This window comes from Rhodococcus sp. NPDC057135 (genome assembly GCF_042670865.1).
Taxonomy (GTDB): domain Bacteria; phylum Actinomycetota; class Actinomycetes; order Mycobacteriales; family Mycobacteriaceae; genus Rhodococcus_F.
This window is the reverse complement of record NZ_JBHUUU010000005.1, coordinates 282552-340222: the sequence shown is the minus strand read 5'-3', so window position 1 is coordinate 340222 and position 57671 is coordinate 282552. Positions and strand designations below refer to the sequence as shown.

Genomic DNA, 57671 nt, shown 5'->3' with positions numbered 1-57671 from the left:
CCCAGAATTCGCATGTCCCGGTACTGCCTCTCCACTTCACTTTCCTGCATGTAGCCGAGGCCACCGAACAGCTGAACCGCTTGGTTGGCAACCCATTCACCGGTTTCGACGGCCGTGTTCTTGGCGAAGCACACCTCGGCGATCAGATCTCCGTCACCGGCCATGTATCGCTCGATCACCGAGTGCGTGTACACCTTGGCCACATCGATCTTGCGGGCCATCTCGGTGACGGTGTTCTGCACTGCCTGGCGGCTGATCAGCGGGCGACCGAACGTCTCACGGGCACGGCACCATTCGAGGGTCAATTCCAGGCATCGCTCTGCGCTGGCATACGCCTGCGCGGCGAGGGCGACACGCTCGGAGACGAATGCCTGCGCGATCTGCGCGAAGCCGCTGTTCTCTGCCCCGACCAGATTCTCCACCGGAACTCGGGCGTCGACAAAGGACAGTTCCGCGGTATCGGACGCGCGCCACCCCATCTTCTCGAGCTTGCGTGACACCGTGAATCCCGGTGTGCCCTTCTCGATCACGAGCAGTGAGACGCCACCGGCTCCGGAGCCGCCGGTGCGCACTGCGGTGACGACGAAGTCGGCGCGAACCCCGGAGGTGATGAACGTCTTGGCTCCGTTGACGACGTAATGGTCGCCGTCGCGCTTGGCTGTGGTTGTCAGGTGTCCGACGTCGCTGCCGCCACCCGGTTCGGTGATGGCGAGCGAGCCGATCTTCTCCCCGCGCAGCGTCGGCTTGACCCACTTCTCGATCTGCGCCTCGTCGCCGGCGGCAATCAAGTGCGGCACGGCGATACCGCAGGTGAACAGCGAGGCGAACAATCCGCCAGACGCACCGGCCTGATGCATCTCTTCACAGATCACGATGGAGTCGACGGCGTCGCCGCCTTCACCGCCTGCAGATTCGGGAGCACTGGCCCCGAGCAGACCCAGAGCGCCTGCCTTACGGTGCAATTCGCGCGGGATCTCACCGTCACGTTCCCACTGCGTCAGGTGCGGCAAAATCTCCTGGTTCACGAATCCGCGTACGGTCTCGCGAAGCGCAAGCCTTTCCGGTGTGGTCCACACGGTCACCGTGAATCCTCTTTCTCGTCAGTTGCGGGGAGTAGCGAAATCGGGATGTCGATGCGGCGCGAGCGCAACCATTCGCCAATTCCCTTGGCTTGCGGATCGAACCGCGCCTGCGAGGCCACACCCTGACCGAGGATTCCCTCGATCACGAAGTTGACGGCACGAAGGTGCGGAAGCTGGTAGCGAGTGACGGTCAACTCTGCCGCTTCGGGCAGTAGTTCCTTGAGCTTTTCGACGGTGAGTGTGTGCGCCAACCACTTCCACTGATCGTCCGTGCGAACCCAGACGCCTACGTTGGCGTTTCCACCCTTGTCGCCGCTTCGAGCGCCGGCGATCGTGCCGAGCGGCACCGAGAGCGAAGACTGAGGCGGCAAGGGCTCCGGACGCTCGGGTTCGTCGACAGGTTCGAGGTCCTGCGTCAGCGTCGACGGAGCGATGTCCACACGAGTGCCGTCGGGAAGCACGGCGACGTGAGGCACCGATCCCGCGTCGACGTAGCCGGGGGTGAACACCCCGTACGGTTGGCCGTTGCTCGGCGGCGCGGTCAGCGAGAAGCCTGGGTAGCTGGCAAGTGCCATTTCCACCGCAACCGAGGAGAAGGGACGACCGATCACCTTGGGGTCGGAATCGCGAACCACGCAGCGCAGCAACGCACTCGCAGTTTCTTCGGTATCGGAATCAGGATGATCCGTGCGAGCGAGGGTCCAGACCAGTTCGGCCGGCTTCTTCGTCAGCCAGGATTCGAGTTGGCTCTTGGCCAGATCCGCTTTGGCCTCGATGTCGAGACCGGTGAGGATGAACGTGGCCTCGTTGCGGAACCCGGCCAGTGTGTTCAGCGAGACCTTGTACTGCGGCGGCGGAGCCTCGCCTGTGACGCCGCTGATCAGCACCCGATCCGGACCTTCCTGGGTGAGCACCGCGTTGTCGATGCGAGTGGTCACGTCCGGGCCCGCGTAGCGTCCGCCCGTGATCTCGTACAACAGCTGCGCCGTCACGGTGCCGACGCTCACCTCGCCATCCGTTCCGACATGCTTGGTGATGACGGACGAGCCGTCCGCGTTGATCTCGGCGATCGGGAAGCCAGGGCGGCCCAGATTGGGGATCTCGGTGAAGAACGCGTAGTTGCCGCCGGTGGCCTGGGTGCCGCACTCGATGACGTGGCCCGCCGCGACAGCACCAGCCAGCTGATCGAAATCATCTCGCTTCCAACCGAAATGGTGGGCGGCCGGACCGACGATCACCGAAGCGTCGGTGACACGTCCGGTGACCACGACATCGGCTTCGGCCGACAATGCTTCGACGATGCCCCAGGCGCCGAGATACGCATTGGCCGTCAGCGGGGAGCCGAGTCCGAGTTCGTCGGCGCGGGAGACCAGATCGTCACCCTCGACGTGAGCGATCTTCGCATTCAAACCCAGCTTGGCGTTGACCTCGCGCAGCGCGTCGGCCAGTCCGGCCGGGTTGAGGCCGCCGGCGTTCGCGACGATCTTCACGCCCTTGTCGAGCGCGAGGCCGAGGGTGTCCTCCACCTGCCGCAGGAACGTCTTCGCATAGCCGAGGGACGGGTCCTTCATCCGGTCGCGGCCGAGGATCAACATCGTCAGTTCGGCAAGGTAGTCGCCGGTCAGGTAGTCGAGTTCGCCGCCCTCGAGCATCTCGCGCATCGCCGAGACGCGGTCGCCGTAGAAACCGGAACAGTTGCCGATCCGCACCGAACTCATTTGTCCACCTTCGATTCTCGTCCCTCACCGCTGGATCCGATGGCGGCTCGTCCCTCACCGCTGGATCCGATGGCGGCTCGTCCCTCGCCGCTGGGCCCCGCAAATGCCTGCGCGAACCCGAGCCACTCGTCCGCGTCGCCGCCGTCGGCGACCAGATCGAGATCGGCGCGGTTGGCGCGCTGAGTGACCAGCAAGCAGAAGTCCAACGCCGGCCCCGTCACCTTCTGCGTCGCATCTTCCGGCCCCCAGGTCCAGATCGAACCGTCGGGCGCCGTCAACTCAACCCGGAAATCCTCGGCGGGTGGCGTCTTCTCGTTGACCGAGTACGCAAAATTCCGCGTCCGCACGCCCAGGTGAGCGATGTTCTTGATGCGCGACGTCGGAACTCGTTCGGCACCAAGAGCGTCGGCGACGTCCTGTCCGTGTGCCCACGTCTCCATCAACCGGGCAGTTGCCATCGAGACACCGCCCATGGGTGGGCCGTACCAGGGGAACTTGGTGCCGGCCGGGGCAGCGGTGAGCGCCTCGACGAGAGCAGTGCGCCCCGCCCGCCAATCGGCGAGCAACTCTGCGGGCGGCCGGGCGGCCTGCTCGGCAGCACCGTCGTCGACGAACCCCGCCGGATTCACGAACGCCGCCTTCAACTGCTCCGCGAACCCGTCCGGGTCGGTGATCGCCAGGATTGCTGCACTGTCCGTCCAGTGCAGGTGCCCGATCTGATGGGCGATGGTCCACCCTTCCGCAGGCGTCAATGTCGCCCACTTCTCCTCGGGCAGATCCGCAACCAGGGCGTCGAGGCTCTCGCCTTCGGCCCGCAAGTCATCGATGAACGTCTGAAGTTCGGCCATGCGACCAGCATCACACTCGCGCTTATAAAAATCAAGCACGAATGATTGTTATTGCGAAATCCTGTGGTGAGAGACTGGGCGGAACCGATCCCCGACCCTGCACCATCGATCAAACAGGAGCACCCATGAGCGACGCCGTACTCATCTCACGAACCGGCGACGTGGTCACCTGGACCCTCAATCGCCCGGACACCCGCAACGCGATCTCCGAGATCGACATGATCGAGGCCCTCGAAGACGCGGTCACCGCAGTAAACCGAGATCAGAGTGTGCGCGCGGTGATCCTCACCGGAGCCGGGTCGGCCTTCTCCTCCGGCGGCAACGTCAAACACATGCGAGACAAGGAAGGCATGTTCGGTGGCGCTCCCGGCGAGATCCGCCAGGGCTACCGGCACGGGATCCAGCGCATTCCCCTCGCTCTGTACACGTGTGAGGTGCCGACCATCGCGGCCGTCAACGGCCCCGCCATCGGAGCGGGCTGCGACCTCTCACTCATGTGCGACCTCCGCATCGGGTCGACGGCGTCGGTCTTCGCCGAGAGCTTCGTCAAGGTGGGACTCATCCCCGGCGACGGCGGAGCCTGGCTGCTCCCCCGCGCGATCGGCAACGCCCGCGCTGCCGAGATGGCGTTCACCGGCGAACCGATCGACGCCGCCAAAGCACTCGACTGGGGGCTGATCTCGCAGGTCACCGCGCCCGAAGAATTGCTCTCCGCCGCGCACGCCTTGGCAGCGCGAGTAGCAGCCAATCCCCCGCAGGTGCTCCGCATGACCAAGAAACTGCTCCGTGAGGGCCAGCACCAAAGCCTCGAGAGCCTGCTCGAACTCTCCGCCGCCATGCAGTCGATCGCGCATCACACTCGCGATCACCACGAAGCCGTCGCCGCGATGCTCGAACGTCGTAGTCCTGAGTTCACCGGAGAATGAAGGCCGGCAGTCAGCTACTGCCGGTCGGTGCAGTCCTCACCTCGATACTTTCGCTCCAGTTCGGAGCGGCATTCGCGACGACGCTGTTCTCACAGATCGGGCCGGCCGGAGCGACGACGCTGCGACTGACGATCGCCGCGATCATCCTCGGCGTCATCGTCCGCCCGAGATGGAGCAGGTGGTCGAACCGGCAGCGCAAAGGCATCTTCGCGTTGGGTATCGCGCTGGCCGTCATGAACGGTGCCTTTTACCTCGCCCTCGACACGGTGCCCATCGGCACCGCTGTCACCATCGAGTTTCTCGGACCGTTGACGCTGGCCGCAGTGCTGTCTCGTCGATGGGCCGACGGAGCGTGGGTGCTTCTCGCCTTCGGCGGAGTGTTGCTGCTCGGGTTGGGAGATCACGGCGAATCCGGATTGGACCTGGTCGGGGTGATGTTCGCGTTGATCGCCGCTGCTGCGTGGGCCGGCTACATCGTGGCCGGTTCCCACCTCGCTGCGACCCTCCCGAGCGCCGACGGTTTGGCCGGCGCAAGCATCGTCGCGGCAGTATTGACGCTGCCCTTCGGCCTCGTCTCCGGCGGAAGCGAACTGCTGGATCCGAAGATGCTCGCTGCCGGCGCGGCCGTCGCCATCCTCTCGTCCGTCATCCCCTACAGCCTGGAGATGTGGGCCCTACGCTCCCTCGCCAAAAAGGTCTTTGCCGTCCTCATCGCCCTCGAACCCGCTGCGGCTGCACTGGCCGGAGTTCTCGTGATCGGGCAATCGCTCGACGCCTTCACACTCGTCGCCATCGGACTGGTGGTGACCGCGGGTGTCGGGACTGTTGTCATGAATCGAAAGTCCACGCCGAAATAGTCCAGGTACCGTCAGAGCACGTCATTCCAACGCACAGGAGAACCATGACCAACCCGATCATCGCCACCGTTCTCGGTAACACCCCGCAGATCGACGAAACCGCGTTCATCGCACCCAACGCCACCGTTGTCGGCGCGGTGACCATCGCTGCGGGCGCCAGCATCTGGTACGGCGCAGTCCTGCGCGGCGACGCCGAATCGATCTCCATCGGTGCTGACACCAACATTCAGGACAACTGCACGGTTCACGCCGACCCGACGTTCCCCGCGGTACTGGGCGAACGAATCTCGGTCGGCCACAACGCGGTGCTGCACGGGTGCACCGTCGAAGACGACGTGCTCGTCGGCATGGGCGCCGTGGTGCTCAACGGCGCGCACATCGGTTCGGGATCGCTGATCGCGGCCGGCGCCGTCGTGTCTCAGGGAATGCAGATCCCGCCCGGATCACTGGTGGCCGGTGTGCCCGCCAAGGTCAAACGTGAACTCTCCGAAGGCGAAAAGGCCGGTATCACCGCGAACGGCGCCGGCTACCTGATGCTCGCCAAGGCCCACCAGGACATCGAGCAGGCCTGATCGAGACGACGCTCGCGGCCCGTAGCAGCAAGAACAACGACTAGCCTCGGGGCCGCAACGTACTGTTCGGCAACTCGGGTGCCGGGAGCGCCGGACCGTCGTATCCCGGCACGACGCCGAAACGCTGGTCCGGGACGCTGCCGTCGAATCCGGAGGCAAGCTCGGCCTGCCACTTGCGTCGATACTCGACGATCTCTTCGTGGGTGCGGCCCATGAAGTTCCACCACATGATGACCTGCTCTCCCAACGGTTTACCGCCGAGAAGTAGCAGTCGAGCCGGTTCGGATCCCGGATTACGCAATGTCAGTTTGCCGAAACCCGGTGCTTGATAACCCAACTCGGCCCAGCCGACGGTGGTTCCGCGTAGCACTACCGATCCTTGATCGACGATTACGCCGTGCTCATGTGAACGATCGACGTCGAGGGCGATCTCGGCGCCAGGATCCAAAATCACCTCGGCGCCCAACAATTCGGTGAATGTCGACACCGGAGATGTGTCACCGGCGAGCGAACCGAGGAACACACTGATCGTCGCGCCGCCGGTGGTCACCGGCTCCGGTCGATAGTGAACGAATGCGGGTGCGGTATCGCGCGCCGCATCCGGAAGCGCCACCCACAACTGCATCCCGTGCAGAACCTTGGTGTTCGGCGTCGACACCTCGGAGTGCGCGATCCCACTCCCGGCCGTCATCAAATTCAGTTCACCCGGTCGCACCATCGCATGGGAGCCGATGCTGTCACGGTGCTCGATCTCTCCGGTGAACAGCCAACTGACCGTTTGCAATCCAGTGTGCGGATGCGGCGGCACGTGCATGCCCGGACCAGAGCCGACGTCATCCGGACCGTAGTGATCGGCAAAACACCACGCTCCGATCAACGAACGCTCGCGTTGTGGGAGGGTGCGTCGTACTCGCATCGCCCGTGGGCCACCGAGCGGCACGTCGCGCGGAGTGAGAATCTGAATCTCGCTCTCGACCGGATGGCCTTCGCATTCCTGCTCGACGGGTTGCGCTTCGAGGTTGCTCATATCGTCCATCCTGCCTCTAGTCATGCCTGTGCGAGACGCAGACGCGTGCACAATTCGGCCAACAGTCGAAGTTCGTCCGCGTCCAACGCCGGTCCGACGTGGCGGCGAATACTTGCCGCATGACGGCGACCCACTGATTTCTGCAGCGCTGCACCCGCTTCGGTGAGTTGCACGATTGTGCCGCGGCGGTCGAGTGGATCCACGCTTCGGGACACCAAGCCTTCGCGCTCCAGCCGCTCCACCAGACGGCTGAGCGACGGTTGACTCAACAGAATCTCCCGATTCAGGTCATGCAGGCGCAGACAGTTCCGCGGCGCGAGACTGAGCGTGAACAGCACGTCGTACTCGCGCATCGTCAGCTGATCCCAGACGTCATCGGCAGAGAGCCGCCGCATCACCGACACCTGGGCGCGAAACAAGGCTTCCCAGGCGTCGGTGGCGAGCTCGGTGGTGCTGACCGGAGCCTCTGGCTGTTGTGCGTCAGGCAGTGACACTGCTTGCCTCACGAGCCGCCTTCATCGACGCGTGAGTGGGAGGGTTGTCCGGCACGTGTGCGGGCCGTCTGGCCGCGAACTCACGGCGCAGAACCGGAACAACTTCCTCACCGAGCAGATCGAGCTGCTCGAGCACCGTCTTGAGCGGAAGACCCGCGTGATCCATCAAGAACAACTGGCGCTGATAGTCACCGAAGAAATCGGCAAAAGCCAAGGTCTTCTCGATGACCTGCTCGGGGGAACCGACCGTCAGCGGGGTCTGCTCGGTGAACTCCTCGAGCGAAGGTCCGTGGCCGTACACCGGGGCATTGTCGAAATACGGACGGAACTCCTTGACCGCGTCCTGACTGTTCTTGCGCATGAAGACCTGACCGCCGAGGCCGACGATCGCCTGATCCGCGGACCCGTGGCCGTAGTGCTCGTAACGCTGGCGATAGAGATTGATCAGCTCGATGTAGTGCTCTTTCGGCCAGAAGATGTTGTTCGCGAAGAATCCGTCACCGTGATACGCCGCGATCTCCGCGATCTCGGGGCTGCGGATCGACCCGTGCCACACGAACGGAGCGATGCCGTCCAGCGGGCGCGGAGTGGACGTGAATCCCTGCAGCGGTGTGCGGTACTCCCCTTGCCAGTTCACGACCTCCTCGTCCCACAGCCTGCGAAGAAGTTGATAGTTCTCGAGCGCCAACGGGATTCCGGCGCGAATGTCCTTGCCGAACCACGGGTACACCGGCGCGGTGTTTCCGCGTCCCATCATCAGGTCGACGCGCCCCTCGGCGAGGTGCTGGAGCATCGCGTAGTCCTCGGCGATCTTCACCGGGTCGTTGGTGGTGATCAGCGTCGTGGACGTGGACAACGTGATCTTCTCGGTCTGAGCAGCGATGTATCCGAGCATCGTCGTCGGAGACGACGGAACGAACGGCTTGTTGTGATGCTCGCCGGTCGCGAAGACGTCGAGACCGACTTCCTCTGCGTGCTTGGCGATGGTCGTCATGGCCTTGATGCGATCGTGCTCGGTGGGCGTGACCCCGGTCGTTGGATCAGTGGTGACGTCGCCGACCGTGAAGATTCCGAACTGCATGGTTGCTCCTCCGCGAACTAGATCCATGCGTTTGCATGTAACTGATCAAACATTCAACCATCCCGCTGTATTCCACGGCAAAAGGTGAGGGCGGCACACATGATGTGTGCCGCCCTCACCTGGTCAAACTTTGTACCGGAAACCGGTCAGTGCATAACGATCGGCGCTGCCGTCTCGCCCTCGGCCACCGGCCTGGTGGTCTTGCTCCGCGGCAGGAAGAACGCCGGGATGAGGGTCAGGACGATCAACACGGTGGCAACGAGGAAGGTGTTGCCGAATGCGTCCGACGCTGCGCTGAGAATCGAATCGGCCGCAGACTCTTGCGGGCTACCCGGCTCGGTCGGAATGTGCGACGCCGCTCCGACCATCGTCGTATCGAGGCCACGATCGAGGAGCTGGTTGGTGAGAACCACCGACATCACAGCGGTACCGATCGAACCTGCGGTCTGCTGAACGATGTTCATCAGGGTGGAACCGCGAGCGATCTGCTCGTTGGAAAGCGTCACGATGGCTGCGGTCATCAGCGGCATCATGGTGCAACCCATGCCGAGGCCCATGACGAACAGCGCGCCCATCAGCAACCACGTCGGCGAATCCGAGGCGACCTGTGTGAAGACACCCAAACCGATGAGAATCAGCGGCAAACCGGTCAGGACGATCTTGCCCGGACCGATCTTGTCGACCAGCCGGCCGGCAATCGGCATCGTGACCATGGCACCGAGGCCCTGCGGAGCCATCAACAATCCGGCAGCGAGCGTGGAGTGACCGCCGACCTGAATGAAGTAACTCGGGAAGAGCAGACCGGCGCCCATGAACGCGACGATGAACAACGACGTCGTGATGACGGCGGTGGTCAACTGGCGGTTCTTGAACAGGTACAGGTCGATCAGCGGGTGGTCCTTGTTGAGCGCGTGGAACACAAAGGCGATGATCAGCGCCAGACCGATACCGGCCGACACCAGAACCCTGGCCGAGGCAACGGTTCCCACCTCGGGGATGGACGACACACCGAACAGGAACAGCGCCAGGCCGGGCGAGAGCAGGATCATGCCGAGGAAGTCGAAAGACTCCGAAGGCTTTGCCTTGTCGGACGGCAGAATGATGAATGCTGCTGCCAGCGCGATGATGCCGATAGGCAGGTTGATGAGGAAGATCCAGTGCCAGCTCGCGGCCTCGATCAGCCAACCACCGAGAATCGGGCCACCGATGGGGCCGAGCAGCATCGGGATACCGAGCACGGCCATGACACGACCGACACGGTCCGGGCCGGCGGCCCTGGTCATGATCGTCATGCCGAGCGGCATCAACATGCCGCCACCGAGGCCCTGGAGCACACGGAAGCCGATCAGCGAGGTGATGTCCCACGCCATCGCACAGGCGACCGAACCGAGAACGAACAGCACCAGAGCAGTCATGTACAGGCGCTTGGTACCGAATCGATCCGCTGCCCAACCCGTGACCGGGATGACCGTCGCCAAGGCAAGGGTGTACGCCGTCATCGTCCATGCGACGGTGGCGTACGAGGTCTGGAAGTCCTCGGCAAAGGTGGTGAGCGCGACGCTCACCACGGTTACGTCGAGAATCGACATGATGGCGCCGAGCACCACCACGGACGCAATCTTGAGGACCGCCCCGTCGAGTTTGTCAGGCGCCGTAGCCGGCGCGTTCGGCGATGTCATCGCGAAGTCTCCTGGGTAAGTGCTCGCAGATAGTCACCCGCGAGAATGGGCTTGAGAGCCTCGAACAAACGAATTCGCTCTGGCTCAGGAACACGCGACGCGAAATCACGAAGCTGGCCGCGCTTGCACTCGATGTGGTTGGTCGTCACCTTACGACCGGCCTCCGACAAGGAAACCCGCTTGACGCGCCGGTCCCGCTCGTCTTCACGGCGATCGACCAGGCCCATGTTCACGAGCTGGTCGATGTTTCGTCCCGTAGCTGCCACCGAGAGCCGAAGCTCCTCGGCAACCTCGTTGATCGGGATCGCCGCATCACGTTGTGCAAGTACGAACAGCACACGCACCTGAGAGAACGAGAGATCCAGTTCGATCAACGCATCGATCGACTCCGAATCACCGGCGTTCATCAGGCGAGTGAACAACTCGTCGAGTGCTCCAAACAGGTCATCAGAATCGGAAGCGATCACCTGGCAAATGGTAGTGCGGTTGCAACTATTGCCCAAATGAAAACATGTTGCAACTTATTATTTGGTGAGCACCATCACGTTGGAATTATCATTCCTGCAGCAAGATGGCCTTTCCGAGAACTTTGCCGCTTTCGAGATCAGCCAGGGCAACCGCAGCGTCCGCGAGTGGATACCGGGCCTTGACCAGGGGCCGCAAGCCGTTTCGGACGTGCTCGACCAACGATGTGTGCACCTCGGCTACCGCCTCGGGATTGGTGCGTGTGAATTCGCCCCACGCCGCCCCGACAATGCTGATGTTTCGGAACAGCACCCGATTCACCTTCACCTCGGGAATGCCGCCGCCGGCGAAGCCGATCACCACAAGTCGTCCTTCGGGTGCCAGAACACGCACCGCGTCGTCGAACGCGTCGCCGCCCACCGGATCCACCACGATCTGAGCGCCGACGCCGTCAGTCAGTTCCCGAATCCGTTCTCCCCATCCCGGGGCGAGCGCGACCACCTCGTCGGCACCGAGCTCACGAAGAAAGTCCTCGACGCCCTCGCGTCGTACTACCGCGATCACCCGGGCGCCGTGCGCCTTCGCCAATTGAATGCTTGCCGTTCCGACTCCACCCGCAGCGCCGAGCACAACCACCGTCTCCCCCGCGACGATCTTTGCGCGACGAGCGAGCGCGAACTCCATCGTCTGATAGTTGATGATCAGCGAAGCCGCCTCGTCGAATGCGAGTCCGTCCGGAATTCGAAGTACCTGCGCCGGGTTGACGGCGATCCGCTCCGCATAACCGCCCAGATATGCGGCCGCCAGAACACGATCACCCGGAGCGAAACCCGAGCCCTCGGGCGCGGAGACCACGACGCCCGATATCTCCGCTCCGGGAATGAACGGCGGTTCCGGGCGGATCTGATACTTGCCGTAGGTGATCAGTAGGTCTGGAAAGCAGACGCCACTGGCCTTCACGTCGATGAGGACCAGACCTTCGGCTGCGGGCTCGGGAACCTCCTGCGCGACAATTCCTTCGGGACCGGTCAGTTCCGTAACCACCATTGCGCGCACAGAAAGCTCCTCTTCGGGACATCTGAAATCTGGACCGGTAACCCGGTTTTCTCGACTTTAACCCGGTACTCACGTCAGATCATCGTTCGCTCCCGATGTGCAGTCGTTCGAGTCCGTCGAGAATCAGATCCAGACCGAAAGCGAATTCGGCAGCGTAGCTGTATCCCGGCGCCAGCACGTGCTCGGTAGTTAACTCGGTCAGGTGCGGATACTGACCGCTCTCGAACGATCCCATGATCGCGTTCGCCAGTTCCGTCGTCTCCTGCGCAGTTTCGAACGGCAAGCTCACCTCTTGCAGTACGAAGCCGTAGATGTACGCATCCATGATCGAAAAGGCATGTGCAGCAAGGGCGACCGGAAATTCGGCGGCGCGTAGCGTCCCGATGACTGCGTCGTGGTGACGCAAGGTCGCGGGACCAGGCGTCGTTCGAGACTCCATCAACGGAGTTGCCCACGGGTGCCTTCCCAACACTGCACGAGTGGATACCGCTCGCGCGTGAAGTTCTGTTCGCCATGGGCGTCCCGGCGTCGGCAGGTCGATCTCCGCAAAAACCGCGTCGACCATTCCGTCGAGCAGGTCCCCCTTGTCCGACACGTGGTTGTACAGAGACATCGCCTCGACGCCCAGTTGCGTCCCCAGTTTGCGCATCGTCATCGAGTCGATCCCCACGGAATCGGCCAGTGCGACGGCGCCGCCTACGACGTCGTCTCGGGTCAATCTCGCGCGCTTCTCCACATTGACAGAACTTACACCGTAAGTGTCATACTTACGATGTAAGTATTCGACGAACGGAGAATCGCATGACACAGGAACTGATGACCGCCGTCGTGCAGGATCGATACGGCGAAGCCGACGTTCTCTACCTCGATCGCATTCCGCGCCCCACCGTCGCCGACAACGAAGTGCTGATACGCGTCGAGGCTGCGTCTGTCGACAGAGGGGCCTGGCACCTCATGGCCGGGTTGCCATATCCGTTGCGCCTCGCGGGATTTGGACTGCGCGCACCCAAGAACCGGGTACGCGGACTGGACGTCTGCGGTCGCGTCGAAGCCGTCGGCAGTTCGGTTACCCGCGTGACAGTCGGCCAGGAGGTGTACGGGATCGCGGTCGGCGCTTTCGCGGAATATGCATGCGCGCTCGAATCGAAGATTGCCGCAAAACCAGCCCGGTTGTCGTTCGCGCAAGCGGCAGCGGTACCGGTCTCCGCCCTGACGGCACTGCAAGCGGTGCGCGATCACGGTCACGTGGAGGCGGAGCAATCCGTCCTCGTCCTCGGTGCATCCGGTGGCGTCGGAATCTATGCGGTCCAAGTAGCCAAAGCCCTCGGGGCGCACGTCACCGGCGTGTGCAGTGCATCGAAAATCAATACCGTCCGCGCTCTCGGAGCCGACGAGGTTCTCGACTACCGCGTCGACGACGCCACCGACGGATCGCATCGGTACGACGTCATCATCGACACCGGCGGCAACCGCCGACTGCGAGACCTACGACGAGCACTCACACGCACCGGAACTCTCGTCATCGTGGGCGGCGAGAACGGTGGACGGTGGCTCGGCGGAATCGATCGCCAAATCCGTGCACTGTGCTTGTCTCCGTTCGTATCTCAGAAGCTCGGGTCTTTGATGGCTTCGGAGAACGCCGAGGATCTGGAGGTCCTGACGCAGATGATCGACGCAGGCCTCGTCACCCCGGTGATCGACTCCGTTCATGCCCTCACCGACACCGCCGTCGCTGTGGCACGGATGGTCGACGGTTCCGGCTGCGGAAAGCAGATAATCGCCACTCGCTGAAAAGCCTGACAGAATCGGCTCACTCCAGCGAACAGGAATCTCACGTGAACCCAGATCTCACGCTCGCGCAGCAGCCAGACAGAGGACCGATCTTCGTCAAGTCCCGCCCGGTACGCACCGGCGACATCGACGTCGCCAAGCAGGTCAGGCTCGACGCCGTCGCCCGCTACCTGCAGGACATCGGCAACGACAACATCGAGGCCGCGGGGGCCATCGACACACACCCGCTCTGGATAGTGCGTCGCACCGTCGTCGACGTCGTCCGGCCGGCAATCTGGCCGGAAGAGTTGACCATGACTCGCTGGTGCTCAGGCTTCTCCACGAGATGGGCGAACATGCGCGTGCGCTTCGACGGCAGCAACGGCGCGCTGATGGAAACCGAAGGCTTCTGGATCAACATCAGCGCCGAGTCGGGCATGCCCACCCGGATGAGTGACGACTTCATGCGGCCGTTGGAAGAATCCACCGACGAGCATCGCCTGAAGTGGAAGCGTGTCCTCGCCGAGAACGCAGCGGAGGTGGACGACGCCGGTGTTCTCGACACGCCGTTCGCTCTGCGCGCCACCGACATCGACCCGTTCGACCACGTCAACAACGCCGTCTACTGGCAAGCGGTCGAAGAGGTCCTCAGCGCTCGCACAGAACTGCGTACCGTTCCGCATCGAGCGCTGATCGAGTACCTCTCCCCCATCGTCTCCAGCGACGACGTCGTCCTGCGCAGTCGCGTCGACGACAAGACCGTCACGGTCTGGTTCCTGGTGGGCGAAGCGCTCCGCGCAGTTGCGCAGGTGAGCGCCCTCTAACGCAGTTTCTGGGTCGCGACTGCCGCGACGCCGAAAACCAACGCGAGAAGAATCGCGGCCCAGAATCCGAAGAGCCACCACACCACGCCGAAGACCACCACTGCCGGGGCAACGGTGATGAACGCGATGGTGGGGCTTTCGCGTACCACCTCGAGTGCGGTTCGGGCATTAGTTCGATCGAGCTTCTTACCGGCCATCGAAAACCTCCTTCAAGGTCCTGACCATCCAGAGTAACCGGACTGACGGGCATAAAGCGGATACCGTGAACGCATGGCCGACCACCGCACCCTCGTCCTCATGCGACACGGCAAGTCCAGCTACCCAGAGGGCATCCGAGATCACGAGCGTCCACTCGCCGAACGGGGCCTGCGCGAGGCCCGCATCGGCGGCGAATGGATCCGCGAGAACGTCCCGCCCGTCGACGCCGTTCTGTGCTCCACCTCCCGGCGGACCGTCGAAACTCTTGCCTCGACGGGTATCGAGGCGCCCGCCGGATTCGAGAAGTCCATCTACGGCGGCTCACCCGCCGACGTGATCGCAGCTGCGCGCACCACGTCGGACCACGTCAAAACACTCCTGATCGTCGGACACGAACCCGGGATCCCGTGGACTGCACTCGATCTGGCGTCGAACGAAAACTCGGAAGCGGCCCAACGTATCCGGGACAAGTTCCCGACTTCGGCGATCGCGGTCCTCTCGGTACCGGTGCCGTGGACCGAACTCGACGACTCCGTCGCGACGCTGCTCGAGTTTCACGTACCCCGCTAGATCACCTCACGCAGCAGTCGGTCCGAAAGTGCAAGCGCGTCACGGTCGTACGTCGACGTGGACGCCAGCAATTCGTCGGCACCGGTTCGCTCGGCCAGATCGTGAAGCTGCTGCTTCACCTCGACGGGCGTCCCGTGCAGCGCCGACGCCGTGAACGACTCGATGCGCCTGGCGTTTCGATCACTGCGCGGGGTGCGCCTGATCTCGTCCGGCGACGCGAGCGGCGGAAACTCCCCTGTACGTGACGATTCTGCGAGCGCGTACGCCTCCGGGATCAGCAACTCTCGTGCCGCCTCGGTGGTATCGGCAACCGCCACCTCGAGGGAAACCACCACATAGGGTTCGGGGTGCGTGTCGGTGGGCCGGAAAGCTCGGCGGTACTCATCCAACGCATCCACCCGATCGGTGCTACCGATTCCCAGTATCGGCCCACCCACGACCACCGGAAGCCCTAGCTGCGCTGCCACTTTCAGACCTGTGCGCGTCGCCAGCACGAAGATCGGCACCCCGGTCTGCGACGCCGGCCGTGCCGTCACTGCGGCGGATCCGTCCAGGTAACGCCTCACCTCGTCCAGGTCCGACGCAAACGTGTCCGGCGCGTCCTTGCTGCGTCGTAGTGCCTGACGAACAGGCTCCGTGAATCCCAGCGATCGGCCGAGACCGAGATCGATTCGCCCGGGATACAGCGCCTCCAACATCAGGAACTGCTCGGCGACGATCAGCGGTTGGTGATTCGGCAGCATGACCCCACCGCTCCCGAGCCTGATATCTCGCGTATGTGCGCCGATCGCGGCGAGCAGTACTGCCGGCGACCCGCTCCCGATCCCCGGCACCGCGTGATGCTCGGCGACCCAGAACCGGTGGTAGCCGAGAGCGTCGGCGTCGGTGGCACGTTCGAGCGAATGCGTCAGCGCTGCGGAGTCGGGGTATCCGCTCCTGGTTCGGGATCGGTCGAGAAGTGAGAGAAGCACTCTCGGAGCAACAAGCAATTCGGAAAGTTTCATCCGGGTGCCGAACGAGGACCGTTTCTGACCGCAATACCCGTCACACTGGACCTGTCGCCGGAATTCACCATCACATGAAGGGCACGTCATGGACATCAAGCTCGAACTGGTCGCCATTCCCGTCACCGACATCGACCGCGCCAAGGACTTCTACGTCCGTCTCGGCTTCAATGCCGACCACGATCACACGGTCAGCGAGGACCTGCGGTTCGTCCAGTTGACCCCACCCGGTTCTGCCTGCTCGATCTGTATCGGCAAGGGAATCACCGACGCCGAGCCCGGTTCCGTCGTCGGCATGCAGGTAGTGGTCAAAGACATCGAAGAGGCCGAGCGCGAGTTCAAGAGCCGCGGCATCGACATCAGCCCGATCGACGACCAGGCCTGGGGACGGTTCATCTACTTCGCCGACCCCGACGGCAACAAGTGGGCCGTCCAGGAGATCGTCATCCCGGACCTCAGCGGCAGCAACTCCTGAAAACCGCACCTCCGAAACGAAGAAATCCCCCGCCTGATTCAGGCGGGGGATTTCTCACGACCTAGCGCTTAGCGGTAGTCGTTGCTGAAGCCGTAGTCGTCCAGCGGAACTGCAGCACCGGTGTTCTGGCCGAAGCCGTCCGGGCTGTAGTACTGGTCGTCGTACGACGGCACTGCGTAAGCAGCGGCGCGTGCCTCTTCGGTGGGCTGAACCTGAATGTTGCGGTAACGGTTGATACCGGTACCGGCAGGGATCAGCTTGCCGATGATGACATTTTCCTTCAGACCGATCAGCTTGTCCGAGCGGCAGTTGATAGCCGCGTCGGTCAAGACACGAGTGGTCTCCTGGAACGATGCCGCGGACAGCCACGAATCCGTCGCGAGCGACGCCTTCGTGATACCCATGAGCACCGGACGGCCGGCTGCGGGCTCGCCACCCTCGGCGACAACGCGGCGGTTTGCCGACTCGAACTCGGCGCGCTCGGTGAGCGAACCGGGCAGGAACTCGGTGGCACCGGAATCGATGATCGTCACGCGACGAAGCATCTGGCGCACGATGACCTCGATGTGCTTGTCGTGGATCGACACACCCTGGCTCCGGTACACCTCCTGGACCTCGTTGACCAAGTGGATCTGAACCTGACGCGGACCCATGACTCGCAGGACCTCGTGGGGATCGGCAGCACCTTCCATGAGCTGCTGTCCGACCTCGACGTGGTCACCGTCAGCCAAGAGGCTTTCGCGACCGTCTGCATGCTTGAAGACGCGCAGACGCTGACGCTTGCTGAGCTTGTCGTAGACAACCTCTTCGCCGCCGTCGTCCGGAACGATGGTGATCTTGTAGAAACGATCGCCGTCTTCGAGCTGTACCCGACCGGTGACGTCCGCGATAGGAGCCTTGCCCTTGGGCACACGTGCCTCGAACAGCTCCTGGACACGCGGCAGACCGCCGGTGATGTCATCTCCTGCGACACCACCCTGGTGGAAGGTACGCATGGTCAGCTGGGTACCGGGCTCACCGATCGACTGAGCGGCGACGATACCGACAGCCTCACCGATGTCGACCAGCTTGCCGGTGGCCATCGAGCGGCCGTAGCAAGTGGCGCAAACGCCGGTGCCGGTGGTGCAGGTCAGGACCGAGCGGACCTTGACCGTCGTGATGCCGGCCTCGAGCAGAGCATCGATCGCGGGGTCACCGAGATCGTGGCCACGCTCGACGATGACGGTGCCGTTCGCGTCGACTGCATCGGCCGCCAAGGTACGGGCGTACGTGCTGGTCTCCACGTGAGCATCGCGGATCATCGTGCCGTCGGCCTGCTTCTCGGCGATCGTGGTGACGATGCCGCGCTCTGTTCCACAGTCGACCTCGCGGACGATGACGTCCTGCGAAACGTCCACCAGACGACGGGTCAGGTAACCCGAGTCGGCGGTGCGGAGTGCGGTATCGGCCAGACCCTTACGAGCACCGTGCGTGTTGATGAAGTACTCGAGAACGGTCAGGCCTTCCTTGAAGGAAGACTTGATCGGACGCGGGATGAACTCACCCTTCGGGTTTGTCACCAGACCCTTCATACCGGCGAGCGAGCGAACCTGAGTCATGTTGCCGGCTGCGCCGGACTTCACGATCATCGGGATCGGGTTGCTGTCGGGGAAGTGAGCCTCCATGGCCTTGCCGACCTTGTCGGTCGCTTCCTGCCAAATGGTGACCAGAGCGCTGTTGCGCTCCTTCTTGTCCAAAGCACCACGCTGGTACTGCTTCTCGATCTTGTCGGCCTGAGCCTCGAAGTCCTCGATGATGGCAGGCTTCTCCGGCGGCACGAGCACGTCGGAAATCGAGACCGTGACACCCGAACGGGTGGCCCAGTAGAACCCGACGTCCTTGAGCTTGTCGACGGTCTGTGCAACCACGATCATCGGGTACCGCTCGGCGAGATCGTTGATGATCGTCGCCTGGCGCTTCTTCGGCATCTGCTCGTTGACGAACGGGTAGTCCGCCGGAAGCAGCTCGTTGAAGAGCACACGGCCGAGTGTCGTGGTGGCGGTCCAACCGTCACCGTAGTTCCAGCCCTCGGGGAACAGTTCGTTCTCGAGGTCGCGCGGCGGACGCTGCTGCGTCAGACGCACCTTGATCTGAGCCTGCACCGAGAGAGCGCCGCGGTCGACCGCCATCTGAGCCTCGGCGGGCGAGGAGTACACGCCCTGCTCTGCCTCGTCGTTGGTCGGAGCAATGAGCTCACCGGTGACACCCTCGTCGAGACGGGTGAGGTGGAACAGACCCGTGACCATGTCCAGACGCGGCATGGCGAGCGGGCGACCCGAAGCAGGCGAGAGGATGTTGTTCGAGGACAGCATCAGGATGCGTGCCTCGGCCTGAGCCTCTGCCGACAGCGGGAGGTGAACAGCCATCTGGTCACCGTCGAAGTCGGCGTTGAAGGCCTCACACACCAGCGGGTGGAGCTGAATGGCCTTACCCTCGACGAGCTGCGGCTCGAATGCCTGGATACCCAGACGGTGCAGCGTAGGTGCACGGTTGAGCAGCACGGGGTGCTCGGCGATGACCTCTTCGAGGACGTCCCACACCTGGACGCGCTTGCGCTCGACCATGCGCTTTGCCGACTTGATGTTCTGCGCGTGGTTCAGATCGACCAGACGCTTCATCACGAACGGCTTGAACAGCTCGAGAGCCATCAGCTTGGGCAGACCACACTGGTGCAGCTTGAGCTGAGGACCGACGACGATCACGGAACGACCCGAGTAGTCGACGCGCTTACCGAGCAGGTTCTGACGGAAACGACCCTGCTTGCCCTTGAGCAGATCGCTCAGGGACTTCAGCGGGCGGTTACCCGGTCCGGTGACCGGACGTCCACGACGACCGTTGTCGAACAGGGCGTCGACCGACTCCTGCAGCATCCGCTTCTCGTTGTTGACGATGATCTCGGGAGCACCGAGGTCGATCAATCGCTTGAGGCGGTTGTTGCGGTTGATGACGCGGCGGTACAGGTCGTTGAGGTCGGACGTCGCGAAACGTCCACCGTCGAGCTGAACCATCGGGCGAAGCTCCGGCGGGATCACCGGAACAGCGTTGAGGACCATGCCCATCGGCGAGTTGCCGTTGGTCTGGAAAGCCGCAACCACCTTGAGGCGCTTGAGAGCACGCAGCTTCTTCTGGCCCTTGCCGCTGCGGATGGTCTCGCGAAGAGACTCTGCCTCGGCGTCGAGGTCGAAGTTCTGCATCAGGATCTGGATGGACTCTGCGCCCATCGCACCCGTGAAGTACTCGCCGTAACGGTCGACCAGCTCGCGGTACAGCAGCTCGTCGATGATGAGCTGCTTGACGCTCAGCTTGGTGAAGGTGGTCCAGATCTCGTCGAGACGATCCAGCTCACGCTGCGCGCGGTCACGGAGCTGACGCATTTCGCGCTCGCCGCCGTCCTTGACCTTGCGGCGGACATCGGACTTCGCGCCCTCTGCCTCGAGCTCCGCGATGTCGGCTTCGAGCTTCTGCGCACGTGCCTCGAGATCGGCGTCGCGCTGATCTGCGACGGTCTTCTTCTCGACCTGCATCTCGGCTTCGAGGGTGGACAGCTCGTTGTGACGGAGCTCCTCGTCGACGCCGACGATGACGTAGGCAGCGAAGTAGATGATCTTTTCGAGATCCTTCGGAGCCAGGTCGAGCAGGTAACCGAGACGGCTCGGAACACCCTTGAAGTACCAGATGTGCGTGACCGGTGCGGCCAGTTCGATGTGACCCATACGCTCACGACGAACCTTGGCGCGAGTGACCTCGACGCCACAGCGCTCACAGATGATGCCCTTGAAGCGGACACGCTTGTACTTACCGCAGTAGCACTCCCAGTCCCGGGTGGGGCCGAAGATCTTCTCGCAGAAGAGGCCGTCCTTCTCGGGCTTGAGCGTGCGGTAGTTGATGGTCTCCGGCTTCTTGACCTCGCCGTAGGACCAATTGCGGATGTCCTCTGCACTGGCCAAGCCAATGCGGAGTTCATCGAAGAAGTTGACGTCGAGCACGTAACTTCCTTTCCCCGTTGGGGTTACGGTTGCCGGTCACCCGGCAACCTGACTGCCAATTCAAATGTGAACTACGCCCCCGGGCCGCTCTTTCGAAGAGCAACCCGGGGACCGAAACCTAGTTCGCGAGGTCGTCGACCGTCGCAGCTTCGTTCCTGGACAGGTTGATGCCCAGGTTCGCTGCGGCCCGCTCCAAGTCCTCGTCGTCGCCGTCCGCCATCGTGATGGCCGCGCCGTCCGAGGACAGCACCTCCACGTTGAGGCAGAGCGACTGGAGCTCCTTGAGGAGCACCTTGAACGACTCGGGGATGCCGGGTTCGGGGATGTTCTCGCCCTTGACGATGGCTTCGTACACCTTGACTCGACCGACCACGTCGTCCGACTTGATGGTCAGCAGTTCCTGCAGCGTGTAAGCCGCGCCGTAGGCCTGCATCGCCCAGCACTCCATCTCACCGAAGCGCTGGCCACCGAACTGGGCCTTACCACCGAGAGGCTGCTGCGTGATCATCGAGTACGGACCGGTCGAACGAGCGTGGATCTTGTCGTCGACCAAGTGGTGCAGCTTGATGATGTACATGTAACCGACCGAGACCGGGTACGGGAACGGCTCGCCGGAGCGGCCGTCGAACAAGGTGGCCTTTCCGTCGGGTCCGACCATCTGCTCGCCGTCACGGTTCGGCAGCGTCGCGCCGAGGAGACCGGTGAGCTCGTCTTCCTTCGCACCGTCGAACACCGGGGTGGCGATGTTCGAGTCGGCCGGAGCGGACAGCATCTCTTCCGGCAGGGTCGCAGCCCAGTCGGGACGAGAGCCGTCGGACGCGATCTGAACGTTCCAGCCGGTCTTGCCGATCCACCCGAGGTGGGTCTCCAAGACCTGACCGATGTTCATACGACGCGGGACGCCGTGCGTGTTCAAGATGATGTCGACAGGCGTGCCGTCCGAGAGGAACGGCATGTCTTCCTGCGGCAGGATCTTGCCGATGACGCCCTTGTTACCGTGGCGGCCGGCGAGCTTGTCGCCGTCCTGGATCTTGCGCTTCTGTGCCACGTAGACGCGGACCAGCTCGTTGACACCGGGAGGCAGATCGTCGTCTTCGTCACGCGAGAACACGCGGATTCCGATGACCTTGCCGGTCTCACCGTGAGGAACCTTGAGGGACGTGTCACGAACCTCGCGAGCCTTCTCACCGAAGATGGCGCGAAGGAGGCGCTCTTCGGGGGTCAGCTCGGTCTCGCCCTTCGGCGTGACCTTTCCGACCAGCACGTCGCCGTCACGAACCTCGGCACCGATACGGATGATGCCGCGCTCGTCGAGGTCGGCGAGGACCTCGTCGGAGACGTTCGGGATGTCGCGAGTGATTTCCTCGGCACCGAGCTTGGTGTCGCGGGCATCGATCTCGTGCTCCTCGATGTGAATCGAGGTCAGGACGTCCTCTTCCACGAGACGCTGCGACAGAATGATCGCGTCCTCGTAGTTGTGGCCTTCCCACGGCATGATCGCGACGAGCAAGTTCTTGCCCAGCGCCATCTCACCGTTCTCGGTGCAAGGGCCGTCGGCCAGAACCTGGCCGGCCTCGACACGCTGTCCCTCGTCCACGATCGGACGCTGGTTGGCGCACGTGCCCTGGTTGGAACGCGCGAACTTGCGCATCCGGTACGTCTTGCGGCTTCCGTCGTCAGCCATCACCGTGACGTAGTCCGCGGAGATCTCCTCCACGACACCGGTCTTCTCGGTGATGATGACGTCGCCGGCATCCACAGCTGCACGCAGCTCCATGCCGGTACCGACGAGAGGCGCCTCGCTGCGAACCAGCGGGACAGCCTGACGCTGCATGTTCGCGCCCATCAGGGCACGGTTTGCATCGTCGTGCTCGAGGAACGGAATCATCGCGGTAGCGACGGACACCATCTGACGCGGCGAAACGTCCATGTAGTCGATATCGGAGGACGCGACGAACTCGACCTCGCCACCCTTACGGCGGACGAGAATCTTCGAGTCGGTGAAGCGACCCTCACGGTCGATGGCCGAGTTGGCCTGCGCGACCACGTGGCGGTCTTCTTCGTCGGCGGTCAGGTAGTCGACGTCATCGGTCACCTGTCCGTCGACGACGCGACGGTACGGGGTCTCGATGAAACCGAACGGGTTGACGCGTGCGTAGACCGACAGCGAACCGATCAGGCCGATGTTCGGGCCTTCCGGGGTCTCGATCGGGCACATGCGGCCGTAGTGCGACGGGTGAACGTCGCGAACCTCGAGGCCGGCGCGCTCACGGGACAGACCACCCGGGCCGAGGGCGGACAGACGACGCTTGTGCGTCAGCCCCGACAGCGGGTTGTTCTGATCCATGAACTGCGACAGCTGGGAGGTTCCGAAGAACTCCCTGATCGCAGCGACGACGGGACGGATGTTGATCAGCGTCTGAGGCGTGATTGCCTCGACGTCCTGCGTGGTCATGCGCTCACGAACCACGCGCTCCATGCGGGACAGGCCCACGCGGATCTGGTTCTGGATGAGCTCGCCGACCGTACGCAGACGACGGTTGCCGAAGTGGTCGATGTCGTCGACCTCGACGGGAACCTCGACGCCGCCCGGAGCCGTCATCGAGGTGTCACCTGCGTGCAGACGCACGAGGTACTCGACGGTGGCGACGATGTCTTCTTCGGTGAGCGTGGATGCAACGATCGGCTGACCCGCGTTCAGGCCGAGCTTCTTGTTGATCTTGTAACGACCCACGCGAGCGAGGTCGTAGCGCTTGTCCTTGAAGAACAGGTTCTCCAGCAGAGTCTGCGCGCTCTCCTTGGTGGGGGGCTCGCCCGGACGCAGCTTGCGGTAGATGTCGAGCAACGCCTCATCGGTGCCGGCGGTGTTGTCCTTCTCCAGCGTGGCCATGAGGATCTCGGAGAAGCCGAAGCGCTCCGTGATCTGCTCGGTGGTCCAGCCGAGTGCCTTGAGCAGGACGGTGACAGGCTGACGACGCTTGCGATCGATGCGGACACCAACGGTGTCGCGCTTGTCGACGTCGAACTCGAGCCATGCGCCGCGACCCGGGATCACCTTGACGCTGTGCAGATCCTTCTCGGTGCTCTTGTCGACGCTCATGTCGAAGTACACACCGGGGGAACGCACGAGCTGCGAGACGACCACTCGCTCGGTGCCGTTGATGATGAAGGTGCCCTTGTCGGTCATCATCGGGAAATCTCCCATGAAGACCGTCTGGCTCTTGATCTCACCAGTGTTGTTGTTGATGAACTCCGCGGTGACGAACAACGGCGCCGCGTAGGTCATGTCCTTGTCTTTGCACTCGTCCGTCGAGGCCTTGACCTCGTCGAATCGAGGGTCGGAGAAGGACAGCGACATAGTGCCGTTGAAATCCTCGATCGGAGAAAGCTCCGCGAGGATGTCCTCGAGACCACCGGACACTGCATTGTCGCCGAGTGCAGCTGCTCGTTCGCGCCAACTCTGCGCGCCGATCAGCCACTCGAACGAATCTGTCTGTACGTCAAGAAGCCCGGGAACTTCGAGGGGTTCGCGAACTTTCGCGAACGAAACCCTCTTCGGGGCTCCGGGGATTCCGGAAACTGCCTTGGTCTGGCTAGAGACTGCCAAGATGCGTCCTTCCAGCACCTCACGCGGGCCGCTCCGTGCTGTTGCGACCGCCGCTGTATCTGCTTCGAATTTCGCTGGTTACAACCCGAACGAAACCCGTCGCAGAAAGCAAGAAGTACTTGACTTCGCAGCGGTTGAGACGAGGGGTGGACAGGAGGCAGCCAGCGCAACGTCCAAAAGTACACCCTTACTCAGGAAATGTCGAGTCGGGTGTAACTGAGGGTCTGATTCAGATACTGACGTGAGACTGCCGATCACTCGTCCGTGCATGTTCACCGATCAGAGTGGACCTTGCGGACCGCCCCGTCAAGGGCGAGAGCGCGTGTCGCAGCATTCGAACATTGGCCACCTGCATTCGAACACTGCCACCGGAAGTGTAGCGAGCAACGGCGTCACACACGAAAAATCTGGACCGACATCGTGCGTCGGTCCAGATCTTCGCGCTGGTACGCAGGTGCTACTGGTGTTCTACTGGTCGCGAATCTCCGAGATCAGCCAGTTTCCGTCCTGCTTCTCCAGGCTCACGATGACCATCCCGGAGCGAGAGTCTGCCGCCACGCCGTTCTGCGTCGAACTGACGTTCAGTTGGGCGAGCAACTGCGCCCGGTCCTTCTCGAGTCGCGTGATCCCGATCAGCGGGACATCAGCGGTCGTTGCCGTCTGCGTTTGTTCGACGCCGGCCTTCTGCGTGTCCTTGTACTGCGTCAGTTGGTCACGCATCGACTGATTCAGGCCCTGGACGCCCTTGTCGAAATCGGCGTCGAACGTGTCGGGTGAGAACGTGAAGACTGCGGCCAACGCCGACGGCGTCACGCGAAGAACCTCAGCCGTCGCGCCCTCGTCCACCCAGGCGATGTCGTCCGTCTTCGCGCCGACTTTGAAGAAGGCGACGCCCGCGAGGATCGCGACGATCACCGCTGCTGCCCCCAGGATCGCGACCAGGCGCCAGCCGGCCTTGGATGGTGGGGAGGTTGTCGCCGACTCCCCCGCGTCCGTCTCCGGGGCAGCGGGAGCCTTCGACTCCTCGGTAGCGGCCTTCGGTTCGGCAGCGACGGTCTTCGCAGGCTTCGTGAGATCCGGGCCTGGTGTGGATTCCGGGGCGTCGGATGCAGGCTTCGCAGGCTCGGCACTGGAGGCTTGCGCCTTCGCGAGGTTCGGCTTCGCAGCTTTCTGTGTCGCTGCTTCGGGAGTCACTGCTTCCGGAGTCACTGCTTCCGGGGTCGCTGCTTCCGGGGTCGTTGCTTCCGGCTGCTCGCTCGTGGGCTCGACCGGATCCGAATCGGACGTCCCCGCGGGGACGTTGAGCGAGCGAGCGCTTCCCGCGATCTTCGGCCGACGGTTCTGTGGGGAGGACGGTCCGCCGGTACGACGTTTGGGTGGCATTACGCGCTTCTCCTTCGAGGGATGTCGGTGTGCAGGTTCGAAGAACTACTGGCCACCGGAATCACCGCCCTCGGTTGTCGGTGCAGGAGCACTGGATGCGGGTGCCTCGGTCCCCGAGCCGGGGGCGGGCGTCGCATCAGGTGCCGGCGTGGAGCCGTCGGCGGCCGGCAGAGTGCCGGAGCCGAGGTCGACCCGCGATCCGACCGGATCGGCCGACTGCGCCTTCCAGACCCCGTCGACCTCGACCATTCCGAGCCGCATCCCGAGCTGGTTCTTGACGAACTGGTTGCCCTGCGTCGTGGTCACTCGAACGACGACCAGAGCCGTGGCGGTCCGATCATCAGTGTTGAGTTCGGTCAGAGCGGACTGCACAACCTCGGTGTCAGCCTTCGAGCCGGAGTTACGCAATTCGTCGGTGATCGAATCCTGAACGGTCTGCAGATACGTCGTCATCTCGTCACCGGTCACCGAGGAACGCATGTTCTCGATCGACTGGTCGAGATTGGCCGAGTCCGCGTTGTTGAGATTGATCGCGACTTGCTGCGCACCGATCAGCGCGTCGTCACGCATCTCGGCGGTGGTGCGGTCGGTGGTCAGCGCCCGAACGTACGGGACGCCGAACACACCGAGCGCAACCACTGCCGCCAGAAGCAAGACACCGACCGCAATCAGAGACGCTGTCAGTCCCTTCGGTTTGCCGGTCGTCGGCGTTCCCGCTTCGACTTGCTCGGGCCCGCCGGACTGCGGGGAACTGTTTCTCTGAATCACACTCACTACCCTACTTACCTGTTTTGCCCAGCCTCTGGCCGCGAATCGTCAACTGCCACAACTCAGTAGCCTGAACTGCACAAACTCGATCACATTCGGATCGGTCTACTTCGGTGTCACTCCGAGCATCGGCGCCAACTGCGTCGCGATCGGGTTGAGGTTCAACTTGTCCGGATCGACCTTCGGCTTGAAGTCCCAAGGCTGGATCGTGTCGGGATCGGCGTAAACCACGCGGTTGGCACTGCGAACACCCGTCTCGCTGCCCAACGGCACCTCACACGACGCCGCGGTGTTGAGCGGGAAGTCCTGCTGGGTGTCGTCGAAGTTGGGGTTCTGACGCTTCATCTCGTCCAGGATCGCCATCGTGCCTTCGTAACCCACCGTGCACGAGAGCGGATTATTGGTCTCGAGCACCAAGCCCTGATGGACCGTTCCGTCGCCCGGAGCAACCGTCGGTGCGGCAGCGGCCAGGCCAGGAAGGAAGATCAGGAACGGCTGCAGCGCGATCGTTCGCGGCGCAAGCGTCTTGGTAGTGGCCGCCAGATTTGTCAGGTCGGTCGTCAGGCTCGGACCGCCCTCGTTGATGAGGGCACCGATCTGATCGCTGGCCGGAATGCCGTTGTCGATCAAACGTCGGATGTCCGGGTCGCTGGTACGCAACTGCGCCGTGACAGCGTCGAGATCGGTACTGAACTGCTTGATCGCGGAGGACTGATCCGACTGCGTCGTCAGTACCGTCTCGCTGTTGCGAATCAGCGCGAGTGTCTGAGGCAGAGTGTCGAGACCGGACTGCGAGAGACCGGACAACGAATCGGCCAGGACCTGAATGTCCTCACCCTTGCCGTTGAACGCGGCACCGAGTTCGACGGCGACGGTGTGGAGAGCGTCGACCGGCACGGACTTGACCAAGCCGTTTGCACTGGTCAACACATCCTCGATCGGGATCGGAGTTGTGGTGTCCCCCACCGCAATCACCGACCCGTCCTCGAGGAAAGGTCCCTGATCGGTATCGGGCTGAAGGTCGACGTACTGCTCACCGATGGCGGAGCGGTTAGCCACGACGGCACGGGCCGACGAGGGAATCTCCGGAGCACTGTTGTCGATCTTCAGGTCGACCTGAATTCCGTCCTCGGTCAACGACATGTCGCCCACTCGGCCGACCGGAACGCCGCGGTACGTCACTTCGGCGTTGGTGAAAATTCCACCGGACGTGGCCAATTCGGTCTTGACCGTGTACTGCCCGAACCCCATGAGGTTGTCCAGACGCACGTACTTGGCACCGACGTAGATGAGACCCAGAAGCGCGACCAAGACAAAGCCGACGAGCTGCCATTTGACCAGAGCTGATCTCACTGTCCATCACCACCGATTCCGAACTGTTCCAGCATTCCCTGGATGGGGTTGAGCGGATCCGCCGCCGGAGCGGGGGTTGCCGGGTCACCGGCCGTTGTCGCGGGAAGACCAGCGACGACGGGGATCTGCGGCAGGATCGGAGCGATCGGCAGCAGTGACACCGTCGGCCAACCCGGCCGCGGACCGTTGCCGTTGTAGTACGGGTTGGACGGATCGACCACCGGCTTGGGATTGCCGAACTTCGGCTGACGGTATTCCGGTTCACCCTGTCCGACACCAAGACCCGAGAGAGTATTGCCGATCTGCAGGTCGACGCTCAGGAAGAGGTTCACGGAACCACCCTGCGCGATCTTCTCGACACCGTCCGGGAACGGGAAGGTCGGGAGGAAAGGAAGTGCCCCGACGAAGTCGTCACCGGAGTCCGCAAGCGCCTGCAGCGTCGGACGAAGGGCCTGAAGATCAGCGATCAGATCGTCTTTGGACTGCGTGAGAACGTCGGTTCCCACTGTTCCGAGTCGATCCACCTGAGCGAGCATCTGCGTCAACTGCGGACGCTGCTCGTTGAGAACCTGTGTCGCAACGGGCAGTTCCTCGAGAATCTTGCCGATCTTCTCGTTCTGATCGTTGACTCGACTCGACAGCACGTCGAGTCCGTCGAGCGCGCGGGTGATGTCGTCACGCTGCTCGTTGAGTCCACCGATGAGAGTGTTCGCCTGCTCCAGCAGACTCCTCGTCTTGCCTTCGCGGCCGTCGAACGCGGCCCCGAGTTCTTCGACGATGGGCTGCAACTGGCCGACACCGCCGCCGTTGAGGAGCAGCGACAACGCACCGAGAACCTGCTCGATTTCGGTGGCGTGCCGGGTGCGATCGAGCGGAATCAGATCGCCGTCGGCCAGCTTCGCAGAGTCCGGTCCTGACGGCGGGGCTGACAGTTGGATGAACTTCTCGCCGAGCAGGTTCGTCTGCTCGACCGCGGCAATTGCATTGGCGGGCAGATCAACCGACGAGTCGAGGATGATACCGACATCTGCTGTCCATCCGTCCGGTCCGACCGACACGTCGTCGACGCGACCGACAGGAACGCCGTCGACCTTCACGGCAGACTGCGGAACAAGGTCCAGGACATCGTCGAACTGAATGGTCAAGTGCATCGGATCCGAGCCCACATCAGGACCGCCGGGAAGCGGGACCGCGTAGATACCCTCGGACGAGCAGGCGGTTGCCGAGATCAGGACAGCGCACAATCCGGCGCCGACTATCAATGAACGCTTCACTCGCCCTCCCCGTTTCCACTGGTCAGTCGCGGTGACACGACGCCGGGCACAGTGCCCGGAACTACCTGCATCTGCCGATCGGAACCGGCAAGGATGCCGAAGGGAAGGTTCAGGCCTGCAGCCTGATTGGCTGCGTCGGTCATCGCTGCGACATTTGCACATTGGTCGATGGCCGGCTGCATCTGCCGTCCCAACGCCTCGAACCGCGGATCACCGGGCAACAGTTTGCCGAGGTCCATCAACTTGCAGAGCACTCCGGCCGGGTTCTGAAGATCAGGGAACGCCAGACGTGAAGCCAGCACACCTGATTCGGCGTCGTAGGAGTTGACAAGGTTGGAGATCGCCAACGGAAGCATGGTGAGCGTATTAGCCAGGGCTTCCTTGTTGTTCGCCAATGTCTGTGTCGGTTCGACAAGACCCTCGGTTGTCTGGACCAGTTGATCGCGGTTGTCGGCCACGAACTTCGCGACGTCGCCGAGTGCGATCGACAGCTGGTTCAGGGCGGCACCGAGATCGTCGCGTTCACCTGCCAAGAATCCGGTCAGGTCCGACAACTGAGTGTTGAACTGACGCACCTGCTGATCGTTGGCCGCGAGCGCACCCACGAACGTATCGAGGTTCTTGATGGTGAGCGAGATGTTGTCACGCGAATCGTTGAGCGTCCGTGCGGCATCCGAGAGGTTGGTGATGCTGTCCCCCAACGCTTCACCGTTACCTTCGAGGTTGGCCGCGCCGGTCTCGACGAAATCGGACAGCGCACCGTTCTTGTTGGCACCTTCGGGACCGAGTGCCGACGCGAGTTCGTCGATGCTGGAGTACAACTGGTCGACCTCGACGGGCGTCGCCGTCTTCTCGAGCGGAATGACTGCACCGCTGGCCATCTTGTCGCCGCCGGTGAAGACCGGAGTCAACTGGATGTAACGGTCGGCAACCACCGAAGGAGTGATCTGTGCGGCGCTGGCGCCGGCGGGGATGTCGATCCCACGATCGACACGCAACTCGACCTTGACCTGATCTCCCTGAGGTTCGACGGATTCGACGGTGCCGACCTTGACACCGAGAACACGAACGTCGGAGCCGTCGTAGATACCCACCGACTTGTCGAAGTAGGCGGTGATCTTGGTCGTTCCAGCGCGAGTGAACACCCACCACAGCGCGCCACCGATGACGAGTAGCCCGATCAGAACAGCGGCGATGATCGCGACCGAGCGCTTCTTGGAGCCGCTTCCGGCTTCGGCAGTGTCAGCCATCAGTTGCCTCCCAACGTACGAACGGGGTCACGGTAGCCCGGAATATCCGGCAGACCCGGCGGAAGGAGGTTCACGACGACCTGGTCGAACCAGCGACCGTTGCCGACCACGTTGGCGTACAGCCGAATGAAGGGTTCGTAGAGCTTCAGTGCCTTGTCCAAGTTCTCGTTGTTGGCCTTCAAGATGTCGATGACGCCGTTGAGCTGCGTCAACGCCGGCCCGATTGCCGCCTCGTTGTCACGAACGAGACCGGTGAGCTGCTGCGAGACTCGCTGCGTTCCGGTAAGGAGCTGCGAAATCGCTTGCTGGCGATTGTTGAGCTCCTGCACCAGAAGTCCGCCGTCTCGGATGAGCTGCGTGAATTCCTTGTTGCGATCAGCAAGGATCTGTGACGTCTTCCCGGTCGCGTCGAAGAGCTTCTGCAAGTCCTGATCGCGGCTCGCGATCGTCTGGGACAACCGGCTGACACCGTCGAGCGAGGCTCGCACGTCGCCAGGTGTCTCGGAGAAGGCTTGGGACAACGTCTCCATGCTCTTCGCCAACTGGTCGGTGTCGATGTCGCCGACTGTGTCCGCCGCGGCCGAGAAAGCCTGAACGACGTCATACGGAGACGTGGTGCGCTCGAGCGGAATCCGGTCCTTGGGATCGAGATTGTCGGTTCCGCGCGGATCGAGTGCGAGGTACTTCTGCCCCAGAATCGTCTTGATCTGGATGGACGCCGAAGTTTGATCGCCGACCCACGCGTCGCTGACCTTGAAATCGACTAGTACGCGATCTCCGTCGAGATCGACGGAGGTGACCTTTCCGACCTTCACTCCGGCGATACGAACCTCGTTGCCGGGCTTGAGCCCGGCGGCTTCGGAGAACTCCGCGGAGTAGGACGAACCTGCCCCCACGAACGGAAGCGAATCGAGGAAGAAGGCTGACAACGTGGCCAACAGCACCACGAAAATACCGATGGCTCCGGCCATTGCCGGACTGCGACGTTTACTCATCGACCTTGCAACTCCCTCATACCGTCTTGAGTGCATCGCGTGGCCGCGTTGGTGTAGATCGGCTGGTTGACCGTCGGCAGGCCGGTGGGCAGATTCAGCGACGCAGACTGTCCGGGACCGGCGACGATGTCGATTCCACACAGGTAGAACTGGAACCAGGAACCGTAACTCGCGACGCGAGCGAGCTTGTCGAGCTTGACCGGCAAGGTCTCGAGGACCGCATTCACGTCGTCACTACGACGGTTGAGTGTGGTCGCCAACGTGTTGAGTGCCGTAATCGAGCCCTGGATCGACGGCCGCGTCGGCTCGAGCAGATCGGCCGTCGCGTCGGTCAGGCCGGCGAGTGAGGTGACGGCCGAACCGACCACACCACGCTCGTTGGCCAACCCGGTGACCAGTTGCTGGGTGTTCACGATCAGCGAATCGAGGTTCTTGTCATTCGCGTTGACGGTGTCGAGAACGTCGTTGAGGTTCTTGATCACCGCGCCGATGACAGCGTCCTTGTCGGCAACGGTGTTGGTCAGGCTCGCGGTGTTGCGTACGAGCTCACTGATAGTTCCCGACTCACCCTGGAAGACCTGGATGATCTGGTACGACAGCTTGTTCACGTCGTCTGCGCTCAGGGTGGTGAACAACGGCTTGAACCCGTTGAAAAGCGTCGTGAGATTGACCGCCGGACGCGTCTGCGCCAACGGCAAGGTGTCGCCGCCGGTGATCTTCTTGCCCTGGCTACCTTCGCCTTGTGAAAGGGAGATGTACCGCTGCCCCACCAGGTTGCGGAACCGGATCGTGGCGATGGAACTCGCCGGCAACCAATCACGGTCGGACACCGAGAACTGCACCTCGGCCTGGTTGTCGTTGACGATGGCGATCTTCTCGACCTGCCCGACACGAACTCCGGCAATGCGTACCTCGTCGCCCTCGTTCAACGAGGTGACGTCGGAGAAGACGGCGTTGAACTTGGTGCCTCCACCGCCGCCGAGGTTGGCGATACTGGCCGCCAGCAATCCTGTCGCCAGGACGGTGACCACCACGAAGATGATGAGCTTTGTCAGCGGAGCTGCGAGTCCTCTCATTGGACGCTCACCTCCGCACCGGCGAATGCCGGAGCACTGACCATTGTGGTCCACGCCGGAACGTCGTCCGGCGCAACACCGTTGGCCTGTCCGTAGATCACCTTCAACGTATCCTCTTCGAGTCGCGAGCCCGCGTAGCCGGCCTGCTGTGCAGGACCACTGTTGTTGGTCGAGAAGAGCTGCGGTCCGGAGCCCTCGGGCGCGGGCAGGAATTCCATGGTCGCGGGTCCTGGGTTGCGGGACGGCACCTGGTAGGAACCGTCACCGTACGACCCGCCGGGGTACTGCGGGAACGGGCGACCGGGCTCGGTGACGTTGTCGTAGCAAACCGGGCCGCGGTTGTCGACGAGCCGGGGCTCGTCCTGATTGGGCAGGTAGCGGCCCTTGGGGTTCACGATCTGAATACTCGCACGCACACCGGGATTGGGCGCGTCTGTGGAGAGAATCTTGGCCGCTTCCGGAGCAGTGTCCGAGAAGCCCTTGAACGTGCACCCGAACGTCGGCGAGTATTGCGCCAACAGCTGGAGCGCTTCGGTCGAATCCGCAGCGAGCGTGATGATCGAGGACGAGTTCGTCTCGAGGAATGCTGCTGTGTTCGACGAGGTCGCCGTGAGCGACGCCAGCAGTGTCCGCAACTGATCCTGCTTCTGCACCACCGTGTTACCCGTGGTCCGCAGATTGTCGAGAGCGTTGATCAGGTCGGGCGCAGCGTCCGAGTACGTCTGGGAGAAGTCTGCGAACTTGCGCAGATCCTCTTGCACGGCAGGTAGTTCGGTGTTGACGCCGCGGAAGATCTCTTCGAGACGATCGACGGTCAAACCGAGCTCGGCGCCGCGTCCCGTCAGGCCCTGAGCGAGGGACCCGAGAGTGTTCGCCAGATCCTGCGGCGGAATGGCCTGCAGGAGTGGGAGCAGCCCGTCCAGAACGTCACCGACCTCGACAGCGTTGCCGCTCTTGTCCTGGTGGATCACCGTTCCCGCGGAAATCGGGGTCGCGGTGGTTCCCTCCGGAATGATCAGGGAGACGTATCGCTCACCGAAAAGCGTCTTCGGAAGCAGACGCGCCGTGACGTTGGACGGAATCAGATCAGCCTTGTCCGGTTCGATCGCGAGGACCGACGTGACCTGGCCGTCTTTCGTCGACGCGGATCGCACCTCGCCCACCAGCAGCCCACGGACCTTGACGTCCGCGTTGGGCGGCAAAGCATTTCCGACGGTGTCGGTCACGAGGTCGATCTTCACGACGTCCTTGAACGTCTTGTTGAAAGTTCCGATGGTGAAGGCCAGGAACAAGGCCAACACCACGAAGAACACGAGTCCGAGCACACGGCGGCGCAGGACTGACGGAGCCTCGATCATCCGGCCACCCTCACTGTCGTCGTGGTGCCCCAGATTGCGAGGCTGAGGAAGAAGTCGAGAACGGCGATCGTCACGATGGCGGCGCGAACAGCGCGGCCGACGGCCACGCCCACGCCTGCGGGACCACCCGAGGCGTGGAAACCGTAGTAGCAGTGGATCAGGATCAGCACGAAGGCGAAGACCAGGACTTTCGCAAACGAGTACAGCACGTCCTGCGGTGGCAGGAACAGGTTGAAGTAGTGGTCGTACGAGCCCGTCGACTGCCCGTTGAACACCGTACTGATCACTCTCGAGGCGAGGTACGCCGCAAGCAGACCCACGATGTACAGCGGGATGACGGCGACGAAGCCGGCGATCATGCGCGTCGTGACCAGGAAGGGCACCGAAGGCACCGCCATGACCTCGAGTGCGTCGATCTCCTCGGAGATTCGCATGGCGCCCAGCTGAGCGGTGAATCCACAACCCACCGTGGCCGAGAGCGCAAGGGCGGCAACGATCGGAGCGATCTCACGGGTGTTGACGTAGGCGGAGAGGAAGCCGGTCAGAACCGAGCTACCCAACTGCTCGAGGGCGGCGAAGCCCTGCAAACCCACGACGACACCGGTGAATCCCGACATCATCGCGATGACGCCGATCGTTCCGCCGATGACTGCGAGCGCACCACTACCGAACGTCACTTCGGCGAGCAGTCGAAGCGTCTCCTTCCGGTACCGGTGCAGGGTGCGCGGAGTCCACGCGATTGCGCGCGCGTAGAACGACATCTGCTCGCCCGCGCGGTCCAACGCGTTCAATGGAATCTTGGCAACTTTGCGGCTCTTCAGCAGGAACTGATCGCCGCGGCCTCGTGCGATGGTCATTTAGGTCAAGATCCCTTCGCCGGCACGATCTGGAGGTACACCATCGTCAGAATCAGATTGGCGAAGAACAACAGCAGGAACGTGATGACGACGGCCTGGTTCACCGCCTCACCGACGCCCTTGGGGCCACCGGACGGGTGAAGTCCCTTGTACGCGGAGATCACACCTGCGATGACACCGAACACCGCGGCTTTGATCTCACCGCTCCAAATGTCCGGTAGCTGCGCAAAAGCTGAGAACGACGAGATGTAGGCACCGGGGTTACCGCCCTGCAGGATCACGTTGAAGAAGTAGCCACCCGCGATACCGACCACGGACACCAGTCCGTTGAGCAGTACAGCGATCAGCACCATCGCGAGTACTCGCGGAACCACCAGGCGCTGAATCGGATTGATTCCGAGGACTTCCATCGCGTCGATCTCTTCGCGGATGGTTCGTGAACCGAGGTCGGCCGTCACGGCCGATCCGGCCGCTCCGGCGACCAGCAACGCTGTCACCAGAGGGCTACCCTGCTGGATCACCGCAAGGACGCTGGCAGCGCCGGTGAACGATTCTGCACCCAACTGCTTGATCAGCGAACCGGTCTGCAGTGAGACGACGGCGCCGAAAGGAATGGCTACCAATGCCGTCGGCAAAATCGTCACGCTGGCGATGAACCAGGCCTGCTCGATGAACTCACGGAACTGAAATGGACGCCGGAACGTATTCCTGACGACGTCGACAAACAGTTCGACGATGTTTCCGGCCTGAGTTAATGCTCCGTTGACCGGACTCAGAACCGAGTTGCGGGTAACCCCCATCCGATATGCCTACCCTTGCCCGTGTGTCGTGTTTCCGTAGGGATCGCCCTCGTATGCAGGAATGACCTGCGTGTCTTGCGAGTTGTCGTTCCACTCCCCCTGATAGCCGCTCGCTTCGGCGTACTGGGGATCGTACTGCCCAGTTCCGTCAACCTCGTCCAGGCTGTCCTGAATTGCCGCCTGAGCGTTAGCTGGGAGGGTGTGCATGATCTGACGGACGCGCTCCTGGCGACGACGAACAGCCTGACGCTCCGGGTTTCCGGGGGTGGCCTTCATCTGCGGCACGATGCCCTCGACGTCATCGACACCACCGGCGTGGTGACCGGCGTCGACGAGCGCCTGCTCGTGCGCCATCTGCGCCTCGTCCTTCTCCTCCGACATACCGATCGGACCGATCATCGTTCCGTTGAGGAACTGCTTGACGACGGGTTCGTCCGACGTGAGCAGAACCTCACGAGGACCGAACATCACCAACTGGCGACGGAAGAGCATGCCGATGTTGTCCGGCACCGTGCGCGCGAGGTTGATGTTGTGCGAGACGATCAGAATCGTCGCGTCGGACTGCGCGTTGATGTCGATCAGGGTCTGGCTGATGTACGTCGTACGCACCGGGTCCAGACCGGAGTCCGGCTCGTCGACGAGGATGATCTCGGGGTCGAGAACGAGTGCACGCGCCAGACCGGCACGCTTGCGCATACCGCCGGAGATCTCGCCGGGGAGCTTGTCCTCGGCGCCGACCAGACCGGTGAGGTCCAACTTCTCCATCACGATCTTGCGAATATCGGATTCCGACTTCTTGGTGTGCTCACGAAGCGGGAAGGCGATGTTGTCGTACAAGTTCATCGAGCCGAACAGAGCGCCGTCCTGGAACAGAACGCCGAACAGTTTGCGGATCTCGTAGAGCTCCTTGGAGGAGCACTGCAGGATGTCCGTGCCGTCGATGACGATGGAGCCTTGTTCAGGGCGGAGCAGTCCGATCAGGGACTTCAGGAACACCGACTTACCGGTACCCGAAGGCCCGAGCAGTGCACTGACCTCACCCGCGGGAAGTGTCAACGACACGTCCTGCCAAATCCTCTGCGACCCGAAAGACTTTGTCAGTCCTTGTACCGCTACCTCGACTCCCACCATTACCTCCGCGACGTCCGTTGCATGCATGCACCCGTGTGGGTTGGGTCACTCTATCGCATGGGAGTGGTACCCGTGACTGCGAATACTACTAACGAGTAGGGAAGAAGCATAATTCAGGTCACAGCTTCGTTCGGACACCCCTCCCACCTGCATGGATTCCGACATATCGCCCTCGAAAAAAGTTCAAAAAAAGAGGGCCACTCCCCGTGGGGAGTGGCCCTCTTCGTTACTACTCGCGAAGAGCAGCGGGAAAACCGTCTTACTTGATGACGATCTTTGCGCCGGCAGCTTCGAGCTTTTCCTTGGCAGCCTCTGCGGCGTCCTTGGCAACCTTCTCGAGGATGGCCTTCGGAGCGCTCTCGACGAGGTCCTTGGCTTCCTTCAGGCCGAGGCCGGAAACGACCTCACGGACGACCTTGATGACCTGGATCTTCTTGTCGCCAGCCGACTCGAGGACGACGTCGAACTCGTCCTGCTCTTCAGCAGCTTCTGCGCCGGCAGCCGGTGCGCCTGCAGCGGCGACGGCGACGGGAGCAGCAGCGGTGACCTCGAAGGTCTCCTCGAATGCCTTAACGAACTCCGAGAGCTCGAGGAGGGTGAGCTCCTTGAACTGGTCCAACAACTCTTCGGTGCTGAGCTTCGCCATTGTGGCGGTCCTTCCTGTAAGTCCCATGTCGCTGATCCGCGACCGGGCGGGGTTATAGCAGTGATGCGCGGGTGCGGATCAGCTTTCGGCTTCGGCCTCGGCCGGAGCCTCGGTGGCAGCCTCTGCGGGGGCCTCTGCGGCTCCGCCTTCTGCGGCCTTCTTCTCCTGCAGTGCAGCAGCCAAACGGGCAAACTGCGAAGCGGGAGCATTGAACAGGCCTGCGGCCTTTGCCAAGTTGCCCTTCATCGCGCCGGCAAGCTTTGCCAACAGGATTTCGCGGGATTCGAGATCCGCGATCTTGTTGACCTCTTCCACGGACAGCGCAGCGCCGTCCATGTAGCCGCCCTTGATGATGAGCGCCTTGTTGTCCTTAGCGAAGTTCTTCAGAGCCTTCGCAGCGTCGACCGGTTCGCCCTTGATGAATGCAATGGCGGTCGGACCAACGAACAGGTCATCAAGGCCCTCGATGCCAGCCTCTGCGGCGGCACGCTTGACCAGGGTGTTCTTGGCGACGGAGTAGGTGGCACCTTCTCCGAGAGCGCGTCGCAGTGTCGTGATGTTGCCAACCGAAAGGCCACGGTATTCCGTGACCACAGCGGCGGTCGAACCCTTGAACTGCTCGGTGATTTCCGCAACTGCGGAAACCTTCTCAGGCTTTGCCATACTTCGCCTCCTCTCGTGACAGTCGTTGTCCCACTCAGGAACCGCTGCACCTCATCGGGGATGAACCCGAGAAGACACAACCCGCGACATGCAAAACGCCCCGGCGCAAGCGCACGGGGCGTACAGAGGAAACATGAAGAAGAGGCTTACGAATCAGCGTAACGATGCAACGCAAAGCAGTGCATAACCAGGCAAACTGTAGAACCACTACATCAAGCTATCCCCCTACCTCGTTCACCTACGTGGGCCGCCGGGCACTCCCGGACTTTCAACCACACTCATCACTGAGTGCAATCACCAACGGTCTTGGGTAGAACATGATTTTGGGGTGAAGTTCATATCCAGCACTGAACTCCGCGTCGAAGACTACCTGACTGCTCGCTGCATAACCAAATCGGGTTCGTCACGCGCCGATCGCCCTGGCGATCTTGTGTTCGATCTCCGCCCGAGCACGATCCGGCAAGACAAGCAGTCCTTCGAGTTCCTTGTGGGCCTTCCTGTACGCGCTCTGACGTTCCTGCGGCGTCGCGCCCTCGTCCATGGCCAGTCGCAACAGACGCTGCGCTCGTACCAGACGCTCTTGTTCGACGAGGGTGAAGCCGCTGCGTCGGCGGCGCTTGGCTTCCGCTTCCGCGATTTCGAAGGCGATCGCGTAAGCGTGCACCGACTCGCGGTACTCGGTTTGTGCCTGCTGGTTACCGATCATCGTCTCCGGATTGCCTGGTCGGAGGAGATCGGCACGATATTTGGCTCGATGAAAATCGGCGGTCAACGGCTCGCGCATGTCCGTCATCATCGGGGTGTCGAGCAGCGTGACCGGGTCGAGCTCGTACGAGAACCATCTTGCGTCGACTTCGTCGTGCTGTTCGACGGCTTTCGCCAGCTCGCGACGCTGTGTGTCCTCGTCGGCGTGATGTTGTGCGTTGGCTTGGGCGATGGCGACCTTGGTCTGCTGTTTGAGCCGGAAACGCTCCTGCCGGCGCTCGATCCGCCTTTCGTTGGCAACCGCGACACCTTTCAGCGCCCCACCGATGGTGCCGCCGAAAACGAACAGCAGCCACCAGAAATTTCCGAGGAACTGGAACGCTTCGTGCATACACCCGATGATGCCACCGCTGGACCGATACCACCGGCGGGGATCACTCCCCTCCCGAAACAGACAAGAAGGCCGGCAGGGAGTGATCCCTGCCGGCCTTCTTGTTCGTATGCGGACTGCTTACGCGTCTGCAGCATCCTCGAGGAGGTTGCGAGTACGGTTCGGATCCACCGGGATGCCCGGACCGGTGGTGGTCGAGACCGTGATCTTCTTCACGTAGCGGCCCTTGGCCGACGAGGGCTTCGCACGCAGGATCTCGTCCAGGGCTGCGCCGTAGTTCTCCACCAGCTTCTCATCGTCGAACGATGCCTTGCCGATGACGAAGTGCAGGTTGGCCTGCTTGTCGACGCGGAAGTTGATCTTTCCGCCCTTGATGTCGTTGACAGCCTTGGTGACATCCGCCGTGACGGTGCCCGTCTTCGGGTTCGGCATCAGGCCACGCGGTCCGAGGACACGGGCGATGCGGCCGACCTTGGCCATCTGATCAGGAGTCGCGATTGCGGCGTCGAAATCGACCCATCCACCCTGGATGCGCTCGATCAGGTCTTCTGCACCGACTACGTCAGCGCCTGCAGCCTCTGCTTCTGCTGCCTTCTCGCCAACAGCGAACACGATGACGCGAGCGGTCTTACCGGTGCCGTGGGGCAGGTTGACCGTTCCGCGGACCATCTGGTCAGCCTTACGGGGGTCGACGCCCAGACGAACTGCAACCTCAACGGTTGCATCCATCTTGGTGGACGACGTCTCCTTGGCGAGCTTTGCAGCCTGAAGCGGGCTGTAGAGCTTGTCTGCGTCGATCTTCTCAGCGGCGGCGAGGTACGCCTTGCTGCGCTTTGCCATTTGTTCTGTCCTTACTTATCACTGCAATGAGTTACTTGGTGCAGTGGTGAATGGTTCAGTTGTGGTCGGGGCCTGGCCGGCCCTCCCACGTCATGCTGTGGAGCGGGCTACTAGCCCTGGACCGTGATGCCCATGGAGCGAGCGGTGCCGGCGATGATCTTCGCGGCCTGCTCGATGTCATTGGCATTGAGGTCTTCAGCCTTGGTCTTCGCGATTTCGCGCACCTGATCCATGGTCACCGAGGCAACCTTGGTCTTGTGCGGTTCGCCGGAGCCCTTGGCGACGCCGGCTGCCTTGAGGAGCAGCTTGGCGGCGGGAGGGGTCTTCAGCTTGAAATCGAAGGTCCGGTCTTCGTAGACCGAGATCTCGACCGGCACAACGTTGCCGCGCTGGGACTCAGTCGCCGCGTTGTAGGCCTTGCAGAACTCCATGATGTTCACGCCGTGCTGACCGAGCGCGGGACCCACGGGAGGTGCAGGGTTAGCCTGACCTGCCTGGATCTGCAGCTTGATGAGCCCGGCGAGCTTCTTCTTCTTTGGGGGCATCTCTAGTTCCTAGTTTCTAGCTTGGGTGTGTGTCTTGCGTCGAACAAATTGCAAGTTTTGGGGTGGTCAGATCTTCGCGACCTGGTTGAAGTTGAGCTCAACCGGGGTTTCACGACCGAAGATCGACACGAGAACCTTGAGCTTCTGCTGCTCGCCGTTGACCTCGCTGATGCTGGCCGGAAGGGTTGCGAACGGACCGTCCATGACGGTGACCGACTCGCCGACCTCGAAGTCGACCTCGATGAGGGGCTTGCCGAAGGACTCGGACGGTGCCTCGCCTGCTGCGACGGCGGCCGCTGCAGCCTGCTGCTTCTTCTGCTCCTGCTGCGGGAGCAGGAACTTGACGACCTCGTTGAGGGTCAGCGGCGAGGGACGCGACGTGGCACCGACAAAACCGGTGACACCAGGCGTGTTGCGCACTGCGCCCCACGACTCGTCGTTGAGCTCCATGCGAACGAGGATGTATCCGGGCAGAACCTTGCGGTTGACCTGCTTGCGCTGGCCGTTCTTGATCTCGGTGACCTCTTCGGTGGGAACTTCCACCTGGAAGATGTAGTCACCGACGTCGAGGTTCTGAACGCGAGTCTCGAGGTTGGTCTTGACCTTGTTCTCGTAACCGGCGTACGAGTGGATGACGTACCAGTCACCCGGGGCGCGACGCAGCGCAGCCTTCAGTTCGGCAACGGGATCCTCGACCTCGAGCTCGGCGGCGGGAGCGGCCTCGTCGGAGTTCTCGGCATCGTCGGAGATGACGTCCTCGGTCGCTGCAGTGTCGGCAGCGTCTTCGGCAACGTCTGCATCGGTGCCTTCGGCAACGTCTGCATCGGTGCCTTCGGCAACCACGACGTCTACTTCGGCTGCCGCCTCGGCAGAAACACGCTCTTCGGCCAAAGCCTCATTCGTGTCGTTCTCGGGGGTGCTCACTGGGGCACTCGCTTCCTCTCGTTACTCGGACCCGGGTCGGGTCTTGTCGCGCTCGCAGGCAAAGACGCCCGACTGCTACGGCGATCAGCCGAACAGCCAGGTGACACCCTTGATCACAGCGATATCGACGCCGCTGATGAAAGCGACCATGAAGACCACGAACGTCAGCACGACGCTGGTGTAGGTGATCATCTGCTTGCGGTTCGGCCAGATGACCTTACGGAGTTCTGCGATGACCTCGCGGAAGAATTTGCGCAGGCGCTTGAAGATGTTGTCTTTCTTCGCCTTGGGCTTCTTGCCGGGGTTCGTTGCAGTCGGCTTCGCCGATGATGTCCGGGATGCCGTCCGGGCCGGAGTCTTCACGGTGGACGCGCTGACCGAGGCGCCGCGTGCAGCGCGCTTGCCGGTCGGCTTGTTGGAAACCCCACTGGATACGGAGGGAGCCTCTTCGGCACCGTCCTTGTCCAGCGACAGATCGGAACGCGTAGTCGCGTCAGCTGCAGTGTCGTCGACACCGGTCGAATCGGCAGACGGTGAAGTCTCCGCATCCGAAGTGTCGGCGTCGCGCTTGGCGCGCTCCTCGCTCACGTCGTTCCTCTCAGTCGCTGGCATCCGGGGGCAGGGGCGACAGGACTTGAACCTGCAACCTGCGGTTTTGGAGACCGCTGCTCTGCCAGTTGAGCTACGCCCCTTTGGTTGACCTCGACAGGTAGACCCTGCCTGAATCAACCGTTCTGCGATCACACAACATACGCGCTACCCGAGGTGAATGCCTTGCAACATTCAGGGCAGCGCGCAGCGCTGAGGAATCCCAGAAATCTCAGTGTACTTCAAAGCCCCGGAACAAACACAATCCGCCCTGCGATCAGGCTAGACGGACCGTGGCAGTGGCACGACCGAAGATCTTCTTACCTTCGGACTTGGCCACGATTGCCAGTACTGCGGTCTTGCTTTCTTCGTCGACCGACTTCACCTTGGCGGTGAAATCGATCGCGGCAGCCTTGTCGGCCGCCACGATGACCGGGCTCGTGAACCGTACGTTGTACTCGGTCACTGCGCCCGGATCTCCCAGCCATTCGGTGACGTAACCGGCACCGATGCCCATGGAGAGCATGCCGTGCGCAACCACGTCCGGCAAGCCGGCAAGTCGTGCAACCTCGTCACTGAAGTGAATCGGGTTCGGATCTCCCGAGACACCGGCATAGTTGGCGAGGTTTCCGCGTGTCAGGGTGACGGACTTCTCGGGGAGAAGTTCGCCGACACTCACGTCGGAGAATTTACGAAGCGACATGCATCATCACGTCCTTGACTGCGTGGGCGATGTTCTCGTCCACTTCCCCACCGGTTCGAGCGACAAGCGTTGTCCACGTGGTGACAACTGCCTCGTCGTTCTGATCGGTGATGATGTTCTTGGTCACGATGATGTCGCTACCTGCGGCCTGCCTGAACGAGTCCAGGAAGACATCGCAGAAGAGTCGGTCACCGACCTGCATAGGCTTGTGCAGCACCAACCGCTGATCGGTCTGAAGAATCTGACTCAAGTCGTAGCCAGTGACGATCTCTTCGAACAGACGTCGCTGAGCAATGGCACCCACGATTGCGACAAAAGTGATGGGAGCGATCAGACCGTCGTATCCGAGGCCTTTGGCTGCCGACTCGTCGTAGTGCGCGGGATGCGCGTCCTGGACGGCGCGAGCGAACTCGCGCACCTTCTCGCGTCCGACCTCGTAGAAGTCTTCGACACGATAGTGATGACCGACCATCTGGACGGCATGAGCGGCCGGGTCCGTAGGGACCTCGGCCGCTGCCTGGTTCTCTTGCAAATCTGTCACGCGGTGAGACTCTCTTCTAGCTAGGACCCGAAGACGCAGGCCCGGAGAGGGTCTTCCGCGAAAATCGTCGTCCGGTTAAGGACTTACTACTTCGACTCGCGGTGCGACTGGTGGGTTCCGCAGTTGGGGCAGAACTTCTTGAGCTCCAGGCGATCGGGGTCGTTGCGCCGATTCTTCTTGGTGATGTAGTTGCGGTGCTTGCATACCTCGCAGGCCAAGGTGATCTTGGGCCGAACGTCGGTCGAGGAGGCCACGGGATGCCTTCTTTCGGGTGTATCTGATTACGAGCAATCAGGGTGGATCATGCATATTGTGTAGCGGTGACCGGACTTGAACCGGCGACGCAACGATTATGAGTCGTTTGCTCTACCAACTGAGCTACACCGCCTCGGTGTCGAGTGTCGCGCGGAAAGCACGGCACCACAATCCAGCGAGCCCCCTAACGGAATCGAACCGTTGACCTTTTCCTTACCATGGAAACGCTCTACCGACTGAGCTAAGGGGGCGTGGCTCAGGAGTGCGTTGCCGCTCTCTTGAAGCCTCCGAAAGATTACACACGAACGAGCGCCAGCACCAAATCCGCTGGTCATCGGGGCAAAAATGGTGCCGGAGCCCATTCTTGCACCGATCGGGGCCTGTGGCGAGGGCTTTGCGAGAACCAACTTGGCCCCGCACTCCCCCGGAGTCCTCCCCTGAGCCGCAGCAGGTACGCGTCACCTGCCATCCGCCGACGTCGGAACAAGCACAAAAAAAGTCAGCCCCGATTCTCGGAAAGAGAATCGGGGCTGACTTGGTGTGGCAGATGTAGGATTCGAACCTACGTAGGCATAAGCCGACGGATTTACAGTCCGCTCCCATTGGCCGCTCGGGCAATCTGCCGTGCTTGCACCAGGCTTCGATCCGGCGCATTCGCAAGTATATCGCGACGTGCGGCGGCCGAAAACGGCTTCCTCGGTGCGGTGAGAAGAATACAACGAACACACCCCCATTTTGCAAACCGGGTGGTAACGGGCGGTGCCGACCCGATAACGTCGAGGTGTCCACCGGTATGGAAGGTGGGCGGAACTCGATGTTCGTGAACTACCGGAAAGCGGGAGTGTGAAGTGGCTGATTCGTCCTTCGACGTGGTGAGCAAAGTAGACCGTCAAGAGGTGGACAACGCTCTGCATCAGGCTGCCAAGGAGTTGACCACGCGTTTCGACTTCCGAAACACGGGAGCGTCGATCGAGTGGTCTGGTGAAGAGACGATCACGTTGAACGCCGACACCGAGGAGCGACTGCTGGCTGCCCTCGACGTGTTCAAGGAGAAGCTGATCCGTCGTGACATCTCACTGAAGGCATTCGATGCCGGCGAGCCGGCGCAGTCCGGAAAGATCTACAAGCTGTCCGGAACCTTGGTCCAGGGCATCACCAGCGAGAACGCGAAAAAGATCACCAAGAAGATCCGCGACGAGGGTCCCAAGGGCGTCAAGGCGCAGATCCAGGGTGAAGAGCTTCGGGTGAGTAGCAAGAAGCGCGACGACCTCCAGGGTGTCATCTCCCTGCTCAAGGGTGAGGACTTCGGGATCGCCCTGCAGTTCGTGAACTACCGGTAGTAGGGGCTGCACCCCTGTGCGCGGTTAAGGAGTCCTGGGACTACCTAACCGCGCACAGGGGCCGAAGGCCCTACACCCCGGCCATCTTCTCCAACCGCTCGATCCGGTCCGCCATGGGCGGATGCGTCGAGAACAGCTTGCTCACCTTGTCCCCCGCTCTGAAGGGGTTGGCGATCATCAGGTGGGACTGGGCCGCGAGCTTCGGCTCGGGCGGCAACGGCGCGGCCGCGACGCCCGACTCGAGCTTGCGCAGCGCTGACGCCAACGCCAACGGGTCACCGGTGAGCTCGGCCCCCGATTGATCCGCCTGGTACTCGCGAGAGCGCGAGACGGCCAGCTTGACCACGGTTGCCGCGATCGGCCCCAACAGGGAGACCAGCAGCAGCGCGATCGGATTAGTTCCCTGCCCGTTCCCTCGGCCACCGAAGATGCTCGCGTACATCGCGAAGTTGGCCAGGCCCGAGATGACGCTGGCCATCGCGCCGGCCACAGACGAGATCAGAATGTCCCGGTTGTAGACGTGGGAGAGTTCGTGCCCGAGCACGGCCCGCAATTCGCGTTCGTTCAAGATCTGCATGATGCCGCTGGTCACGCACACGGCGGCGTGACGGGGATTACGACCGGTGGCAAACGCATTCGGGGCGTTCGTGGGGCTGATGTACAGCCGAGGCATCGGTTGGTGCGCTGTCGTGGCGAGTTCGCGCACGATGCGGTAGATCGCCGGCGCCTCGACCTCGGTGATGGGCTGGGCGCGCATCGATCGGAGCGCCAACTTGTCGCTGTTGAAGTACACGTAGGCATTCATGCCGACGGCAAAGAGAACGGATCCCCACAGGAGGAACGGGCTGTTGAACAGCGAGCCGATGAAGACGATCAGCGCCGACATCCCCACCAACAACCCGAATGTCTTCGCACCGTTCGCGTAGCCGTGCAAACCGCTCACCTCTTGCCTCGCCGGAGCCGAAGGCTCACCCGAACTCCCCGGCGTATGCACCGGTTCTGTTCAGTCAACGAAGGACAGGGCCATCAGGGTTCCCACCCAGAGCTCGTCGGGGTTTCCCCCGGAAGCCCCGATTCGTCGAGGTGTCAGCCGACTCGTTCGATCGTGTAGTCCACGAGACGCACCAGCGCTTCGTTTGCAGGCCCCTGGGGCAGTTCGGCCAACTGAGCCTTGGCCGCGACGGCGTACTCGCCCAGCTTTGCCTTCGCCTTGACCATGCCCGGCGAACGCTCGAGCAGTTCGAGGGCTTCTTCTACCAGGGCGTCTTCGGTTACCGGACCCGCGAGCAACTCACGGAGACGATCTGCGTCGGCCCCTTCTTCGCGGAATGCGTACAGGACGGGCAGGGTGTGGACGCCCTCACGCAGGTCGGTACCCGGTGTCTTGCCGGACTGCGCCGAGACGGACGAGATGTCGATGATGTCGTCGGAGATCTGGAACGCGGTGCCGACGGCATCACCCAGGCGCTCGAGGCGCTCGATGTGAGCTGCGTCGGCGCCGGAGAAGGTGCCGCCGAAGCGTCCCGAGGCAGCGATCAGCGAACCGGTCTTCTCCCACACGACCTTGAGGTAATGCTCGACCGGATCCTGCTCCTTCTTGACGCCGATCGTCTCGCGCATCTGGCCGGTGACCAGCTCGGCGAAGGTTTCGGCGATGATCCGAACTGCTTCGGGTCCGAGCGTCGACACCAGTCGTGATGCGTGCGCGAACAGATAGTCGCCGGCCAGGATCGCCACGCTGTTGCCCCATCGGGCGTTGGCGCTGGGTGCCCCGCGGCGCATGGACGCCTCGTCCATGACGTCGTCGTGATAGAGCGTCGCGAGGTGAACGAGTTCGGTGACGGTCGCTGCGGTGATGATCGACGGATCGTTCGGCACCGGTCCGAGTTGCGCGGTCAGGATCGTGAACAACGGACGGAAGCGCTTTCCACCGGCTCGCGCGAGGTGCAGCGCGGCCTCGGTGAGGAAGTCTTCGCCGTCGGACAGCTCGCTGACCAACAACTCCTCGACATCGGAGAGTCCACCACGCACTACTGCGGCGAGCTGTTCGTCGCCCAGGTCGATGCCTGCAACGACGGTGCTCGATCCGGTTGCGTCGGCAGCAGTCTTTTCGGTGCTCACGATGTCAGTACCCATTCCTGTCGTCAGTGACGGCTCGGTTCCCACGGTAGTGAACCTAGCGGTTCGCACTCGGGACGGCCTCGCCACGGTGGCGATCGCGAGCCTGGGAAGATGTGAGTGTGTCCGTAGATGAGCAGTCCCCCGTCGTCGATTCGCTTCCGACCGAAACCGACATTGTGGTCATCGGCGCAGGTCCCGCGGGTTCTTCGGCCGCTGCATGGGCCGCCCGCAGCGGCCGAGACGTCGTGCTGGTGGACGCTGCCGTCTTCCCGCGAGACAAGACTTGTGGTGATGGACTCACTCCGCGCGCCGTAGCCGAACTGGATCTCCTCGGCCTCGGCGAGTGGGTTCGGTCACATACGACGAACAAGGGCCTGCGGTTGTCCGGCTTCGGACAAGAACTCGAACTCGAGTGGCCAGGGACGTCGTTTCCACCGATCGGCAGCGCCATCCCCCGCACCGAACTCGATGACGCCATTCGCCGGTGCGCCGTCGAATCCGGCGCGGTCATGGTCGAGGGCACTAAAGCAGTGGACGTCGAACTCGACGGTGATCGAGTAGCCGCCGTCGTACTCGCCGGCCCCTCGGGACGCAGCACCCTTCGTTGTCGGACGCTGATCATCGCCGACGGCGTTCGCTCGACGCTCGGCAAGAAGCTGGGACGGCAGTGGCACCGGGACACCGCGTACGGCGTCGCGGCACGCGCTTACGTCGCGACGCCGCGCAGCGCCGACCCGTGGATCACCTCGCATCTGGAACTGCGGGACGCCGAGGGCACGTTGCAGGCGGGGTACGGCTGGATCTTCCCGCTCGGCACCGGCGAGGTGAACATCGGCGTCGGGACACTGGCGACGTCCAAGCGTCCGGCACCAGGCGCCCTGCGACCTTTGCTCGACCTCTACACCGATCAGCGCCGAAGCGAGTGGCAGTGGAGCAGCGAAATACATTCCGTCGCTTCGGCTTTGCTACCCATGGGCGGCGCCGTCTCCAACATCGCCGGACGCAACTGGGCCGTGATCGGTGACGCCGCAGCGTGCGTGAACCCGCTCAACGGTGAGGGCATCGACTACGGCCTCGAAGGCGGACGTTTGGTGATCGAACAGCTGGGCGCCGACGATCTGACGGAGCTGTGGCCGAGCGTGCTGCGGGAGCATTACGGGCAGGCATTCTCGGTAGCGCGCCGGCTCGCAGGGCTGCTGACGGTTCCGCAGTTCCTGCCCGCGTCGGGTCCGATTGCGATGCGCTCACGAGCACTGATGACGGTCGCCGTTCGGGTGATGGGAAACCTCGTCACCGACGCCGACGCCGATCTGACGGCGAAGGCTTGGCGCGCGTCAGGAGCCGCGTCGAGAAAGATCGACTCCCGACCGCTGTTCGGTTGAGCAACTGCTGTGCGCCTTTATTAACCGCCGGGGGTTAATAAAGGCGCACAGCAGTCAGGCAGTGGCGTAATGCAGCGCCACGACGCCGCCGGTGAGGTTGCGCCACTTGACGTTCTTCCATCCGGCAGCCTCGATCTTGCGTGCCAGCTCTTCCTGGGTCGGCCAGGCGCGGATCGATTCGGCGAGGTAGACGTAGGCGTCGGGGTTGCTGCTGACAGTGCGTGCGACCTGCGGGAGCGCCTTCATGAGGTACTCCATGTAGACCGTGCGGAACGGCCCGAAGACGGGCGTCGAGAACTCGCTGACGACGAGGCGTCCGCCCGGCTTGGTGACGCGGGCGATCTCGCGAAGTCCGGCCTCGAAGTCGGAGACGTTGCGCAGGCCGAAGGAAATCGTCGCGGCGTCGAACACATTGTCGGCATAGGGCAGGTACATCGCGTCACCCGCGACCATCGGAACTTTGCGCGAGATTCCCGCCTTGAGCATTCCCTTGGAGAAGTCGGTGGCGACGCACCAGGCACCGGAGCGTCCCAGCTCGACGGTCGAGACTCCGGTTCCGGCGGCGAGGTCGAGCACCTTCTCGCCCGGCTTGAGGTCGAGGGCTTCGCGGGTGGCCTTGCGCCAACCCTTGTCCTGGCCGAAGGACAGCACGGTGTTGGTGAGGTCGTATCGCTCCGCGACGTCGTCGAACATCGACGCGACTTCGTGCGGTTGCTTCTCGAGAGTTGCTCGGGTTCCGTGTGTAGTGGCCACACCCGAAACGCTACCAACCCTCGGGCAGCGAGGGCGTTCAGGCTGCTCTGGCACCCGTTCGCCGCCCGAGGCCCTGCACGTCCTCGTAGTGACGGAGCAGCTCTTCGCAGATGGCCGGCCAGGTGCGGTGCAGCACCGAGCGCCTCGCTGCGGAGCCGAACTGCACTCGCAGATCACGCTGGCGAAGTGCGTCGACGGCGCTGGGCAGGAGTTCGGTGAACCTGTCCGTCGGCAGGAGGTAGCCGTTGCGGCAATGCGAGATCAGGTCACGCGGGCCACCGGCGTCCGGGCCGACGACGGGCACACCGCTCGCGAGCGCTTCCTGAACCGCCTGGCAGAAGGTCTCGTGCTCGCCGGGGTGAACGAACACGTCCAGGCTGGCGTAAGCGTCAGCAAGCGCGGTACCGCCGAGTTGTCCGGTGAAGATCGCGTCCGGCATCAGTCGCTGCAGATTCTGGCGGTCCGGGCCGTCTCCGACGACGACGATCTGCACACTGGGATCGCCGGCCAGCGCCGCCAACCGTTCGACGTGCTTTTCGGGCGCGAGGCGACCGACGAAGCCGACCACCAACCGGTCGCTGTCACCGATCCAGGACTGGCGCAACCCCGAGCTACGACGCGAAGGCGCGAATCGCTGTGCGTCGACGCCGCGGGCCCACCGGTGGACACGCGGAATGCCATGCTCTTCGAGGGCGTCGACTGCCGACGTGGAGGGCGCGAGGGTCCTGTTGCAGCTCTTGTGGATTCGACGGGTCCACGCCCACGCGGCGCGGCTGGTGACGCCGAGCCCGTAGCTTTCGGCAAATCCGGCGACATCGGTTTGGTAAACCGCGACGGTGGGGATTCCGAGGCGTTTGGCGACGGCGACTCCCCCGGCACCGAGCAGGAACGGTGACGCCAGATGTACGACGTCGGGCGCGAAGGTCCGCACGGCCGTCGTCAGACGCGGTTGCGGCAGGCCGACGGGGAGTGAACTGACTTTGGGCACCATGACGGCGGGCACCCGAACCACCTGAACGCCTTCGTGTTCGGTGGCGGCAGAGGTGTCGGATCCGACGGTGTCCGGCGCAATGACCATGGCGTCGTGGCCAGTGCGATCGAGGTGTTCGAGCACGCGTAGTACCGAGTTGGTGACGCCGTTCATGTTGGGCAGGAATGACTCCGCAACGATGGCTACTCTCACACCGAGAACGGTGACAGGGCCAGGAAAAGTCCACGTCATGTTCGTGTGAAGTTCGGGCGAAGCGCGAACTAACTCGAGGCGACCGGCGCCGAACCCGCTGCCTGTGCTTCCCGCTTGCGCAGGTACCAGATCGACGGTCCAGCCAGAAGCCACGTCACGACGATCACGGATCCGGCCGGGATCAGCGCCACGGTCGCGTTGCGTCCGACTACCCTGACCAAATCGGGGTCCGTCTTGTAGTACTCCACCTCGATACGTTGTCCCACAGTCAGATTGGTGGGGTAGAGCACACCGAGTTCAGGGTTGTGATTTGCGCCGTCCGGTGTCACGAAGCTGATCGCCGACCGAAGCGATCCCGCCGAGAGCACCTCGGCGGTTGCTGTGCCCATGTTCGATTCGATGGTCCGATCGTTGCGCCAGGCACCGAGGACGAGGATGACCGCGAGCACCGAAATGCCGACGGCAACCACCAGCACGCCGATGCGAAAGCGACGCAGAACTGTTTGCGTCACAGCTGCGCCCGCACGGAAGCGTGGAGTTCGCGCAGCCCACTGCGATCTGTCGCGACCTCGAGGACACGGATCCCGTTGGCTGGTTGCGCCAGCGTCGTGGCCAGGGCGTCGACGGTGACAGCTGCGTGTGGCACGCGGTACGCCGCACAGAGCGCGGCCAGGTCCATGCCGTGCGGAGTTCCGAAGACTCGCTCGAAGACTCCGGCGTACTGCGGGTCGCCTTGTTCGAGGAGCTCGAAGATGCCGCCGCCGTCGTCGTTGGCGACGACGATGGTGAGGTCGCTCGGCCTCGGCTCACCGGTCCCGATCAGCAGTCCGGAAGCGTCGTGCAGGAATGTCAGGTCGCCCATGAGGGCGACGGTCCGGCCACCCTCGTACGCCAACGCGGCACCGACCGCCGCCGAGACGGTGCCGTCGATACCTGCGACACCGCGGTTGGACAGCACCCGCACCGCGGGCTTGGGGTAGCTCACGAGGGCCGCGTCACGAACGGGATTGGACGCGCCGAGCAGAAGCTGGTCACCGTCCACCAACGCATCCATCACGGCCGCTGCGACGTGCAGGCCGGTGGCCTTGGGGTGGGCGTCGAGTTGCTTACGCACGGCAGTTTCGGCGTGTTCGGTCAGCGCGGCGCACCGAGCGATCCACGCGGGATCTGGCGTTCCGGTGACCACTGCCCTGGTACCGGTGGCGAGTACGTTGCCGGACACGTCGGGCCAGCGCGGCCCGGTTGTCAGCGCGTAGACGTCGACGCTCGGGTCGGCCAACACCTTCGAGACCTGGCGATGCAGCGTCGGGCGGCCGGTGATGATCGCCTGCTTGGGCTTGAGTTGAGAGAGAGCGAGTGGATGCAGCGCGATCCCGTGCATCGGAGCCGTCGGCTCGGCCACCGTCGGCAGGCCGGCCAGCTCGGGTCGAAGTGCACTGCCGTGTCCGGAGATGACCACCGTGTCCGCGGTGAGGTCCAGATCGACCGGAACGTCGAGCGTCGCGTTCTGCGTGGTGGTCCAGGCCGCACCACCGGGACGGCCTTCCGGAACCGGTCCCTGGACGTGCACGTCCGGCACCAGCGGCTCACGGAGCGGGATGTCGAAATGCACGGGGCCCGCGTTTCCGGATCGGGTTCCGCGGGCAGCGGCGAGGACCCGGCAGACCGCCGAGCGCCACTGGCTGTTCTGCGTCGAATCGTCTTCGGCCAGGCCGAGGCTGATGGTTGCGCGGACCTGACTGCCGAAGAGCCCGAGCTGTTCGACGGTCTGGTTGGCGCCGGTGCCGAGCATCTCGTACGGCCGGTTCGCGCTCAGGACGACGAGCGGCACCCGCGCATAGTTGGCCTCGAGGACAGCGGGTCCGAGGTTGGCGACGGCGGTCCCGGAGGTCATCACGATGGGGACCGGTCGTTTCCCGGCGATTGCCAGTCCGAGTGCCAGAAAGCCTGCGGTCCGCTCGTCGATCCGCATGTGCAGACGCAACCGGCCGTCGAGGTCGGCAGCCTGTAGGGCAAATGCGAGGGGCGCGTTGCGAGAGCCTGGACACAGCACGACTTCACGCACGCCACCACGAACCAGTTCGTCGACGACGGCTGTGGCTTGTGCAGTGGACGGATTCACGCCTTCAAGAGTGTCAGATGTTCGGGCGCAAGCATGCCCAGGGGCGGGGACAGCGGCATTATGTGTGGGTGCGCACACTCTTCGATCCAGCCGAGCTCGAACCCCGCCGGTTCTACCAGTTACTCACCGCTTCGGTGGTCCCCCGGCCGATTGCGTGGGTGTCCACGGTGTCGGCCGACGGCGTCGGCAATCTGGCTCCGTACAGCTTCTTCACCGTGGCAAGTTCGGCGCCGCCGATCGTGCAGTTCACGTCGGTCGGACGTAAGGACAGTCTGCGCAACATCGAAGCGACCGGCGAATTCGTGATCAACCTTGCGACTGCCAGGCTCGCCGACGTGGTGAACCAGAGTTCCGCCTTCTACGACGCGGAGGCCGACGAGTTTCTCGAATTGAACATCCGTAGCGAGCCGAGCGAGCGGATTCGCCCCGTCCGGGTCGCCGACTCCCCGATCGCCATCGAATGCACGCTCCACCAGGTCATCGAGGTCGGTAATTCGTTTGTCGTGATGGGAAACGTGGTCGCGGTCGCTGTGCGTCCCGAGGCCGTGGCCGACGACGGGCTACCGGACTTCGCGGCAATAGCGCCGATGAGCCGTCTGGGCCGAGCGCAGTGGGGCCTTCCCCCCGAAGTCGTCGAAAAGGACAGACCCACCACTCCACAGCGAGGTTAAATCAGGTTAGGGTTACCTGATTAGGTACGAGTAGCAGATAATCAGGGAGCAACCAGTCATGGCCAAGCGCGCCAAGTTCGTGAAACCGGCCTCACGCAGCATCGTGTCGGCGCAGGTCGTGGCGAACAAGCGAATCAGCCCCAGCTTCATCCGAGTGACCATTGCGGGCGAGGAACTGTCCACCATCGCACCGATGGGTGCCGATCAGTGGTTCCGCATGTTCATCCCGCAACTCGGCCAGAGTGAACTCCGGTTGCCGAGCGCGGCAAGCAATCTCTGGTACGCGCAGTATCTGTTGATGTCCAAGGACACGCGACCTGTCGTGCGCAACTACACGATTCGCGCCTACCGCGCAGCTGGATCAGGCCTCTTCGGCGAGACCACGGAGATCGACATCGACTTCGCCTACCACGGGGACATCGGCCCGGCATCCGCGTGGGCGGACACCGCGTCGGCCGGCGACAAGGTCGCCCTCCTGGACGAGGGGTGCATCTACAACCCCACTCCCGAGGCCACGTGGCAACTGCTCGTCGGCGACGAGAGTGCGCTTCCCGCGATCATCGGCATTCTGGAAACCGCGCCCGCAGATCTGCGTGCCGAGGTCTTCGTCGAGATTCCGAACATCGAAGACAAGCAAGACATTCCGGAGCTGGCGAACGTCAACGTTCATTGGCTGGTTCGCGAGGACGAACACGCAACACCGGGTGTTCTGACCCTCGAGACCGTCCGCGATGCCGAACTGCCCGAGGGGCCGTCGTACACGTTTGTCGCCGGCGAACAGGCGCTTACCACCGGGCTGCGTCGGCATCTCGTGAACGACCGGAAGTACGCCAAAACCGACATCACCTTCACCGGCTTCTGGCGCCACGGCCATTCGGCTCACTGACAAACGCACCGAAAACGACGAGTGGCCCGGGAGAAACTCCCGGGCCACTCGTTGTTTTACGTTCGCTTAGGCAGCGTGCTTCTGGATCAGCTCGCCCAGACGGGGCAGAGCTGCAGTCACATGCTTCTTGGCCGAACCGCGCAGCTTCGAGTACATCGACTTGACGACGGCCTTGTCGCTGCCGTCGATACGCTCGTCCGTCACCTCGAGGAGGGAATCGGCAACCGCGTCACCGCGGGCGCTGATGAAATCGGCGAAGCTACCTTCACCGGAAGCCGAGAAGTCCTGCCAGTACGGCTCGAGCTTTGCCACGAAAGCCGGCAGAAGCGCGGTGACGGCGTCCGGCACGATGGACGGGCTCACCTTCTTGACCGCGCCGTAGCCACCCTTGAGAGCCAGCCCTGAGGCCCCCGACTTATCCGAAACCTCTGCGTCGATCAAGGTCTGCACGTCCGCGACGACCGCGGGAACCCGTGATTCCTCGAGCAGGGTTTCGTTCAGAGCTGCAACCACTTTCGATCCCTTCATTCTGCACTGATGTTCATCAGGTCGGGCCCGAGACTATACGAAATTCGGCAGGTCCTTACCGCCGAGTATCCGATGGCAGCGCCGAGCACGATCCAGCCACCAGTCGCGCCGGTCCGCCGGCGCGGCCAGCGTCTCGAGTAGAACGGGGTCGGGCTCGACCGCGCCAACGGACAAAGCGCCGTCGACGGCTGCCCCGGTGACCGCGACATCCCGGACGAACAGGCCGCCGGTGCCGAGGCCGCAGGCAAACGGAAGCGAAGGCAAGGCTGCCGCGGCAGCCAGCCCCGCTGACATCCCCACAGCCGTGTCCAGCGCACTCGAGACCACCACCGGCACCCCGTAGTCCGCCAGCTGCGCCGACAGCGCCACCACAGCACGCATTCCGCCCAGTGGCGGCACCTTCACGACGGCTACGTCCGCTCCCCCGGCTCGTACGACGCGCAGCGGGTCCTCGGCGCGGCGAATGCTCTCGTCGGCAGCGATCCGCACACCGGTCCCCGCGGCGCGAACCCTGACCAGTTCCTCGACGCTGGCACACGGCTGCTCGGCGTATTCGAGGTCACCGTCCTCGGTGATCGCACGCAAAGCCGTGATCGCCTCGTCCACACTCCAACCGCCGTTGGCGTCGACGCGCACGTTCGGGATGTGCCGACGCACCTCGTTCACCCGTGCGACGTCCTGCGCCAACGACTGCCCCTTCTCGGCGACCTTGACCTTGGCGGTCCGGGCCCCGGGGAAGCGCTCCAACAATTCCGGAACGGCAAACGCGTCGATCGCCGGCACGGTCGCGTTGACGGGAACTGCGTCACGAAGCGCCGGCGGCGGACCCAGCCACGCCGCTTCGATACCCGCGAGCAGCCACTGCGATGCCTCTTCGTCGTCGTACTCGACGAACGGGGCGAATTCTCCCCACCCGGCCGGGCCGCGAACGAGCAGCGCCTCACGAGTCGTGATGCCGCGAAAGCGAACTCGCATCGGCAGCGCGAGCACCACGGCGTCCGCGATCAGATCGTCGAACGAGGGGAACATGTCAGGGCTGTCCCGGAAGCAGTTCGATCATGAGCGCCTCACCGTCGGCGAGGAGCTTGCCGTCGAGGTCGGTCAGGCGCGCGCTGACAAAAGTCTTGCGACCCTCGACCCGATCCACCTGCCCCTCGATCACCAGTTGTTGATTGAGCGGAGTGATGGCGCGGTAGTTGATGTGGAGGTAGCCGGTGCGGGAGATCGGACGGCCACCCGCGTGGACCGTCATCCCGAAGACGTCGTCGAACAACAAGGGCAGGACACCGCCGTGAGCGGCGCCGTTGCCGCCCAGGTGGTAGCGGCGGAAGACGCCGGTACTGCGGACTCCTTCGGTGTCGAACTTCTCGACCATCCACGGAAGCATGAGGAGGCTGCCGCGACCGGGCAGTTGAATGTTGGAACCCGCGGGCGACTTGCCTTCCGGGACCTCGTACGGCGTCAACCGATCGGCAAGCTCCTCGGCCTGCGTGGCGATGTCCGCGAGTACGTCGTCGGGCACGTTGGTCGAGACCGCAAGGTCCTGCAACCTGCGCATCGCTTCGACGAAGCGGCCGAAGTCCGGACCTGCGGGAGTGTGCCGGAACCGTGGAAATCCGCCCCGGTTCTCACCGTCTGTGACGATCTCCGTGCCATCTGCGGTTTGTTCGCTCATGACCTGCACGTTAGCGCGCCCGGGAACGTGTTCTACCTCAGGTATCCGTTAGCCGCGCGAGGCGTGCCTCTATCGTGGCTCAGGTGACCTTCAACCCGCAGCTCTGGCGCCCTGTCCCCGGATTCGAGAACCTCACCGACATCACGTACCACCGGCATGTCAGCCAAGGCACCGTTCGCGTTGCCTTCGACCGACCGGAAGTACGTAATGCGTTCCGCCCGCACACCGTCGACGAGTTGTACCGGGCCCTCGATCACGCCCGCATGACCTCCGACGTGGGAGCGGTGCTCCTCACCGGCAACGGACCGAGCGAGAAGGACGGCGGCTGGGCGTTCTGCTCGGGCGGAGACCAGCGCATCCGTGGCCGCAGCGGCTACCAGTACGCCGAAGGTGAAACAGCGGACACCGTCGACAAGGCACGCGCCGGACGCCTGCACATCCTCGAGGTTCAGCGCCTGATCCGCTTCATGCCGAAGGTAGTCATCTGCCTGGTCAACGGCTGGGCTGCGGGCGGCGGTCACAGCCTGCACGTGGTGTGCGACCTGACGCTCGCGAGCCGCGAGCATGCTCGCTTCAAGCAAACCGACGCCGACGTCGGAAGCTTCGACGGCGGCTACGGCAGCGCCTACCTGGCAAAGATGGTGGGCCAGAAGTTCGCCCGCGAGATCTTCTTCCTGGGTGAGACGTACACCGCCGAGGAAATGCATCAGATGGGCGCCGTCAACAAGGTTGTCGACCACGCGGAACTCGAGAACGTCGCGATCGACTGGGCCGGCAAGATCAACGGCAAGTCGCCGCAGGCGCAGCGGATGCTCAAGTACGCGTTCAACCTGCAGGACGACGGGTTGGTCGGCCAGCAGCTGTTCGCCGGTGAGGCAACACGTTTGGCGTACATGACCGACGAGGCCGTCGAGGGTCGCGACTCGTTCCTCGAGAAGCGCGATCCCGATTGGTCACCATATCCCTGGTACTTCTGAGACAGTAGGTGTGAGACGGGAGGCTGACGTGGAGATTCTGAGTAGCCGTACGATATTGCGCCCGAGCGAGTACGAACGAACGCTGAGCTTCTACCGAGACACCCTCGGTTTGGCGATCGCTCGTGAATATCCAGGCGGCACAGTCTTCTTCGCCGGCCAAGGGCTGATCGAAGTCGCCGCACATGGCGGCACCGGTGAGGGTGGCTTTCGCGGCGCGATCTGGCTGCAGGTCCGTGATCTGACTGCCGCTCAGACCGAACTGGTTCTCGCCGGGGTCAAGATCGCCCGCGAGGCCAGGCAGGAACCGTGGGGTCTGCACGAGATGTGGATCGCCGACCCCGACGGGACACCGATCGTGATGGTGCAGATTCCCGAGGACCATCCGATCCGACGCGATTCCCGGCCGCCGTCCGTGTAACTGTCAGACCCGGTGTAGCCGAGACACCAACTGTTTTCGAGACACCACTGTTTTCGAGACACCACTGTTTTCGAGACCGACAGATGCCCGCCACGAACTTTCCGTGGCGGGCATCTGTCGGTCCTTCGCAAAGTTCAGTTGCGCGTGCTCAGCGCCTGAGAGATCTGATCGGTCTGGGCCTGACCTTCGAGCAGTTGGCGAACCAACCACAGCCGCAGCACCTTTGCCACCGATGCGGCCAGGAAGAGCGCAGCGCCGACCACCGTCAGGGCGAGGAAAACCACGGTGAGG

General features: G+C 63.0%; 58 protein-coding genes and 4 tRNA genes (2 of these 62 cut by a window edge). 13 read left to right on the top strand and 49 right to left on the bottom strand.

The window, feature by feature from the left end:
* The 3 genes in view from ACFT1A_RS12420 to ACFT1A_RS12410 are tightly spaced (each overlapping or abutting the next) and all read right to left on the bottom strand, a layout consistent with a single transcriptional unit that may run on beyond the window.
* Positions 1–1082: the 5' portion of an acyl-CoA dehydrogenase family protein gene (locus ACFT1A_RS12420; RefSeq protein ID WP_378447204.1), read on the bottom strand. The gene continues 67 nt to the left of window position 1, outside the view; 1082 of the gene's 1149 nt are visible here — the first part of the coding sequence; the start codon lies at positions 1080–1082; its stop codon lies off the left edge, out of view.
* Positions 1079–2800 carry an acyclic terpene utilization AtuA family protein gene (locus ACFT1A_RS12415; protein WP_378447203.1) on the bottom strand — a complete coding sequence of 574 codons (1722 nt, stop codon included), beginning with the start codon at positions 2798–2800 and terminating at the stop codon, positions 1079–1081. The genes ACFT1A_RS12420 and ACFT1A_RS12415 overlap by 4 nt, the downstream gene beginning before the upstream one ends.
* Entirely contained in the window at positions 2797–3648 is an 852-nt protein-coding gene (locus ACFT1A_RS12410; RefSeq protein ID WP_378447202.1) for a TIGR03084 family metal-binding protein, read from the bottom strand. The genes ACFT1A_RS12415 and ACFT1A_RS12410 overlap by 4 nt, the downstream gene beginning before the upstream one ends.
* 125 nt (positions 3649–3773) lie before the next feature.
* Between ACFT1A_RS12410 and ACFT1A_RS12405 the strand changes: the two genes are divergently transcribed.
* The 3 genes from ACFT1A_RS12405 to ACFT1A_RS12395 are packed head-to-tail and all read left to right on the top strand — an operon-like array spanning position 3774 to position 6003.
* The gene (locus ACFT1A_RS12405) at positions 3774–4574 is read left to right on the top strand and encodes a crotonase/enoyl-CoA hydratase family protein (protein ID WP_378447201.1); all 801 of its coding nucleotides are present in this window, start codon (positions 3774–3776) and stop codon (positions 4572–4574) included.
* The gene (locus ACFT1A_RS12400; RefSeq protein ID WP_378447200.1) at positions 4571–5431 is read left to right on the top strand and encodes a DMT family transporter; all 861 of its coding nucleotides are present in this window, start codon (positions 4571–4573) and stop codon (positions 5429–5431) included. The genes ACFT1A_RS12405 and ACFT1A_RS12400 overlap by 4 nt, the downstream gene beginning before the upstream one ends.
* 44 nt (positions 5432–5475) lie before the next feature.
* On the top strand, positions 5476–6003 hold the full coding sequence (locus tag ACFT1A_RS12395; protein WP_378447199.1) for a gamma carbonic anhydrase family protein: 528 nt from the start codon (positions 5476–5478) through the stop codon (positions 6001–6003).
* Positions 6004–6043: 40 nt separating this feature from the next.
* On the opposite strand, the gene ACFT1A_RS12390 is transcribed toward ACFT1A_RS12395, so the two are convergent.
* The 7 genes from ACFT1A_RS12390 to ACFT1A_RS12360 form a co-directional block, all read right to left on the bottom strand.
* Entirely contained in the window at positions 6044–7030 is a 987-nt protein-coding gene (locus ACFT1A_RS12390) for a pirin family protein (RefSeq protein ID WP_378447198.1), read from the bottom strand.
* Between the two features lie 20 nt (positions 7031–7050).
* A complete protein-coding gene (locus ACFT1A_RS12385; RefSeq protein WP_378447197.1) occupies positions 7051–7524 on the bottom strand; it encodes a MarR family winged helix-turn-helix transcriptional regulator in 474 nt (157 codons plus the stop codon).
* Positions 7511–8605 carry an LLM class flavin-dependent oxidoreductase gene (locus ACFT1A_RS12380; protein WP_378447196.1) on the bottom strand — a complete coding sequence of 365 codons (1095 nt, stop codon included), beginning with the start codon at positions 8603–8605 and terminating at the stop codon, positions 7511–7513. Before ACFT1A_RS12380 ends, ACFT1A_RS12385 begins: the two co-directional genes overlap by 14 nt.
* 146 nt (positions 8606–8751) lie before the next feature.
* A complete protein-coding gene (locus tag ACFT1A_RS12375; RefSeq protein ID WP_378447195.1) occupies positions 8752–10284 on the bottom strand; it encodes a DHA2 family efflux MFS transporter permease subunit in 1533 nt (510 codons plus the stop codon).
* Positions 10281–10751 carry a MarR family winged helix-turn-helix transcriptional regulator gene (locus ACFT1A_RS12370; RefSeq protein WP_378447194.1) on the bottom strand — a complete coding sequence of 157 codons (471 nt, stop codon included), beginning with the start codon at positions 10749–10751 and terminating at the stop codon, positions 10281–10283. Before ACFT1A_RS12370 ends, ACFT1A_RS12375 begins: the two co-directional genes overlap by 4 nt.
* Positions 10752–10839: 88 nt before the next feature.
* Positions 10840–11805: an NADPH:quinone oxidoreductase family protein gene (locus tag ACFT1A_RS12365; RefSeq protein ID WP_378447193.1), complete on the bottom strand. Its 966-nt coding sequence runs from the start codon at positions 11803–11805 to the stop codon at positions 10840–10842.
* Between the two features lie 79 nt (positions 11806–11884).
* Complete coding sequence (locus tag ACFT1A_RS12360; protein WP_378447192.1) at positions 11885–12541, bottom strand: TetR/AcrR family transcriptional regulator C-terminal domain-containing protein; 657 nt, start codon at positions 12539–12541, stop codon at positions 11885–11887.
* A gap of 65 nt (positions 12542–12606) precedes the next feature.
* Here ACFT1A_RS12360 and ACFT1A_RS12355 point away from each other — a divergent pair, with 65 nt between their 5' ends.
* On the top strand, positions 12607–13596 hold the full coding sequence (locus tag ACFT1A_RS12355; RefSeq protein WP_378447191.1) for an NAD(P)-dependent alcohol dehydrogenase: 990 nt from the start codon (positions 12607–12609) through the stop codon (positions 13594–13596).
* A 44-nt stretch (positions 13597–13640) separates the two neighbouring features.
* A complete protein-coding gene (locus ACFT1A_RS12350; RefSeq protein WP_378447190.1) occupies positions 13641–14399 on the top strand; it encodes an acyl-[acyl-carrier-protein] thioesterase in 759 nt (252 codons plus the stop codon).
* Here the strand turns inward: ACFT1A_RS12350 and ACFT1A_RS12345 are convergent.
* A complete protein-coding gene (locus tag ACFT1A_RS12345) occupies positions 14396–14596 on the bottom strand; it encodes a hypothetical protein (protein ID WP_003941897.1) in 201 nt (66 codons plus the stop codon). The genes ACFT1A_RS12350 and ACFT1A_RS12345 overlap by 4 nt on opposite strands.
* Positions 14597–14669: 73 nt before the next feature.
* Between ACFT1A_RS12345 and ACFT1A_RS12340 the strand changes: the two genes are divergently transcribed.
* Positions 14670–15167, top strand: a complete 498-nt coding sequence (locus ACFT1A_RS12340) for a histidine phosphatase family protein (protein ID WP_007728426.1) — start codon at positions 14670–14672, stop codon at positions 15165–15167.
* Here ACFT1A_RS12340 and ACFT1A_RS12335 read toward each other — a convergent pair.
* On the bottom strand, positions 15164–16171 hold the full coding sequence (locus ACFT1A_RS12335) for an LLM class flavin-dependent oxidoreductase (protein ID WP_378447189.1): 1008 nt from the start codon (positions 16169–16171) through the stop codon (positions 15164–15166). The two genes, ACFT1A_RS12340 and ACFT1A_RS12335, sit on opposite strands and share 4 nt — an antisense overlap.
* An 88-nt stretch (positions 16172–16259) precedes the next feature.
* On the opposite strand from ACFT1A_RS12335, the gene ACFT1A_RS12330 reads away from it, so the two are divergent.
* Complete coding sequence (locus ACFT1A_RS12330; RefSeq protein WP_003942070.1) at positions 16260–16646, top strand: glyoxalase superfamily protein; 387 nt, start codon at positions 16260–16262, stop codon at positions 16644–16646.
* A 68-nt stretch (positions 16647–16714) separates the two neighbouring features.
* Here ACFT1A_RS12330 and ACFT1A_RS12325 read toward each other — a convergent pair whose 3' ends face one another.
* The 27 genes from ACFT1A_RS12325 to ACFT1A_RS12195 form a co-directional block, all read right to left on the bottom strand.
* Positions 16715–20671, bottom strand: coding sequence for a DNA-directed RNA polymerase subunit beta' (locus ACFT1A_RS12325; protein WP_378447188.1), 3957 nt, complete (start codon positions 20669–20671; stop codon positions 16715–16717).
* A gap of 118 nt (positions 20672–20789) precedes the next feature.
* Positions 20790–24296: a DNA-directed RNA polymerase subunit beta gene (gene rpoB / locus ACFT1A_RS12320; RefSeq protein ID WP_378447187.1), complete on the bottom strand. Its 3507-nt coding sequence runs from the start codon at positions 24294–24296 to the stop codon at positions 20790–20792.
* Between the two features lie 450 nt (positions 24297–24746).
* On the bottom strand, positions 24747–25661 hold the full coding sequence (locus ACFT1A_RS12315; RefSeq protein WP_378447186.1) for a hypothetical protein: 915 nt from the start codon (positions 25659–25661) through the stop codon (positions 24747–24749).
* Positions 25662–25706: 45 nt separating this feature from the next.
* The gene (locus tag ACFT1A_RS12310) at positions 25707–26435 is read right to left on the bottom strand and encodes a hypothetical protein (protein ID WP_308251467.1); all 729 of its coding nucleotides are present in this window, start codon (positions 26433–26435) and stop codon (positions 25707–25709) included.
* 99 nt (positions 26436–26534) lie between these two features.
* Positions 26535–27782, bottom strand: a complete 1248-nt coding sequence (locus ACFT1A_RS12305) for an MCE family protein (protein ID WP_378447185.1) — start codon at positions 27780–27782, stop codon at positions 26535–26537.
* Complete coding sequence (locus ACFT1A_RS12300) at positions 27779–29056, bottom strand: MCE family protein (RefSeq protein ID WP_378447184.1); 1278 nt, start codon at positions 29054–29056, stop codon at positions 27779–27781. The genes ACFT1A_RS12305 and ACFT1A_RS12300 overlap by 4 nt, the downstream gene beginning before the upstream one ends.
* Complete coding sequence (locus ACFT1A_RS12295; protein WP_378447183.1) at positions 29053–30306, bottom strand: MCE family protein; 1254 nt, start codon at positions 30304–30306, stop codon at positions 29053–29055. Before ACFT1A_RS12295 ends, ACFT1A_RS12300 begins: the two co-directional genes overlap by 4 nt.
* Positions 30306–31301, bottom strand: coding sequence for an MCE family protein (locus ACFT1A_RS12290; RefSeq protein ID WP_230812152.1), 996 nt, complete (start codon positions 31299–31301; stop codon positions 30306–30308). The genes ACFT1A_RS12295 and ACFT1A_RS12290 overlap by 1 nt, the downstream gene beginning before the upstream one ends.
* Positions 31298–32377, bottom strand: coding sequence for an MCE family protein (locus ACFT1A_RS12285; RefSeq protein WP_378447182.1), 1080 nt, complete (start codon positions 32375–32377; stop codon positions 31298–31300). Before ACFT1A_RS12285 ends, ACFT1A_RS12290 begins: the two co-directional genes overlap by 4 nt.
* The gene (locus ACFT1A_RS12280; protein ID WP_378447181.1) at positions 32374–33735 is read right to left on the bottom strand and encodes an MCE family protein; all 1362 of its coding nucleotides are present in this window, start codon (positions 33733–33735) and stop codon (positions 32374–32376) included. The genes ACFT1A_RS12285 and ACFT1A_RS12280 overlap by 4 nt, the downstream gene beginning before the upstream one ends.
* Complete coding sequence (locus ACFT1A_RS12275) at positions 33732–34592, bottom strand: ABC transporter permease (protein ID WP_230812149.1); 861 nt, start codon at positions 34590–34592, stop codon at positions 33732–33734. The genes ACFT1A_RS12280 and ACFT1A_RS12275 overlap by 4 nt, the downstream gene beginning before the upstream one ends.
* A gap of 5 nt (positions 34593–34597) precedes the next feature.
* Positions 34598–35392 (bottom strand): ABC transporter permease, encoded by a 795-nt coding sequence (locus tag ACFT1A_RS12270; protein ID WP_003942038.1) that lies wholly within the window; start codon positions 35390–35392, stop codon positions 34598–34600.
* A gap of 9 nt (positions 35393–35401) precedes the next feature.
* Positions 35402–36523 (bottom strand): ABC transporter ATP-binding protein, encoded by a 1122-nt coding sequence (locus ACFT1A_RS12265; protein WP_007728450.1) that lies wholly within the window; start codon positions 36521–36523, stop codon positions 35402–35404.
* 259 nt (positions 36524–36782) lie between these two features.
* Complete coding sequence (gene rplL / locus ACFT1A_RS12260; RefSeq protein ID WP_003941857.1) at positions 36783–37169, bottom strand: 50S ribosomal protein L7/L12; 387 nt, start codon at positions 37167–37169, stop codon at positions 36783–36785.
* A gap of 78 nt (positions 37170–37247) precedes the next feature.
* The gene (gene rplJ / locus ACFT1A_RS12255; RefSeq protein ID WP_378447180.1) at positions 37248–37832 is read right to left on the bottom strand and encodes a 50S ribosomal protein L10; all 585 of its coding nucleotides are present in this window, start codon (positions 37830–37832) and stop codon (positions 37248–37250) included.
* Between the two features lie 403 nt (positions 37833–38235).
* Entirely contained in the window at positions 38236–38928 is a 693-nt protein-coding gene (locus tag ACFT1A_RS12250; protein WP_378447179.1) for a hypothetical protein, read from the bottom strand.
* Positions 38929–39048: 120 nt separating this feature from the next.
* Positions 39049–39768: a 50S ribosomal protein L1 gene (gene rplA, locus ACFT1A_RS12245; protein ID WP_003941982.1), complete on the bottom strand. Its 720-nt coding sequence runs from the start codon at positions 39766–39768 to the stop codon at positions 39049–39051.
* Positions 39769–39878: 110 nt separating this feature from the next.
* Positions 39879–40313, bottom strand: a complete 435-nt coding sequence (gene rplK / locus ACFT1A_RS12240) for a 50S ribosomal protein L11 (protein ID WP_003941896.1) — start codon at positions 40311–40313, stop codon at positions 39879–39881.
* Between the two features lie 66 nt (positions 40314–40379).
* A complete protein-coding gene (gene nusG, locus ACFT1A_RS12235) occupies positions 40380–41237 on the bottom strand; it encodes a transcription termination/antitermination protein NusG (protein WP_050655835.1) in 858 nt (285 codons plus the stop codon).
* Between the two features lie 84 nt (positions 41238–41321).
* Positions 41322–41825, bottom strand: coding sequence for a preprotein translocase subunit SecE (gene secE, locus ACFT1A_RS12230; RefSeq protein WP_378447178.1), 504 nt, complete (start codon positions 41823–41825; stop codon positions 41322–41324).
* A gap of 31 nt (positions 41826–41856) precedes the next feature.
* Positions 41857–41929 (bottom strand) — tRNA-Trp (locus ACFT1A_RS12225).
* A gap of 173 nt (positions 41930–42102) precedes the next feature.
* Positions 42103–42528 (bottom strand): (3R)-hydroxyacyl-ACP dehydratase subunit HadB, encoded by a 426-nt coding sequence (hadB, locus tag ACFT1A_RS12220; protein WP_378447177.1) that lies wholly within the window; start codon positions 42526–42528, stop codon positions 42103–42105.
* Complete coding sequence (gene hadA, locus ACFT1A_RS12215; protein ID WP_019744315.1) at positions 42515–43069, bottom strand: (3R)-hydroxyacyl-ACP dehydratase subunit HadA; 555 nt, start codon at positions 43067–43069, stop codon at positions 42515–42517. Before hadA ends, hadB begins: the two co-directional genes overlap by 14 nt.
* 86 nt (positions 43070–43155) lie before the next feature.
* Entirely contained in the window at positions 43156–43323 is a 168-nt protein-coding gene (gene rpmG / locus ACFT1A_RS12210; protein ID WP_003941903.1) for a 50S ribosomal protein L33, read from the bottom strand.
* Positions 43324–43384: 61 nt separating this feature from the next.
* Positions 43385–43457: transfer RNA gene (locus ACFT1A_RS12205), tRNA-Met, on the bottom strand.
* Positions 43458–43502: 45 nt separating this feature from the next.
* Positions 43503–43575: transfer RNA gene (locus ACFT1A_RS12200), tRNA-Thr, on the bottom strand.
* Between the two features lie 290 nt (positions 43576–43865).
* Positions 43866–43948 (bottom strand) — tRNA-Tyr (locus ACFT1A_RS12195).
* A gap of 224 nt (positions 43949–44172) precedes the next feature.
* Here ACFT1A_RS12195 and ACFT1A_RS12190 point away from each other — a divergent pair.
* On the top strand, positions 44173–44664 hold the full coding sequence (locus ACFT1A_RS12190) for a YajQ family cyclic di-GMP-binding protein (protein WP_283305038.1): 492 nt from the start codon (positions 44173–44175) through the stop codon (positions 44662–44664).
* 70 nt (positions 44665–44734) lie between these two features.
* Here ACFT1A_RS12190 and htpX read toward each other — a convergent pair whose 3' ends face one another.
* Entirely contained in the window at positions 44735–45598 is an 864-nt protein-coding gene (htpX, locus tag ACFT1A_RS12185) for a zinc metalloprotease HtpX (protein WP_378447275.1), read from the bottom strand.
* Positions 45599–45750: 152 nt separating this feature from the next.
* Entirely contained in the window at positions 45751–46800 is a 1050-nt protein-coding gene (locus ACFT1A_RS12180; RefSeq protein ID WP_378447274.1) for a polyprenyl synthetase family protein, read from the bottom strand.
* A gap of 104 nt (positions 46801–46904) precedes the next feature.
* Between ACFT1A_RS12180 and ACFT1A_RS12175 the strand changes: the two genes are divergently transcribed.
* Complete coding sequence (locus ACFT1A_RS12175) at positions 46905–48167, top strand: geranylgeranyl reductase family protein (RefSeq protein WP_378447176.1); 1263 nt, start codon at positions 46905–46907, stop codon at positions 48165–48167.
* Between the two features lie 54 nt (positions 48168–48221).
* On the opposite strand, the gene ACFT1A_RS12170 is transcribed toward ACFT1A_RS12175, so the two are convergent.
* The 4 genes from ACFT1A_RS12170 to menD all read right to left on the bottom strand — a co-directional run bounded on the left by ACFT1A_RS12170 (position 48222) and on the right by menD (position 52225).
* A complete protein-coding gene (locus ACFT1A_RS12170; RefSeq protein WP_113682373.1) occupies positions 48222–48920 on the bottom strand; it encodes a demethylmenaquinone methyltransferase in 699 nt (232 codons plus the stop codon).
* A 37-nt stretch (positions 48921–48957) separates the two neighbouring features.
* The gene (locus tag ACFT1A_RS12165) at positions 48958–50103 is read right to left on the bottom strand and encodes a glycosyltransferase family 4 protein (RefSeq protein WP_378447175.1); all 1146 of its coding nucleotides are present in this window, start codon (positions 50101–50103) and stop codon (positions 48958–48960) included.
* 68 nt (positions 50104–50171) lie between these two features.
* Entirely contained in the window at positions 50172–50615 is a 444-nt protein-coding gene (locus tag ACFT1A_RS12160; RefSeq protein WP_378447174.1) for a DUF3592 domain-containing protein, read from the bottom strand.
* On the bottom strand, positions 50612–52225 hold the full coding sequence (gene menD, locus ACFT1A_RS12155) for a 2-succinyl-5-enolpyruvyl-6-hydroxy-3-cyclohexene-1-carboxylic-acid synthase (protein ID WP_378447173.1): 1614 nt from the start codon (positions 52223–52225) through the stop codon (positions 50612–50614). Before menD ends, ACFT1A_RS12160 begins: the two co-directional genes overlap by 4 nt.
* A 68-nt stretch (positions 52226–52293) precedes the next feature.
* Here menD and ACFT1A_RS12150 point away from each other — a divergent pair, with 68 nt between their 5' ends.
* Both ACFT1A_RS12150 and ACFT1A_RS12145 read left to right on the top strand, forming a co-directional pair.
* Positions 52294–52896: a flavin reductase family protein gene (locus ACFT1A_RS12150; RefSeq protein WP_378447172.1), complete on the top strand. Its 603-nt coding sequence runs from the start codon at positions 52294–52296 to the stop codon at positions 52894–52896.
* Positions 52897–52954: 58 nt separating this feature from the next.
* Complete coding sequence (locus ACFT1A_RS12145; RefSeq protein ID WP_378447171.1) at positions 52955–53782, top strand: siderophore-interacting protein; 828 nt, start codon at positions 52955–52957, stop codon at positions 53780–53782.
* 66 nt (positions 53783–53848) lie between these two features.
* On the opposite strand, the gene ACFT1A_RS12140 is transcribed toward ACFT1A_RS12145, so the two are convergent.
* The 3 genes from ACFT1A_RS12140 to ACFT1A_RS12130 are packed head-to-tail and all read right to left on the bottom strand — an operon-like array spanning position 53849 to position 55985.
* The gene (locus tag ACFT1A_RS12140; protein WP_378447170.1) at positions 53849–54295 is read right to left on the bottom strand and encodes a DUF6918 family protein; all 447 of its coding nucleotides are present in this window, start codon (positions 54293–54295) and stop codon (positions 53849–53851) included.
* A 48-nt stretch (positions 54296–54343) separates the two neighbouring features.
* On the bottom strand, positions 54344–55339 hold the full coding sequence (locus tag ACFT1A_RS12135; protein WP_378447169.1) for an o-succinylbenzoate synthase: 996 nt from the start codon (positions 55337–55339) through the stop codon (positions 54344–54346).
* 1 nt (position 55340) lies between these two features.
* A complete protein-coding gene (locus ACFT1A_RS12130) occupies positions 55341–55985 on the bottom strand; it encodes a PaaI family thioesterase (RefSeq protein ID WP_378447168.1) in 645 nt (214 codons plus the stop codon).
* Between the two features lie 83 nt (positions 55986–56068).
* On the opposite strand from ACFT1A_RS12130, the gene ACFT1A_RS12125 reads away from it, so the two are divergent.
* Both ACFT1A_RS12125 and ACFT1A_RS12120 read left to right on the top strand, forming a co-directional pair.
* Positions 56069–56962, top strand: a complete 894-nt coding sequence (locus ACFT1A_RS12125) for a 1,4-dihydroxy-2-naphthoyl-CoA synthase (RefSeq protein WP_024487301.1) — start codon at positions 56069–56071, stop codon at positions 56960–56962.
* 28 nt (positions 56963–56990) lie between these two features.
* On the top strand, positions 56991–57380 hold the full coding sequence (locus tag ACFT1A_RS12120) for a VOC family protein (protein ID WP_230812137.1): 390 nt from the start codon (positions 56991–56993) through the stop codon (positions 57378–57380).
* Between the two features lie 134 nt (positions 57381–57514).
* Here ACFT1A_RS12120 and ACFT1A_RS12115 read toward each other — a convergent pair whose 3' ends face one another.
* Positions 57515–57671: the 3' portion of a hypothetical protein gene (locus tag ACFT1A_RS12115; RefSeq protein ID WP_003942018.1), read on the bottom strand. 203 nt of this gene lie beyond the right edge of the window; 157 of the gene's 360 nt are visible here — the last part of the coding sequence; its start codon lies off the right edge, out of view; its stop codon occupies positions 57515–57517.

Coding starts and splice junctions, on each gene's coding strand:
- rplK (WP_003941896.1), bottom strand. CDS start 40,313: ATGCCCCCAAAGAAGAAGAAGCTCGCCGGGCTCATCAAGCTGCAGATC.
- ACFT1A_RS12275 (WP_230812149.1), bottom strand. CDS start 34,592: ATGACCATCGCACGAGGCCGCGGCGATCAGTTCCTGCTGAAGAGCCGC.
- ACFT1A_RS12345 (WP_003941897.1), bottom strand. CDS start 14,596: ATGGCCGGTAAGAAGCTCGATCGAACTAATGCCCGAACCGCACTCGAG.
- ACFT1A_RS12135 (WP_378447169.1), bottom strand. CDS start 55,339: ATGTTCCCCTCGTTCGACGATCTGATCGCGGACGCCGTGGTGCTCGCG.
- ACFT1A_RS12390 (WP_378447198.1), bottom strand. CDS start 7,030: ATGAGCAACCTCGAAGCGCAACCCGTCGAGCAGGAATGCGAAGGCCAT.
- ACFT1A_RS12395 (WP_378447199.1), top strand. CDS start 5,476: ATGACCAACCCGATCATCGCCACCGTTCTCGGTAACACCCCGCAGATC.
- ACFT1A_RS12290 (WP_230812152.1), bottom strand. CDS start 31,301: ATGAGTAAACGTCGCAGTCCGGCAATGGCCGGAGCCATCGGTATTTTC.
- ACFT1A_RS12415 (WP_378447203.1), bottom strand. CDS start 2,800: ATGAGTTCGGTGCGGATCGGCAACTGTTCCGGTTTCTACGGCGACCGC.
- ACFT1A_RS12400 (WP_378447200.1), top strand. CDS start 4,571: ATGAAGGCCGGCAGTCAGCTACTGCCGGTCGGTGCAGTCCTCACCTCG.
- ACFT1A_RS12355 (WP_378447191.1), top strand. CDS start 12,607: ATGACACAGGAACTGATGACCGCCGTCGTGCAGGATCGATACGGCGAA.
- ACFT1A_RS12335 (WP_378447189.1), bottom strand. CDS start 16,171: ATGAAACTTTCCGAATTGCTTGTTGCTCCGAGAGTGCTTCTCTCACTT.
- ACFT1A_RS12265 (WP_007728450.1), bottom strand. CDS start 36,523: ATGGTGGGAGTCGAGGTAGCGGTACAAGGACTGACAAAGTCTTTCGGG.
- ACFT1A_RS12270 (WP_003942038.1), bottom strand. CDS start 35,392: ATGGGGGTTACCCGCAACTCGGTTCTGAGTCCGGTCAACGGAGCATTA.
- ACFT1A_RS12380 (WP_378447196.1), bottom strand. CDS start 8,605: ATGCAGTTCGGAATCTTCACGGTCGGCGACGTCACCACTGATCCAACG.
- ACFT1A_RS12315 (WP_378447186.1), bottom strand. CDS start 25,661: ATGCCACCCAAACGTCGTACCGGCGGACCGTCCTCCCCACAGAACCGT.
- ACFT1A_RS12285 (WP_378447182.1), bottom strand. CDS start 32,377: ATGAGAGGACTCGCAGCTCCGCTGACAAAGCTCATCATCTTCGTGGTG.
- ACFT1A_RS12280 (WP_378447181.1), bottom strand. CDS start 33,735: ATGATCGAGGCTCCGTCAGTCCTGCGCCGCCGTGTGCTCGGACTCGTG.
- ACFT1A_RS12410 (WP_378447202.1), bottom strand. CDS start 3,648: ATGGCCGAACTTCAGACGTTCATCGATGACTTGCGGGCCGAAGGCGAG.
- rplA (WP_003941982.1), bottom strand. CDS start 39,768: ATGGCAAAGCGCAGCAAGGCGTACCTCGCCGCCGCTGAGAAGATCGAC.
- ACFT1A_RS12250 (WP_378447179.1), bottom strand. CDS start 38,928: ATGCACGAAGCGTTCCAGTTCCTCGGAAATTTCTGGTGGCTGCTGTTC.
- ACFT1A_RS12130 (WP_378447168.1), bottom strand. CDS start 55,985: ATGAGCGAACAAACCGCAGATGGCACGGAGATCGTCACAGACGGTGAG.
- rplL (WP_003941857.1), bottom strand. CDS start 37,169: ATGGCGAAGCTCAGCACCGAAGAGTTGTTGGACCAGTTCAAGGAGCTC.
- ACFT1A_RS12375 (WP_378447195.1), bottom strand. CDS start 10,284: ATGACATCGCCGAACGCGCCGGCTACGGCGCCTGACAAACTCGACGGG.
- ACFT1A_RS12405 (WP_378447201.1), top strand. CDS start 3,774: ATGAGCGACGCCGTACTCATCTCACGAACCGGCGACGTGGTCACCTGG.
- hadB (WP_378447177.1), bottom strand. CDS start 42,528: ATGTCGCTTCGTAAATTCTCCGACGTGAGTGTCGGCGAACTTCTCCCC.
- ACFT1A_RS12180 (WP_378447274.1), bottom strand. CDS start 46,800: ATGGGTACTGACATCGTGAGCACCGAAAAGACTGCTGCCGACGCAACC.
- ACFT1A_RS12295 (WP_378447183.1), bottom strand. CDS start 30,306: ATGGCTGACACTGCCGAAGCCGGAAGCGGCTCCAAGAAGCGCTCGGTC.
- ACFT1A_RS12330 (WP_003942070.1), top strand. CDS start 16,260: ATGGACATCAAGCTCGAACTGGTCGCCATTCCCGTCACCGACATCGAC.
- ACFT1A_RS12340 (WP_007728426.1), top strand. CDS start 14,670: ATGGCCGACCACCGCACCCTCGTCCTCATGCGACACGGCAAGTCCAGC.
- rplJ (WP_378447180.1), bottom strand. CDS start 37,832: ATGGCAAAGCCTGAGAAGGTTTCCGCAGTTGCGGAAATCACCGAGCAG.
- ACFT1A_RS12145 (WP_378447171.1), top strand. CDS start 52,955: ATGGCCAAGCGCGCCAAGTTCGTGAAACCGGCCTCACGCAGCATCGTG.